Origin of the sequence: Brucella rhizosphaerae, assembly GCF_002252475.1 — a bacterium.
Lineage (GTDB): Bacteria > Pseudomonadota > Alphaproteobacteria > Rhizobiales > Rhizobiaceae > Brucella > Brucella rhizosphaerae.
This window is the reverse complement of record NZ_NNRK01000025.1, coordinates 57,672-115,342: the sequence shown is the minus strand read 5'-3', so window position 1 is coordinate 115,342 and position 57,671 is coordinate 57,672. Positions and strand designations below refer to the sequence as shown.

The following is a 57,671-nucleotide window of genomic DNA, read 5'->3' as shown; positions in this document are numbered from 1 at the left end:
GAAAGCCCGGTCCGGCAAAGCCTGCGGCACGGCAGGACGCATCACCACCACGACGACCATAAGGCGGGAATTTTGCGGCGCGCACGATAGCGCGGGCCTGCTCAGCCGTATTAACCTGTGGCACGATAACGCCGGTTGCGCCGATTTCAAGCGACTTGCGGATATCCCATTCATTGGTGCCGCGAACACGGACCAACGGCGCGATGCCCGACAGAAGTGCTGCCATCACCAGCTTTTCCATGTGCGTATCGACATTGACCGGCGTATGTTCGGCATCAATGAATGCGAAATCCAGACCCCAGTTGCCAGCAACTTCGATTGCTGTCGTCGAACCGGTGTAGAATGTCGTGCCGAATGTCGCTTCGCCGTTGCGCAGCTTTTCGGCCAGTTTCAGATTTTCAACTACAGGCACTGCTCTCTCCTTGAGTAATTTGTTATGTGGGGAACTAAGGGAATGTCTCCCAAAAATGAAAACCGGTTTTGGATCACTTCACGTCGGAGGCGATGAAAGCCTGCAACTCCGGCGTTTTAGGATTTGCGAATAGCTCTTCGGACAGGCCAGCCTCCCAGACTTTGCCCTCATGCATGAAGACGGTATGGGTCGCGACACGGCGTGCAAAGCCCATCTCATGCGTGACCAGAAGCATGGTCATGCCGGTTTTGGCGAGTTCGGCGATAGTCTTCAAAACCTCGCCGGTCAGCTCCGGATCGAGTGCTGACGTTACTTCATCAAACAGCATGACTTTGGGCTTCATCGCCAGCGAACGTGCAATCGCTGCGCGCTGCTGTTGCCCGCCGGATAGGGAATCCGGATAGGCATTTTTCTTTTCAAGCAAGCCGACTTTGGATAACACCTCGTTGACGAGTGAATCCTGCTCCGCCTTAGGCACGTTTTTGACGATGCGTGGCGCTAGCTTGATATTTTCAGCAACCGTCAGATGCGGAAACAGATTATAGCTCTGGAACACCATGCCCACTTCCTTGCGCAAATCACGCAAGCGTTTGTTGGTGCCATCCAGCTTGTGTCCAACCACCTCAATCGATCCGGCGTTAAATAACTCAAGCCCATTGATGCAGCGAAGCATCGTGCTCTTGCCCGAACCGGACCGACCGATCACCGCGACTGTTTCGCCGGGTTCAACCGAAAGATTCACCCCTTTGAGAACGGGAAGAGAGCCGAAAGATTTTTGCAGGTTATCAATGCGCAGCGCTGGCATTCTTCTGCTCCTTTAATTTCTCGCTCCACCACGACAACGGGTAGCAAAGGGCGAAATACATCACCGCAACCGTCAGGAAGACGTGGAAAGGCTGGAAGGTCATATTGTTGAGAAGCTGTCCGGCACGGGTGAGTTCGACAAAGCCGATCAGGGCGGTCACCGAGGTATTCTTGATCACCTGCACCATGAAGCCGACTGTTGGCCCGAGTGCGATCCGGAAAGCTTGCGGCAAGATCACATAACGCAGTGTTTGTGGCCCGCTGAGCGCGAGTGAATCCGAGGCCTCCCACTGGGCACGCGGAATGGATTCAATACAACCGCGCCAGATATCCGCCAGAAAGGCAGTCGTATAAATCGTGAGCGATATCGCGGCCGCAGCCAATGGTGGGAAGTAGAACCCAAGAAAGCTCAAACCGTAGAACGACAGAAACAACAGGATCAGAAGCGGCGTTGCCTGCACGAGCTGGATATAGCCCATGATGATCCAGCGCAGCCATTTAGGTCCCAGCGAGCGACCCAGTGCAAAGAGCAACCCGAGAAAACCACCACAGACAAAGGTTATAAGCGAAAGACCGACCGTCCACCAAAGGCCCTGGATAAGGAATTGTATGCTTGTCCATCCGAATGACTGGATCATGGCTTTTGCTCCTGTACGTCGAGCATCAATGCAGCCGTTTCATTGCTGACATCCACACGGCGGCGGAACAGCCAAAGGCCAAACAGCATGTAGATGAAGCGGAAAAAGAAGGTGATGCAGATATAGATGGCAGCCACGATCAGAAAGGTTTCAAGACTTCTGAAGGTCTGAGACTCGATGGTCCCAGCCGCCATAGTCAGTTCCTTCGCCGAAACAGCAGACACAATCGAAGTGCCCAGCAACGTCAGCGTCAGCTGCCCGGTCAGCGCCGGATAGACGATCTGCAAGGCCGGAACCAGAACCACGTAGCGCATGACCTGAAGCTGCGACAAACCAAGTGCCAGTCCGGCCTGGATCTGCGTCTTGGGAATGGCAACCAGACCAGCGCGAAAAATCTCAGCTGAATAGGCCCCAAGATTAAGCGACACGGCAAATATCGCAGCCTGATTGGCGTCGAGCTTAATCCCGGTATAGGGCAAGCCGAAATAAATCAGGAAGAGTTGCACCAAGAGCGGCGTATTGCGAAATGCTTCGACATAGACCGCGCCGATATTCCTGCCCCAACGCGGACCATTGAACCGTAGCAGAGCCACAGCAAGCCCGATTGTCAGGCCGATAGCGATAGCCTGCGAAGACAGAATTATCGTGTTGATTGCTCCGGTTACGAGCTCAGGAGCTCGGGCTAAGACCGGAGCGAAGTCCATCACATAGGCCATTGTGTTGATCTTTCAGAGTTAACAGCGGCGCTAAAAAAGATGACGAGACGCCGTAACACTTTACTGCGGATTCAGTCAGAACTGAATCGCTGGAACCGCCGTAACTGCTTGTTTTTGCGCATTATCCTATGCGAAAACCGCTTCGCACCTTTGCCGGAAATGCTTTAACTTTTATGCATATTCTTTGGTCGAACCAAACGTCGCTCAAAGAACCAGGCATGAAGAACGGGCGGCCGCATACATTTCGGCATGCGACGCCGATCAGACAGAAAAGACTTAGAAGGTCGGGAGTTTTCCACCCGGAATAGGACCGCCAATCCATTTTTGATGGAGTTCATTCAAACGGCCGGTCACTTCTTCGTAGTAGATGAAGTTATTCAGCCACTGATGCAGCTCAAATGCGTCTTTGCGCGTGGCCATAGACCAATAGAGCGTAAAGATCGGCACATCCTTCTTGATTTCAAGATTGGTAAGGCTCCGTTTTTTGATGATGTCTTCAGCAACCGTTGCAACGGCTGCAGTGGCATCCACCTGTCCCGAAATCAGAGCCTGCATTGCAAGCGCATCGTCATCGAAACGGACAACTTCAAGCCCTTCAATACCATAGCCGCTTACCGCAACATCCTGCGTGCTGCCCTTCGGCACCGAGATACGCTTGCCCGCAAGGTCCTGCAAAGATTCAACCTTGAGGTCTTTTGCAGCAATGAAGCGCATTTCATACGCGCCATAAGGGTTGGTCATCAGAAAGGTTTTGGCGCGTTCTGGGGTTGCTGTCATCTGCGCAATCAGAAAGTCTACACGGCCGGACTCAAGCGCTGCGGAGCGCGAAGCATTGTTTACCGGCACGACTTCCAGATTAACACCAAGCGCCTTTGCGGCATCACGTGCGACTTCGACGAGAAATCCGTCGGTTTTGCCGCTTGCATCAACCGTGTCGTAAGGGGGAATGCCTGTCAGCACGCCAACTGTGACAGTTCCTTTTCCTGTAATGTCAGACAAAGATTGCGCCATGACTGATGATGCACCAGCGCACAAGGCAGAAGCGAAAGTTGCAGCAAGCGCAAAACGCTTCAACAATTTCGAGATCATGATTTCCTCCAGCTTTTTCTGCCCAAGCACCGTCCCATGGTACTTCGACATTTCCTCCCGCAGTGCCTTTTATTCTGCCCTGATCCTCATCAGGCTGACACAGCATCTGTCATATGACTTATGTCATAAGTTGAGTCAAGCTTCTTTTCGACGCTTTTGCGCCGGACCAAACTGTCTCCAGCTTGTCTTTGTCGGTACTATTAATGAATGACGAATATCAAAAAACCAGCTTCCTCAATCGCGGACGCCGGGATAATTTATAATATTATCAATAATTTATTGCACCGCGCCGCACGTCGCTGAAACAAGCGATTATAAGGGTGCGACCAGCCCCCGCCATGGATTTTCAATGCAAAGAAATCTATCGGAGCGCTTCGAGTTCTGCGATACGCGCGGCACTATCCTGCTCCAAAGCCCGCGTCATTTCACGGATAATGGTTTCAGCCAGCACGAAAAGCGCAGCCGATGAGTCCCATGCAGAAGGCACGGTTATGCGCCCCGCCAACACATGACGTGCGACACGTGCGATGGGTGAAAGCCACTGATCGGTGATCAGGACAACTTCGACACCTCGACCTCTCGCTTTTTCAGCCAGCTTCAGCAGACTATCCTGATAACGACGGATATCGAAGACGACCAGAACATCCCTTTTGCCCATATCCAGCAAGCGATCTCGCCACACACTTTCCTGTCCGCCCAGATGAAACACGTGCGGGCGAATGATCGACATATGTGCCGCCATATATTGTGCAATCGGATCGGTAAAACGTCCGCCGATCAGATACACATTTCCCCTGGAATTGCTCAGTGCCGAAACCACCTGTCGCAATTGCTTCTCGCCCAGATGACGGAAGGTCTCGCGGATATTCTCCAGCGTATGTTCCACTGCCGGATATGCAGCATCCCTGCCCTTTTCAGGATGCTCGTTGCGGTGGTGCGGTGACTGAAGCTGCGCTGCAAGTTCATCCTGTAATCTGGCCTGAAAATCAGGGTAATTCTGAAAACCAATACGATTGACGAACCGCAGGATCGTGGGGGAGCTGACACCCGCATGGGCAGAAAACTCAGCGACGGTTTTAAGCCCCAGCATAGGATAATTGGCGATCAACGTCTGCGCTGCACTGCGTTCACCGGCAGGCATCGTATCAATACGCTCGTTGATCAGTTCCGCGATGCTCGTGCTTGTCATTGCGGCATTTTCCATTCTGGCAGCTCTTTTCAAATTTGGGCAAAATTGTGTTTGACAAATTATCATACGGCGTATCAAATAATCCGCAATAGCGCATAAATGTAAAAAACGTAACATAAGTTACAGCGCGGGGAACAAGCAGAATGACGGACGAGCGAGATAATCGCGCGGCTACTGGAGCTATGTCTTTTGAGCCGTATTTTGTCACGAATGAGGAGGGAGAAAGCCCCTATCTCTTCGTTTGCGAGCACGCATCTAATTTCATACCGGACAGCTTTGACGGGCTTGGGCTCGACACAGACGCACTCAACGCGCATATCGCATGGGATCCCGGCGCTGTTGAAGTCGCACGGCATTTGAGTACGGCACTGGATGCACCTCTCGTTGAGGCCGGACTTTCACGGCTGCTTATCGATTGCAACCGCCCGCTTGATGCGCGAGATCTTATTCCTGAAATCAGCGAGACCACCATCGTTCCCGGCAATCATGCGCTCGGCTCTATGGCAAGAACTGCGCGGATCGATCTCTCGCACAGGCCGTTTCACCGCCGCATCGAAGAAGTCATCAATGCCCGCGCAACACGCGGTCAGGCATCATGGGTCGTTACGATCCACTCGTTTACCCCGGTTTATCGCGGTGTTTCACGTCCATGGCAGATTGGCATTATTCACGATCAGGACGACCGGATTGCAGTACCGCTGATCGCTGCGTTGAAGCAGGACGCGACCCTCGATGTCGGAGTGAACGAGCCGTATTCACCTGCTGACCAGGTCTATTACACACTGGAGCGTCATGCGCGGCCACGCAACATGCCTTGCGCGATGATTGAGCTGCGCAACAACGAAATCGCAAGCAAAGACACACAACACGCCTGGGCAGCACGCCTTGCAACAATCTTTACGGATATTGCGAAAACGCTGGACCCTCAACTTCAACGAACCAGACCGAAGGCCTGAAGGAGCGGGAAATGCCGAAGCCGATCAGACTATTCGTCAAATATGTTGATGCGCTGAATTACTATGTCGGGCGCTTTGCCATGTATCTGTTTTTCGTACTTGGCGCCTGTCTTCTTTATTCAACCTTTTCACGCGTCGTTTTGGGTGTGCCGGTAAACTGGGTGCTGGAAATGTCCCAGTTCCTTCTTTCAGCCTATTATCTGCTCGGCGGCGCTTACGCGATGCAACAGGGCGCGCATGTACGTATGGATTTGTTCTTTGATCGCCTCAGCCCGCGCAGGAAGGCGATCACCGATATGATCACCATCCTGTTCATCATCTTCTATCTGTGCGTGATGGTGATGGGCGGCATTTCATCCACCAACTACGCCATCGTCTATAGCCAGAAGAATTATACGGCATGGGCACCGGTTCTGTGGCCGATCAAGCTCATCATGACCGTAGGCATCTTCCTTCTGCTTCTTCAATGCGTCTCGAATTTCTTCAAGGACTGGGCCTCTTGGCGAGGGAAGCCAATCGACACCATTGCGGGTCCTGCGATTGAGGAAGGCCACCACATATGAGCTCCGAATTCATCACACTCTTTATGTTCGCCACGATGATGGTGCTGCTGATGACGGGTCAGCGCGTCTTCGGTGTGATCGGGTTTGTGGGCACCATCGCCGCACTTCTGCTCTGGGGCAAAGGCTCGTTCGAGATGCCCTACAACGCCACCTTTGCGGTGTTGAACTGGTATCCACTGATAACTGTGCCGTTCTTTGTTTTCATGGGCTACATGTTGTCGGAATCCGGCATCGCCAGCAATCTCTATCGCATGTTTCACGTTTGGTTTGGCGGCATTCGGGGTGGACTGGCTTTGGGAACCATTGGCCTGATGGTCATTATTTCCTGCATGAACGGATTGAGCGTCGCAGGCATGGCCATCGGGGCAACGGTCGCGCTGCCTGAACTTCTCAAGCGCGGCTATAACAAGGTCATGGTGACAGGTGTCATTCAGGCGGGCAGTTCGCTCGGTATTCTGATTCCGCCAAGCGTAGTGCTGGTGCTTTACGCCATGATCGCACGGCAGCCGGTGTTGCAGCTCTGGCTGGCGGGTATAGGCCCCGGTCTGCTGATGGCTGCACTCTTTTCAATCTATATTTATGTACGCTGCCGCATCAGTCCGGAACTGGGTCCCACCTTGCCCAAGGAAGAGCTGGAACGCATCACATGGGGCGAGCGTATCTCCTCGCTGCAGGTTGGGCTGCTACCGCTCATCATCTTTGGCACCATGATGGGGTTGTTTCTGACAGGCGTCACAAGCCTCATCGAAAGCTCGGCTATCGGAGCACTGCTTGCAACTCTGGCTGCGTTGTTCACCAAACGCCTGACAAAAGTTGTTTTGGAAACCACCACCCGCAACACGTTGACGATTACGTGCATGTTCCTCTGGATCATTCTGGCGGCGCTTTGCTTTTCGTCAGTCTATGATGGCCTTGGGGCGGTAAAAGCAATCGAGCGGCTCCTGCTTGGCACTTTTGATTTGTCACCCTGGACAATCCTGATCCTGATGCTTTTTTCCTTCATCATATTGGGTATGTTCCTTGATGACACCGCCATGCTGGTGATTGTAGCGCCGCTCTATATTCCACTGGTGAAAAGCCTCGGCTTCAATGCCATTTGGTTTGGCATTCTCTACACCATCACCTGCCAGATCGCGTACATTACACCGCCCTTCGGGTACAATCTCTTCATGATGCGAGCGTTAGCGCCAAAAGAGGTCACGCTGATAGATATCTATAGATCAATCGTGCCGTTCTTCCTCCTCATGGTGCTGACCATCATCATTCTGATGATCTTTCCGCAAATCGCGATGTGGCTGCCTAACTGGTACATGGGGCGATAAGGGTCGATACGAGACTTCAGGAGGAAACGCATAAGCATGAACGGTCCAGAGAGCCATTAATGGCCAAGCCGTTAAAACAGCAGGGAACTTCAAACACTTAATGGGAGAATGGGCATGAGTGAGAATAACAAACTTAACAAACGCGACTTTCTCAGAAAGGCCGGACTGACAACTGTGGGGGCCATTGGCGCCACCACACTTGCAACGCCTTATGTGCGGGCTCAAAGCCCGATCAAATGGCGTCTCCAGACCTATGCCGGTCCGGCACTTGCAGAACATGTCATCAAGCCGTCTATCGATGCCTTCAACAAGGCAGCCAATGGCGAAATGGTGATTGAGCTCTATACCTCCGACCAGCTCGTCCCGCAGGGAGAGCTTTTCCGCGCGGTGCAAGCCGGCACGATCGACGCCGCACAAAGCGATGACGACTCCATGGCGTCGCCAGTCGATGTCGCCGTGTTCGGGGCGTATTTCCCGTTTGCATCACGTTATAGCCTCGACGTACCAGCACTCTTCAATTGGTACGGGCTCAACGAAATCTGGGAAGAAGCCTATAAGGAAATCCCAGGCGTCACATGGCTCAGTGCCGGCTCATGGGATCCCTGCAACTTTGTGACGACAAAGCCGATCCGCAGTGTTGCAGATCTTAAGGGCCTGCGCGTCTTCACATTCCCGACCGGCGGTCGCTTCCTGCAAAAATTCGGCGTCGTTCCGGTTACATTGCCATGGGAAGACATCGAAGTCGCCATCCAGACCGGCGAACTCGATGGCGTTGCATGGTGCGGCGCGACAGAGGCCTATACGGTCGGTTGGGCTGATATCAACAAGTACTATCTTACCAACAATATCAATGGCGCATGGGCTGGCTCCTATTTCGCGAATACCGAAAAATGGGAAGCTGTACCGGACCATCTGAAAACGCTTTTCCGACTGGCAATGGATTCATCGCATTACTATCGCCAGCATTGGTATTGGTGGGGCGAAGCCAATTATCGCACCACAGGCGGCAAGCTCGAACTCACCACCATTCCTGAATCCGAATGGAAGCAGATTGAAGACGCTGCGCAGGAGTTCTGGGACGACATTGCGACCAAGAGCGAACGCAATGCCAGGGTTGTGGCAATCCTGAAAAAATATCAGGAAACCATGCGCAATGCAGGTGCTCCATACCGCTACACATGACGAATTTGGCGCCGCGCTTCTGTGCGGCGCCCTTTCATTTTTCCCGTGAGGAGCGAAGCATAAATGGCCGACCAGTTGACTTTCGACAGATTGAAAAAAGCCGTCGCAAATGATGAAATTGATACCGTTCTTGCATGTTTCGTCGACATGCAGGGTCGCCTGATTGGCAAACGTTTTTATGCGAGCTTCTTCGTGGAAACCGCCCATGATGAAACGCATGGCTGCAATTATCTTCTGGCCAATGACATCGATATGGAGCCGGTTCCGGGCTATGAAGCGGCAAGCTGGGACAAGGGATATGGCGACTTCGTGATGAAGCCGGACCTATCCACCTTGCGCCTTGCGCCCTGGCTTGAAAAAACGGCTATCGTGCTTTGCGACATTCTTGATCACCACGATCATCAGGACCTCGCGCATTCACCGCGCGCCATCCTCAAGAAGCAACTCGCTCGGTTGCAAGAGCGCGGATATCGCGCCTATTTTGCGTCTGAACTTGAGTTTTATCTCTTTGACGAGACTTATAAAACCGCCCGTTCCAAGCATTGGCAGGACATGGATACTGCCTCCCCTTATGTTCAGGATTATGTAATCCACCTGACCACCAAGGAAGAACAGGTGCTGCGCGCCATGCGTAATCATCTGGGCGCTGCCGGTATTCCGGTTGAAAACTCCAAGGGCGAATGGGGCCCCGGTCAGCAGGAGCTGAACGTGCGCTATGCGGAGGCTCTGGAAATGGCCGACCGTCATGTCGTCATGAAAAACGCCATGAAGGAAATCGCCGAGGCGCATGGCAAATGCATCACCTTCATGGCTAAATATGATTACGCCAAGGCCGGCAGTTCGAGCCATGTGCACAATTCCATATGGAGTGCAGACGGCAAGGAGCCACTCTTCTTCGATCCGAAAGCGCCCTACACGATGACACCGCTCATGCGATCATGGGTGGCGGGTCAGTTGAAATATGCTGCCGATTACACCTATTTCCTCGCGCCTTATATCAACTCCTACAAGCGCTTTCAGGCAGGCACTTTTGCGCCGACCAAGATCATGTGGAGCCAGGACAACCGAACCGCGGGCTTCCGGCTTTGCGGCGAAGGCACCAAAGGTATTCGGATCGAGTGCCGTATCGGCGGCGCGGACCTTAATCCCTATCTGGCATTTGCAGCTCTTATTGCTGCCGGACTTCAGGGAGTGGACGAAAAACTGGAGCTCGATGAGCCATTCGTTGGTGATGCCTATGCCGCTGTAAAGCTTAAGGAAATCCCTTACACTTTACGCGAAGCTGCTGAAGCCCTCAAAAAGTCAGACTTCCTCAAGGAAGCGCTCGGTGCAGGCGTGGTCAATCATTATGTTCACACCGCACATTGGGAACAGATCGAATATGACCGCCGCGTCACCGATTGGGAGCTGCATCGTGGCTTTGAACGGTATTGACCTGCGGCTCCAAAACAGACTGAAATACAGAATGACTTCATACAAAGGAACTGCCCGATGAGCGGCACTGCCAAGATCATCTCACCAATTGATGGCTCAATTTATGCGGAGCGTCCTTATGCGAGCGACGCCGCGATCAACGCGGCAGTTACCGCAGCACGACAGGCGCAGGTCGGCTGGGCTCAGTTAAGCATCGCTGAACGGGCCAGCTATTGTCGTGCTGCACTGGATGCACTTGCCGCAATGCAGGAGGCAATCATTCCTGAAATTGCCTGGCAGATGGGGCGCCCAACGCGCTATGGCGGCGAAAATGGTGGCGTACAGGAACGCGGCCAATACATGATCGACATTGCCGAAGAGGCACTCAGCCCCTATGTGCCTGCACAGAAGGATGGCTTCCGTCGTTATGTGAAGCACGTTCCGCTTGGGGTCGTGATGGTTATCGCGCCTTGGAATTATCCTTATCTCACTGCGGTCAACACCATCATCCCGGCGCTTATGGCGGGTAACAGCGTGATCCTCAAACATGCCACCCAGACATTGCTGACCGGCGAACGTTTCACACAGGCTTTCGAGAAAGCGGGCATTCCCAAAGGCGTCTTCCAGAATATCGTTCTCGATCACGCATCGACTGAGACGCTGCTTGCATCCGGCAGCATCGACCACGTCAATTTTACCGGCTCTGTCGGTGGGGGGCGTGCAATTGAGAAAGCTGCGGCCGGCACTTTCATGTCGCTTGGGCTGGAACTTGGCGGAAAAGACCCCGCCTATGTATTGCCGGACGTCAATCTCGATCATGCAGTCGCCAATCTGGTCGATGGTGCATTCTTCAATTCCGGCCAGTGCTGTTGCGGCATTGAGCGTATATATGTGCACGAAGCCGTTTATGACCGGTTCGTAGACGGCTTCATCGATCTCACAAAGCAATATGTCGTCGGTAACCCGCTCGACGCATCAACGACGCTTGGACCAATGGCTCAGGCACGTTTTGCCGACCTCATTCGCGAGCAAAAGGCTGAAGCCGTGCGTAAGGGCGCTAAAGCCCATGTGAACATGACAGTCGACAACGACGTGGCCGGTTCGCCTTATATTGCGCCGGAAGTGCTCACCAATGTCGATCATCAGATGAGCGTCATGCGCGAAGAAAGCTTCGGCCCCATCGTCGGCATCATGAAGGTGCGCAATGATGAAGAAGCACTGGCGCTGATGAATGACAGCATCTACGGCCTGACCGCTTCGCTCTGGTCAACCGACACCGATCACGCAGCAGCATTGGGGGACCGAATTGAAACCGGCACTGTCTTCATGAACCGATGCGATTATCTCGACCCCGCACTTGTGTGGACCGGCGTGAAGGATACCGGCAAAGGCGCTGCCCTTTCACCCATCGGTTACGGCAATCTCACACGTCCGAAGTCCTTCCATCTGCGTGAAAAAATCTAGAGCGGTTCACGTAAACCAAACGCATCAGGACCGCTCCATCTGTTTGTTTGACGCATTATCCTACGCAAAACCATTTCTCACTTTTGCTGGAAATGCTTTAATATCTGGAAAGCAATCGACATGACCACTTTGACTGCCAAATGGAATTTCCCGACCACCGTGCTTTTCGGACCGGGCCGCATCAGGGAACTGCCCGCCGTGTTGAAAGCGGCAGGCATAGAACGCCCGCTCTTCGTCACCGATCCGGGACTTGCAAAGCTGCCAGTGGTCGCTTCCACACTCGACATCCTTGATACAGTAGGCGTCAAATACGCGGTTTTTTCTGATGTGAAGCCCAATCCGGTCGAGAGCAACCTTTATGCAGGCGTCAAGGTCTACAATGAAGGCAAGCATGATGGCGTGATTGCTTTTGGCGGCGGCTCGGCACTTGATCTTGGCAAACTCATCGCCTTTCAAGCCGGGCAGACCCGTGATGTCTGGGATTTCGAGGACGTTGGTGATTGGTGGACCCGCGCAGACAGCAACGCTATAGCGCCGATCATTGCCGTTCCGACGACAGCTGGAACAGGCTCGGAGGTCGGCCGTGCGGGCGTTCTGACCAATGAAGCAACCCACACCAAGAAGGTCATTTTCCATCCGAAAATGCTGCCTGTCACCGTCATTGCTGATCCGGAACTTTCAACAGGTATGCCGCCCTTCATCACGGTTGGCACCGGCATGGATGCACTTGCGCATTGCCTGGAAGCATATTGTGCACCGGGATTTCATCCAATGGCTGATGGTATCGCTGTGGAAGGCATTCGTCTCGTGTTTGAAAATCTGCCCAAGGCCTATGCCGATGGCTCAGATATCGAAGCACGTGCCAATCTGATGGCAGCTGCTTCTATGGGCGCCACCGCTTTTCAGAAGGGACTTGGCGCGATTCACTCGCTATCCCACCCTATTGGCGCGCTTTACGACACCCATCACGGCATGACCAACGCCGTCTTCATGCCCTATGTTTTGCACCATAACCGCGCCGCGATTGAAAAGCGCATCGAACGCCTCGCCAACTATCTTGGCATTGAAGGCGGTTTCGACGGCTTTGTCGATGCTATCATGAAGTTGCGCAAGGATCTCGGCGTGCCAAACACATTGCCGGAATTCGTCAAAGGACTGGAAATGGATGCATCGCGTAAGGACCTGATCGCCGAAATGGCCATCGTCGATCCGACGGCTGGCGGCAATCCGATTGAACTGACCAAACAGGGTGCGCTTGATCTGCTAAATGCAGCTTTTTCTGGAAAGCTCTGACCGGAAAACCGGTCAAAGCCATTTTTGATCTCAGGCGTAGTGGCGATAAGCAACTACGCTTCCTGCTCGATGAGAATCCGCCTCTCCCGGGCTTCAGCATCGAGTTTTTGCGCTTTCTCGACGCACAGAACCGACACTGTCGTGATCAGGCAATAGAGTGCCGTGATGATTGCGACGGGCCAGGCAGAACCATACCAGCTCACCAAAGCTGTCGCCACCAGTGGCAGCGGACCAACAAAAATCGCACCAGTGACTTCCCGCGCAAAAGCGATCGCGCTGTAACGCACTTCTGTGGGGAAAATATCGCAATAGAAGGCTGGCTGAACACCAAAGGATGATCGTGCGCCAATCGCATGTCCAATGATGATCAGCACAACCGCCGTCCATGGTGTCCCCGCACCAAGCAACTGGAAATAGACCAGCGAATAGATTGCCGCAGCAGCAGACCCCATGGCCATGATCGGCACACGCCCAACACGGTCAGACAACGCACCGAACACCACGCACATCACCGCGCCAAACGCACTTGAAAGCATGACACCTGTCAGAATGATTTCGCGAGAGAAACCCAGTTTCGATGTGGCATAGGCCAGCGTGAATGTCTGGAAGACGTAAGACAAGTTGGGTGCGAGGTTTGCGCCCATCGCTACAAGCATGGTCCGTGGGTGATTACGCAGCACTTCAAGCACTGGCAATTTTGCGTCGCGACGCTGTTCCTTGACCTGCACAAATTCCGGCGATTCCGGAACTTTCTGGCGAATATAAATGCCGAGAAACAAAACTAAGCCGCTCAGCAAAAACGGAATACGCCAGCCCCAGCTCATAAAGTCGTCTTCTGGCAACAGTGTGAAAAGCGCGAAAATGCCGGCTGCCAATATTGTGGCGACATCGACAGCCGCCGCAGGAAGACTTGCAAAGAAACCACGGCGGCCACCGGCGATCTCGCCTGCCATAACCACGGCACCCGCATATTCAGCGCCCGCGCCAAGCCCCTGAACGACACGGAGAAGGAGCAGAAGTACCGGTGCCCAAATGCCGATCGAGTTATAGGTCGGAAGACAGCCGATCAATGTGGTGCTGATGCCCATCATCAGAAGCGTGATCATCAGCACCGGCTTGCGCCCGATACGATCTCCCATCCAGCCAAACACGATGCCTCCCAACGGACGCACCAGAAAACCAACCGTATAAGTCGCGAAAGACGCAATGATCCCCGTGGTCGGGTCAAACTGCGGAAAGAACAGATGGTTGAAGATAAGTGCGGCAGCTGTCGCATACAGAATGAAGTCGTACCATTCGACGACTGTGCCGATGGTGCTGGCAAATATCGTACTGCCAAGCGCCTTCTGCTTGCTCATGGTTTCGGTTGTCAAAATCCCTCTCCCTCGATTTGACGAGTTAGAGCGTGTTTCGATCTGATCGACTGAGATCGCCGCTCTAACATTTTGTATGGGCGCATCCCGAAAACAGCTTTCAGAATGCGTTCTAAAGCCCCCCGGCCCGGTTGCAGCGTCTCCAATTACGATTGGATCGTTGGAACTGCTGTAACTATTTGTTTTAAAGTATTATTCTAAACAAAGCCGGTTCCCGCCTTTGCTGGAAATGCTCTAACGCCGATGAAAAAACGGCGCCCTTTTTTCCTTGAAGGCAGCACGGCCTTCCTGCGCATCGGCAGTTGCAAAACAGATTGTTTGCAGATCGCGCTCGTATTCGATTGCCTTTTCAAGCGGCATCGAAGCCGCGGCCTTGAGATTGAGCTTTGCCGTTTCTGCGGCAATCGGAGCGCGTGATGCAATCACATTGGCTATTTCACGGGCGCGTTTCAGAAGATCGGGCTGCGATACGACCTCACTCACAAGTCCCCAGCGTTCGGCTTTATCAGCCGGGATTGGGTCACCGGTCATAATCATAAGTGCTGCATTGGATGCACCGATGGAATGCGCAAGATGTGCGGCCATGCCGCCACCGCCAATCCAGCCAAGTTTGATTTCGGGCGCGGCAAACTGAGCATTCTCAGAAGCAATGCGGATATCGCACGACATCGCCGTCTCAAGACCACCGCCAAATGCATAGCCGTTCACCGCTGCAATAGATGGCTTGAGCAAAGCTCTGAAAGCATCGCAATAATCGGGACGATTGCGAAACTGCCACGGCGTCTCATAATTATCGAGTTCGCGAATATCCGAACCCGCACAGAAAGCACGTTCGCCAGCGCCTGTCAGGATCACACAACGGATCGTGTTGCTGTCATTGCACTCAGTTACAGCAGCAACGATTGCATCAGCCATTTCCGGCGTAACGGCATTCAGCTTCTGCGGGCGGTTCAGCGTGATGATAGCAACTGCTCCATCCACCTCAAATGTCACATCTTCAGTCATGGAAAACCTACCTTTCACCACCATTTGTGCGCGAAGCGGCATAAAGAGATTGAAGTTCGTTCAAGAGATCGGTTGCGGCGCGTTGCTCATCAAACGCAGCGCGCAAGAGGGCCGATGCCTTCCCCTGAAAAGCTATGTATCCGTCGTGGCGCGGACGCACATAGGCTTGCTCGAGCGTATCTGCTGTGTTGTGATAAAAGTCGCCCCAACACTGGTTCACATAATCATCATTCCAGGCATCACGCCGCGATGGTTGGCCTTCATGATCTGGAATAAAGCCGGATTGCGTCTCGCGGCTCAGAAGCCACAAAAGATGGGCTTTGAGTTCTGGTGTAACATTACAACGCTGCGAAATACCGATGCCGGTGCCCCCGAGCGTCGAACCCGGACGCCCCCCAGCCACAGCTCGCGGCGCATTGTGAAATGCAAGAGTGTGATCGCTTTGCGGCACAGCATAATTCACATAGCCGTAGACAAGCGGGCATAAGCTTACATCATCATTTTCGACCATATGGCCAAGAATACCGATTGGATTTTTTAGTCTCACCGAGGCTGGGCTGCGCGCGCCAAGTTCCGCCATAAGATCGTAGACCTTACGGCCAACATCATCTGAAACAAGAATATCCGGGTCTTTTTCGGCTGGCGGCTCGCCAAAAGCTGCAGCAATGGACAGGAATGACAGACAAGCATGGGGACCCGCGAGCGAAAGCGCAACCTTTCCGCTTTCTCGCGACAGGCACAAAACCTCAGCCCATGTGGTCGGCACATCGGCCAACAGGTCCGGCCGCAATGCCATAACCTGCGTGGCGGCATCAAGCGGCAGCGCCCAATGCTTTCCCGCAAAGCGATAGCTCGTCTGCGAAGGCCCGATACTGGCATTCGCTAATGCGGCGACAATTTCATCGCCAAACACTTCTTCGAGCGAAAAAAGGCAATCTCCACCGACAGCTTCGCCCACATGCGGATGGTCGAGAACCACCAGATCATAGCGAGCACAGAGATCTGCAATCGGATGGGATTCAAAGCCCTCAAGCGGCTGTTTATCCCAGCTGATAGCGAGCCCTGAACTGATGACCTCTGGCAGCTTTGCAGCCGCAGCAAGCGCGTTGTAACCACGCGGATGATCCCACGTGAGTGCTTTAATCACCTGCATTTAAAGTCTTCCCGAAACGATAACGCCTGACTGCTCAAGCGCCTCGATTTTCTCAACCGCGTATCCGGCTTCCGCCAGAATATCGCGCGTGTCTTGTCCAGTGATTGGAGCACCGCGATCAACCGTTGATGGCGTTTTGGAGAAGCGGATCGGAAAACCCGGTGTCTTTACCTTGCCTTCAGTCGGGTGCTCATACTCTACAAATGTACCGTTATGCTTGATCTGCTCGTCTTCAACCAGATCGGCATAACCATAAACCGGACCACACCAGATATCGGCAGCGCGCAAAAGCTCGAGCCATTCGGCCGAGGTTTTCGTCTTCAGCTTGTCACGCGTCCTGGCAAATATTTCATCGCGACGAGCCCAGGTATCAACCTCATCATTCATGGTGAGGAAACTGTCTTCACCAATCACCTCGCCCAGCGTTCTAAGCTTTGGAAAAGCGACAATGATGAAGCCATCAGATGTAGCAAAGGCACCATAAGGCGCGCGAATATAAACATGAGCATGCGGTTCTGCAGAGCGGGTCTGCGGCTTGCCACCAACCGTGAAAACGGAAAGCTCCTGCATCTGGATGGTCGTGATAGCATCCAGCATGTTAACCTGCACAAGCTGGCCTTCACCCGTGCGCTCACGATGCAGGAGGGCCGCCAATGCGCCCTCAAAAGCATTATAGGCCGTGATTGCATCGACAAGATACTGACCAGCGGCAGTCGGTGGCTCACCTTCACGGCCTGCGGACAGCATTGCGCCCGACATGCCCTGCAAAACGAGATCCTGACCGGGACGCTGGACATAGGGTCCATCTTCGCCATAGCCGGAAATCGAAACATAAATGAGCTTTGGGTTGATCTTGGAGAGCGACTCGTAATCCACACCCAGGCGCTTGGCGACACCGGGACGGTAGTTCTGCAAGAACACATCGGCTGTCTTCACCAGATCTGTGAGAACCTGTTTGCCATCCGGCGATTTCAGATCAACAGCAAGCGAACGCTTGTTACGGTTGAGCGACAGAAACGAGACATTGACCTTGTTACCTTCCGCACCACCCGCCGCGACATGACGCTGCCATTCACCGGTTGTGGGCTCCACTTTGACAACATCGGCCCCCAGATCGCCCAGCCGCTGAGCTGCAAACGGCCCCGCCATGGCAATAGAACAATCCAGCACCCGATATCCTGATAAAACACCCATAGTCGCCTCCTCCCTGCGTCCATCCATTTGCGCAGAACCTATCGACTATTTTTTGTTTGTCTAGAGTGAGCGCTAACATTTTTGAATAATATTTATGGCTTTAAAAGAGATAATCAGAATTTTCATCGATAATAAGATTAGCGCTAACGATACGAGGCGATGGACGACATTGTGAAGAGAAGATTCACTGAAGCGGTTGAGGCAGAAAATAAAATGGCCTGCGCTGGATAGCCAACCAAAAACAATTAGTTAGATTTATTCCCACGACCCAGCTGAATAGGAGCCGCTCTAACCACTGGCTCTCACCTTGAGTTCAAAACCCACATCGACAATATTGTTCTCTGACGTCTCCCCGCGCATGGCTTCCAGCAACAGCTCTCCTGCCTTGCGTCCGATTTGCGCTGAAGGAACAGCAACTGTCGTCAATGGCGGAAGCAGATGACGTGATAATTCAAAATCACCAAAACCGGTTATTGCCAATCGCTGCGGCACCTTGATGCCGATGCGCTGCGCTTCCAGCAATGCGCCTGATGCCAGAATATCGCTCGAAAACATGACGGCATCAGCTTCGGGAAATTGTGCAAGCGCACGGCGCAAAAGATCAACACCTGAGGCCATAGCGATTGGCATTTCCGTCGCCACTGTAATGCGCGGCTTTTCGTCTGGAAATAACCGCTCCATCGCTGCCTTGAACCCGGCACGACGCTCGGCTGCACGGCTGTCACCCTTTCTGACAACACCCACGAAAACAATATAACGTCTGCCCGCGCTAATCAGATGATCGACCATCTCAGTAATTGCGGCAGTATTGGAAAAGCCAACCAGACGATCAATGGGGTTCTCGGTAAAATCCCAGCCTTCTACAACCGGAATTGCAGCACGTTTGAGTAGTGCCACACTGCGTTTGCTGTGATGCGTTCCGATAAGGAAAATGCCATCCGGACGACGACCCAACAGGCTACGGATAATCTCTTCCTCACGCTCTGGACGATAATCCGTGTTGCCAAGGAAAATCTGATATCCCGCATGATGCAGCACATCGGAAAAATGCTGTATGGTTTCAGCAAAAACCGAAGCTGAAAGTGTCGGAATAATTGCCGCAACCGTATTGCTCTTGTGCGAAGCAAGGTGGCTTGCCGCGAGATTATGGACGTAATGCGTCTTCTCGACCGCGTCTTGAATGGCTTTGCGCTTTTCAGGCGTCACTGAATCTGGAAAGCGCAATGCTCGCGAAACGGTCTGCATCGACACGCCTGCGGCTGCGGCCACATCGGCCATGGTCACACCAGAACCCTTGCGTCGCTGCTTTCTTGGAAGCCCGGTTTCACTGCTCACAGATGGAAGGGCCTCACACATACAGGGGTGCCAATTTCGATGCGCTTACCCGTATCGGTCAAGTTACCCGTTTCCTTGTCTATTGTGAAAATTGCAATGCAATCTCCATTCTGGTTCGCAACCAGAAGCCAGCCACCATCTGGTGTCACAGCAAAATTACGCGGTGTTTTGCCACCCGTAAAGCTCTGACCTATCTCAACCAAGCTGCCATTTTCCTGATCCACACGAAAAGCGGTGATGCTATCAGGCCCACGGGCTGAACAGTATAGAAAGCGCCCATCGGGCGTGAGATGAATATCTGCACCATCGGATTGGATATTCGCAGACACGGTCGGCACAGTCTGGCCAGGGCTCAACTGAGTGCCTTCGCGATGAATGAGCGAAACGCTGGAATTCAGCTCGTTTGAAACATAGATAAAACGACCATTGGGATGTTGCGCAATATGCCGGGGACCAGAACCCGGAATAGCGGCAACCGTGTTGAGGCGCTCAAATGCACCTTGATCGTCAAGTCGGTAGGCTATGATTTCGTCGAGGCCAAGATCGGCCGCAAGAAAGAGACCGCCCTCAGGTGTTTCGACTACGCAATGCGGATGGCTGCGCTCCTGCCGGTCAGCAACCGGACCGAGCATACCGGCGTGACGGACGGCCCCCTCAACCGGCCCCAAACTTCCATCAGTCTTTATCGGCAAAGCGACCAGCGATTGATCAGGTCCGCCGGCTCCCATCGCATAATTGGCAACCAGTACAAATTTTCTGTCGCGCGTGACCATGTTATAGGCCGATATGCTGCCCTGACACGCCTGTTTGTTGAGATAAACAAGCTCACCACGCCCAGCATCAAAGCGATAGGCAGTAACAGTACCTTCATGCCAGCCGAAGACTTCCGAATTAGCGTAAATTGCGCCTGAAACCGGATCCACGCTTAGAAATGTCGGATTGTCGACCGATGCTGTACCACAAATGCGCCGAGCTTCACCTGTTAGCGTATCGAATGTGTAGATTGAGAGCCCTTCGCCCCGCGCGCCCTGAAAATAAGGTGCTTCGCGATTAAGCGACCCAATCGCCAGATAAAGCTTGTCCACACATTCCTCCGAATTTCGCTTCCCCGATTTTAATGCATCACCCATCCGCCATCGACATTCAAGGTCTGGCCGGTGATAAATCCTGCTTGTTCAGAAGCAAGAAACATCAAAGCAGAAGCAATATCATCAGCAGAACCGCGACGTTTCACTGCCTGATGCTCCAACACAAAGCGCGTATAACCTTCAGGATCGGGATGGATTTTTTCCGCATCCGTCGGAAATGCACCTGGAGAAATCGCGTTGACGGTGATGCCATAGGCCCCAAACTCGCGTGCCCATGCGCGCGCAAGACCGATCAAGGCGCCCTTTGACTGCACATAAGGCGACAGCAGTGCCCAACCGCCATAGGCGGTAACACTGGCTATATTGATAATACGACCCCAGCCTTTGTCTCGCATATGCGGCAGTGCCACCTGCACACACACAATGCCAGCATCGACATTTATGTGCTGCACCTTCTGCATTTCCTCAAGTGTGTATTCTTCAAAAGGCTTTGAAGGATAAATCGCCGCATTGTTTATCACGATATCAAAGCCGCCGACCTCGCTGGAAATTGCTTCCAATGCCAGTCGAAGCGTCGACAAATCCGACAAATCAAGCGCATGGATCGAAAGTCCGTTCAGCGCTTCCGCTTCTGCTTTTCTTTTCAGCTCCTCGATCTTTTTCGGATCGTGATCAATGGCCACAACCTGCGCGCCTGCACGCAGGAAATTCAAGGTTGTTTCAAGTCCCAGACCACCAGCAGCACCAGTGTAAAGAATGGTTTTTCCTGTTACCGAAAACATGGATGCACCGTTCATGAGCGATCTCCGATGGCAATATGATTGCCAGATGGTGCGGGTTAATCATCTTCTGGTTGTTTGGCAATTGCCGAAATCCGTGCGTCGCTGGCTGCAATGTCAGCCGCATCTCCCAGGATACGGAATGTGCTGTCGTACCGGCGCTCCTCACCATGTTCAAGCCAGATCAGCTCATTGCGTTCACGCGCAGCACCATGTCCGAGGACATGGTTGGTGGCTGGCTCAATACCGAGCGCATATTGCCCGGCCTGAAGGTTCTGCCACTCATACATGCAGGGAAACTGGTCTTTGCGCGTTGTAACTTCAAAGCCGATGCCAAGACGGTCATTGACCAGCGCGACCGGCACTTCACCGTTCTCATCCGCACCCATTTCATGCTGCCAGACCTGCTCATGAAATTGCATTTGCGGTGCAGGCATTGAGCGATAACCCACACCCTGCTTTTTATAATCATCACCCGCATGAGCGGCCCACACCACATCCTTGATTGGCGCAATATAACGAGAGCCTTCCGCCAGAACGGGATGTCCGACATTGATGTGATAGCAATACATATGCGGCGTGCGATAAAAGCCCCGATTGGTCACCCGATCGGTCAACCTGATATCATTCGTGCCAGCTTTGATTTCGATGCGACGTGTCAGTTCGAGATGTTCACCGAAAACTGTTCCTTGAGTAACCACGCCTTCGCACCAGAGATAGCAGTCATCCCCTTCCCAGCGTTCGCCATAGCCAGTGAGCTTTGCCGGAATGGTGCCAACGCGGCCATGAATTGAATGCTTGATCGTCTCGCGCGGCTTATAATTAAAATGATCAGCCGCTTCGTCATGCATGAAGAGGATATGATCAAGACCGCATGTGATCATCAGGCCAGAGAAAGAGCGCATCCAGCCAAGACCGCCTTCTCCCTCATATTCATGCAGGCCCGGATGACGGAAGCCGGATGGTGAATGCCAGCCGATAGCCATACCGCGATATTCGCAATCTGCAATATCCAATGCACGATCAACCAATACGGTGAAGCGCAGACCAGTGCCTGAACGGAACTCCAGCATTCTTATGCCGCGTTCCAGCCCATCTTCCAGCACCATCAGACGGACGCCAGCAAACTGAGCAAAAGAGCCAGTACTCGCGGCAAGATCGCGACGCGACCTCACCTCTCCGTAAAGCTTCACCATTTTCGCACCTTAGTCATTGAGGCGTACAGCCGATTTATTCAAAAGGCGGCCAGCGCAGGCACCGACCGCCCCACCCCCGCGGTGTTACAGTCCCTGCGCGCGCAGCTTCCCATCCAGGAACTTTTTCGCACGCGGCACATCAGCCTCGTCGAGATGTTCGATAATCATCGGAATGTTCGGATGCTTTTGCGCAAGGCGCTTGAGATAAAGATCGTAGTTCAGCGAACCCAAACCTGGTGCAGGCAGTTCAATTTCACCCACGCCACGGAAAGTATGGCTTTCAAGCGCTTCAGCATCGCCAATATCGGCGTGTTTCTCGCTCTTGTCGTCGCCTGAGCGCTTGACGTCCTTGGCATGGCCGATCTTGATCTTGTCACTCAATGTATCGAAGACCTGATTGAGAATTTCATCCATACGGTCAATGTTGTGCGTCTCGAAATAGTTGGTCGGGTCCATCAGCAGGCCAAGACCCGGATGGTCGACCTGCGCAAACATCTTCACCGTTTCCTCAACCGAGCCGACGACATTGTTCACATAGGTTTCGAGCAGGAAAACCGCACCATGATCATAGGCAAACTGCGAGAGGTCCGCGATGACCTTGCGGCATTCTTCAAAGCCCTCTTCGGTCTTGTTCTTGGGATGATGAACCCAGTCTGACTCAGTGTTGTAAGTACCGGTCTCAGAAATCACATAAGGCGTGCCGAGATATTGCGCGTGGCGGATAATCTCTTTGAGATAGCCTACGCGGCGCTCGCGCTCTGCCTTGTCCGGATGAATGATGTTCGTATAACCGGAAATGCACGAGATCGGCAGATTGTGATCGCGAAATGTCTCACGAATTTTAACGCACTTTTCTTTGGTGATCTGGCCCGCGCTAAGATCAACATCCTTGAAATGCATATCCAGCTGGACCGTGTTGAAATCGAGCGCACGGATTTTTTTGGCTGTTTCCTCAAGGGAATAAGGAAAATAACCGCTGAAAATGCCCACTTGCATCATGATAAAGCCCTCCCGTTTTGTATTATTATTTAATTGATATCTCGGACAATCTGACCGTCCGGCCTTCATCGATCGACTTGTAACCCGCCTCAACGAGCGCAACTGTCTTCACATTGTCTGCAACTGAAAGTGCTGGTGGCTCGCCAGAATGAACTGCATATTGCAGTTGCTCCATCACACCGATGAAGGCGTGCGGGAACCACATGGTCTCCCATTTCGGGCTAACCCATTTGCCATCTGTCGTCTTTTTGGAAGCATAAGTCAGGGTCGATGGAGAACCATCCGGCCAGCCGATCGTGCCCTGCGCCACACCATCCGTGCCTTCAACGCGCCATTTGATGTAGATGTCGCTGTCAAAGCCCTCCTCGCGCGGCCCTGACCAGACATCCTCCATCGAAACAGCCATTACGCCACCTGGAAACATCAGCGTCGAAACGGTGATGCCGTCCTTGTGCGCAAACTTTGTGCGCGGATCGGTACGTGTCAGCGTCGTGATGGTTTCAGGCTCGCCGAACAGAAACCGCAATACATCCAGATGATGCACGCTCATGTTCGATAGCGTCAGCCGGTCGTAATCTTCGAGAAACGCCTGCCAATGCGGGATGGCGCGCATCTCGATTGTCGCCATCACTGGCGTACCCAGCTCGCCATTGTCGAGAATTTGCTTCAACACACGCATCGACTGGTCGTAGCGCATGTTCTGATTGACGGAGAGAATTTTGCCAGCTTTTGCGGCTTCATCTCGCAGAGCAATTGCTTCCTCAAGCGTCAGAGCCAGCGGCTTTTGCGCCAGAATGCCCTTGATATGAGGCTGCGCCAACGCCTGACGAATAAGCGCTGTCTGCAGGTCCGGCGGATAGGCGATATCGAGGATTTGGATTGCTTCATCAGCGATCAGCGCTTCCGGCGTTTCGTGAACCGTGGCAATGCCCCAGCGCCTGGCGACCTCGTCGGCCTTTGCCTTTGTGCGTGAAGCGATTGCTGCGACTGTAAAGTCCGCTTCTTTGTAGGCGGCTAGATGGCACTCGGCCATGATCATGCCGGCACCAATACAGCCGATTTTAAAATCCCGAACACGAACCGGCGGATCAGGGGTGAAACCCTGCGCTGTACTCATTTGAACCTCCCGCTATCAGTTTCCTATCGTCACGCTTAGACCAGCGCGTTGTTTCAGGCAGCTAATCCTTGCCAGAAAGCGGCTTCCTTCGATGAGAAATATCAACCTCCATTGATATGGTGAGGATTGATGAAGGCAATTCGCCTGAGTGTCAACATCATATAAAATCATTTTACATCATTTTTCATCTTTTATCGACATGAATGCCGGATGAACCGGAACCAACAGCTGCTATCCGTGTAAAATGATGTCTTTTGATGCAAACTGGATACATCGACAGGAATTGATGAGGAAAACATCAATCCGGCAGTGCATAAGGCTTGCATCATTCTCAAATCGAAATACATCATTTTACATCATTTCTGTGAGGAACCGGATTTGCGATCAACATTGAGCGACATTGCCAAGGCTGCCGGTGTATCGAGTGCGACCGTTGACCGTGTTCTCAACAATCGCGAGGGCGTGAAAGAGCGCACGCGAGAAATCGTGCTCGAAGCCGCACGTAATCTTGGCTACCTTCCCGGCAGTGCGCCTCGTAACGCAGCTCCCACTGAGCGGGTGAAGCTGGACTTCATATTGCCCGCTGGAACGAACACCTTCATTGCCAATCTGCGTGATCAGATTGTCAGGCAGGCAGCGCTGAAGCCTGAAATTGATCTGACCATCCATTGTGTCGAAGGCTTCAACCCGGATACGCTTGCGCACGCGCTGGAAAGCCTCAAGGGACAGGCGCAGGGCGTTGGTGTGATTGCACTGGATCACCCGACAGTGCGTGAAGCCATGCGCTCGCTCGCTGAATCCGGTGCGCATATCGTAACGATTGCGTCTGACATTCTGCATGTACCGCGCGTTGGCTATATTGGCATCGACAATCGTGCAGCAGGCCGACTTGGCGGCTATATCCTCGGCAGATTTCTGGGGAGTTCCGCAGGAAACAAGATCGCACTTTTTGCCGGATCGCTTTCCTATCGCGGCCATGAAGAGCGCGAGATGGGCTTTCGGCGCGTGATCGCGGAAGAGTTTTCGCACCTTCACATCGTTGAGCTGAAAGAAATCGAAGACAGTCGCGAGAAGGCTTATACTGAGGCTATCGCGATGCTCGGGCGCCACCCTGACCTTGCCGGCATCTACAATCTCGGCGCTGGTAATCAGGGCATCGGTCAGGCTTTGATGGATTCCGGCAAATCGGATTCGGTCATATTTATCGGCCATGAGTTGACCGAAAGCACCAAGCGCCTTCTGCTGAACGGTACAATGGATGCCGTGATCGATCAGAATCCCCGCGTCGAGGCGCGTGAAGCCCTGGCCGCACTTACCAGCAGCATCAAAGGCCAATCATTCGACCCGCAGCCACCACGCGTTCAGGTGATCTTCAGAGAAAACATCCCTGAAAACTAAAACCGTTGAACCTGTTGGAGCGGCTCCAATTAACAATGAATTGTTTGAACCGCCCTATCTATTTGTTTTTACGCATTATCCGATGCAAAACCGCTTCACACTTTTGCTGGAAACGCTTTACTTCGTATAAAGCGCGCGCGAGCGCTCAAGATGGTGCAACATGGTTGCCTCCGCGCCGTCAGAATTTTTAGCGGCCAGCATTTCGATAATTTCTTCGTGCTCGACCAGCGTGTATTTTTCCTTACCCGTCCAGATCAGCATATGCGTGTGATATTCACGTAGCCATGCGAGCATCGCTTCGCTGACGCCAACAAAAATCGGGTTTCCCGAAATTTTCGCGATGCGAATATGAAACTCCATATCGGCGGAAATAAATGCATCGGCATCACCCAGCGATTCCCGCTGTCGTTCCACGATGGCGCGAAGATCTGCAACATCTTGGTCACTGGCCTTCTGTGCAGCCTCACGTGCAATTCCGCGCTCAAAGAAAATACGCGCACTTTTAAGATGCTCCAGCGTATCCAGTGATTGCGCCAGCATGATCTTCGCCGTCGGGTCGACTTGCTGCAAGATCGAACGGGCAGTCAGCTTCAAAACCTTGGCGCGCTCACCATGAGAGATGTTGACCAGCCCCATCTTGGCAAGGGACTGCATCGCTTCGCGGATCGCAGGACGGCCAACGCCAAAACGCTCCATCAGAACACGCTCGGACGGCATTTCATCGCCCGGCGTCAGTTCACCGGACGTGATCATGTTTTCGAGCCGGTCGAAAACTTCGTCGGATAGTTTGCGGCGAATGATGGGTTCGATTGGTTGGGTCATTGCGTCTCACTGCTCATGAGCTTTTCTCCCTTATGCATCTTCAAAGGCTCAGAGGAAAGCCGTTACCCACGCTCTTGTGACTGGGCTAACAATTTTCCGCTTGCAGATATTGGAATACTCATTATACCAGTTCGCACTCAAACACCATGCGCTTGTCCATCATGCATTTGTCTCAGGCGCAGCAAAAACAGTGAGTGACGCAAATTCCGATGAACATCTGTTTGACCTATCGTATTGAGACAACAGACAGCATTGAACAGATGGCGGCCAAGATCGCGAGCGATCAGTCGACCGGCACTTTTGTCGCTGTTCCCGGTGAAACGGAAGAGCTGAAGGCGCGCGTCGCAGCGCGCGTACTGGAAATTCGTCCGCTTGAAGATGCAAGCGTGCCTGCCTGGCCAGAGCTTGAACCCGGTCACGGCCCCATCAAGCGCGCTGATGTCGACATCGCCTTTCCGCTTGATGCTGTTGGTACTGATCTCGCAGCACTGATGACGATTGCCGTTGGCGGCGTTTATTCGATCAAGGGCATGACCGGCATCCGCGTTGTTGACATGAAATTGCCGGATGCTTTCCGCACCGCACATCCCGGACCTCAGTTCGGCATCGCCGGAAGCCGTCGCCTCACAGGCGTTGAAAAGCGCCCGATCATCGGCACAATCGTCAAGCCAGCCCTTGGTTTGCGCCCACATGAGACGGCGGAACTCGTCGGCGAACTGATCGAATCCGGTGTGGATTTCATCAAGGACGATGAAAAGCTGATGAGCCCGGCCTATTCGCCGCTCAAAGAGCGCATTGAAGCGATCATGCCGCGCATCCTCGATCACGAACAGAAGACCGGCAAAAAGGTCATGTATGCCTTTGGCATCTCCCATGCCGACCCCGACGTCATGATGCGCAATCATGACATGGTGTTGAAAGCTGGCGGCAATTGCGCCGTGGTCAATATCAACTCGGTTGGCTTTGGCGGCATGAGCTTCCTGCGCAAACGCTCGGGCCTCGTGCTACATGCCCACCGCAATGGCTGGGACATTCTGACCCGCAATCCGGGCGCGGGCATGGATTTCGGCGTCTATCAGCAGTTCTGGCGTCTGCTTGGCGTCGATCAGTTCCAGATCAATGGCATTCGCGTGAAATATTGGGAGCCGGACGAAAGCTTCGTCAATTCATTCAAGGCTGTCAGTACGCCACTGTTCACGCCTGCCGATTGCCCGCTTCCCGTTGCCGGTTCCGGCCAGTGGGGCGGTCAGGCACCGGAAACCTATGAACGCACGGGTCGCACCACGGATCTGCTTTACCTGTGCGGCGGCGGCATTGTCAGTCATCCGGGCGGCCCGGCTGCCGGTGTCCGCGCCGTGCAGCAAGCGTGGGAAGCAGCAGTCACTGGCATCCCGCTTGAAACATATGCAGCAGATCACCCCGAACTTGCAGCCTCGCTCGCAAAATTCGGGAAAGGTGGCGAGTAATGTCACAGGCTTCTAACGAATTGCTGCTGTCTTATTACGGTGATGATCTCACCGGCTCGACCGATGTTATGGAAGCTCTCGCTTCCAATGGCGTCGACACAGTTCTGTTCATGAATGTGCCAGACGAGAAGCTGCTTGCTCGTTTTTCGCATTGCAAAGCCATCGGGCTTGCAGGCACCAGCCGCAGCGAAACGCCGGAATGGATGCAGGAACATCTGACACCCGCATTCAACTGGCTGAAAGGCCTCAATGCGGCGATCACCCATTATAAGGTCTGCTCGACATTCGATTCAGCGCCGCAAGTCGGCAATATCGGCAAGGCCGTGGAAATCGGCAAAGCAATCTTCAATCAGGTCTATGTGCCACTGGTTGTCGGTGCGCCGCAGCTCAAGCGTTACACCTCTTTCGGCAATCTGTTTGCTGCCTATCAGGGCGAAATCTATCGCATCGACCGCCATCCGGTGATGAGCCGCCATCCGGTCACGCCGATGCATGAGGCCGATCTGCGCATGCATCTGGCTCAACAGACAACGCTTAGAACTGTCCTCGCCGATCTTGCAACACTTGCATCAGGTGATGCCGATGATCGCGTCAGCGCCATTGCCCAAAATGCTGACGGCATGTTGCTGCTCGACGTTGATAGCCATGAAAGCCAGTTGCAGGCAGGCGAACAGCTCTGGCGTTTGCGTGCTCGTGAAGGCTGGTTCGTTGCGGGCTCATCGGGCGTTGAATATGCGCTGCTGACCGCTTGGGCCAAAGCCGGACTGATCGTTGAGAAAAAAGAGTTTACGCTTCCGGGCAGGGTCGACCGTATTGCGGTCGTTTCAGGCAGCGTTTCGCCAACGACCGAACGCCAGATTCGCCATGCAACGGCATCAGGCTTTACCGGCATAGACCTCAACCCGCTCGATCTTCTAGGCGAAAACAGTAGTCAGGCAATCGAAGCCGCCATTGCCGAAGGCCAGAAGGCGCTTAAGCAGGGCAACAGCGTGATCCTCAATACAGCGCTTGGCCCATCGGCTGATCGCGGTGCAGAAATCGATAAGATCGCAGGTAGCCGTCACAAACTGGCGCGCAGCCTCGGTTTCATCCTCCGCAGCCTGGTCGAGCGCGAACAGCTTACCCGCGCAGTCATTGCAGGCGGCGACACTTCCAGCCACGCATTGCGTGAATTGCATGTGGATGCACTGACCACGCATTTGCCGCTTCCACAAACACCCGGGTCGCCGCTTTGCACGGCACACGGCGATCACGCCGCCACCAACGGCCTGCAAGTTGCCCTCAAGGGCGGTCAGGTCGGTTCTGACGGTTACTTCAGCCAGATTCGTGACGGACTCGCGATTTGAATCTGGAATACTCATTGACTGGTTATACCAGTTAAGTTACCAAAAGTCTGGGAAGGAACTATAAATGACAGCTATCGCTTTGTTCGGAGCGGGCGGCAAGATGGGCTACCGTCTGGCCAAGAACCTCAAAGGTTCGCGCTTTGACGTACGTCACATTGAAGTCAGCGACGCAGGCAAGGCACGCCTGAAGAACGACCTCGGCATCGACACCATCGATGCGGGTGCAGGTCTCGAAGGCGCTGAAGTCGTTATTCTGGCTGTGCCGGATACTATTATCGGCAAGGTTGCTGCAGGCATCGTCGACAAGCTGAAGCCAGGCACGATGGTTATAGCGCTCGATGCAGCTGCACCATTTGCCGGCCATCTGCCAGAACGCGCAGATCTCACTTACTTCGTGACACATCCTTGCCATCCACCAATCTTCAACGACGAAACAGACATGCAGGCAAAGAAGGATCACTTCGGCGGTCTGTTTGCAAAGCAGCACATCGTTTCGGCTCTGATGCAGGGTCCGGAAGAAACCTATGCGCTTGGCGAAGAAATTGCCAAGGTCATCTGGGCACCTGTCATGCGCTCGCACCGCGTAACCGTCGAGCAGCTCGCAATCCTGGAGCCGGGCCTGTCGGAAACTGTTTGCGCATCCCTTTTGGTCGTCATGAAGCAGGCTATGGACGAAAGCGTTCGTCGCGGCGTTCCTGAAGAAGCTGCTCGCGACTTCCTGCTCGGCCACATGAATGTTCTCGGCGCCGTCATCTTTGGCGAAGTCCAGGGCGTATTCTCCGATGCCTGCAACAAGGCAATCGAATTCGGCATTCCTGCGCTGATGCGCGACGACTGGAAGAACGTTTTCGAACCGGAAGAAATCGCAGAAAGCATCCGTCGCATTACGTGACGTCACTTGGGAGGGCGTAGTGCGCCCTCCCGTTTTACCGCCCTTTTGGGAAACGGGGCTTATTGGGAGGTCTACATGAAGTTTACACGCAGGAAAATTGCGCGCGGTTTTGCGATTGCAGCCGTTTCAGCAACATTGGCAGGTGGCGTGGTTATGCCAGCCTGGGCTGCCGATCTTATTGCGATCATCACACCATCGCATGACAATCCATTCTATAAGGCGGAAGCTGTTGGCGCTGAAGCCAAGGCCAAGGAACTCGGTTACGATACGCTGATCCTTCAGCATGACGACGACGCAACCAAGCAGTCGCAGCTCGTCGATACGGCTATCGGCCGTGGCGCCAAGGCTATCATCCTCGACAATGCCGGTTCGGAAGCATCGATTGCAGCCGTTCAGAAGGCCAAGGACGCGAAAATCCCTTCGTTCCTGATCGACCGTGAAATCAATGCCTCTGGTGTTGCGGTTTCGCAGATCGTTTCAAACAATTATCAGGGCGCACAGCTCGGTGCGGAAGAGTTCGTCAAGCTGATGGGCGAAGCGGGCAATTATGTCGAACTGCTCGGTCGTGAATCCGATCTCAATGCGGGCACTCGCTCGAAGGGCTATCACGACGTCATCGACGAATATCCAGACATGAAGATGGTTGCGCAGCAGTCGGCCAACTGGAGCCAGACTGAAGCCTTCACGAAGATGCAGAGCATTCTGCAGGCAAACCCTGAGATTAAGGGCGTGATTTCTGGCAACGACACCATGGCTATGGGTGCTTGGGCTGCGCTTGAAGCGGCTGGCCGCAAGGACATTATCGTTGTTGGCTTCGACGGCTCCAACGATGTCCGCGACTCCATCAAGGCAGGCGGCATCAAGGCAACTGTTCTGCAGCCAGCCTACGCTCAGGCACAGATGGCTGTCGTCCAGGCTGACGAATATATCAAGACCGGTAAGGAACCTGCTGAAGAAAAGCAGCTGATGGACTGCGTGCTCATCAACCCTGACAATGCAGAAAAGCTCGAAACCTTCGCTTTGAAGGATTGATCAGGCACTGCTTAGCCGGGAGCGCCCGCGTTCCCGGCACTACTTCCTATATCGAGGATAAATTCATGTCAGTGCTGAAGTCAGCTTCCATTATCCTGCTGGCCTGCGGTGTCGCGCTTTCGGGCTGCAAAATCATCAAGACGCCGACAGCAGAAGAAGCCGCAGAAGCACGCGGCGATAATTTCAATCCCGATCGCTCGGTCGCCGATATCTGGGATTCAAAAGTGAAGCCATTTTTTGCCGAGAAGACTGCAACGCTCGACGAAGTGATGCAGGCCACCAATGCTGATGTAGATGCAGCCGGAGCAAAATACGGCCATCGCGAAAAGCAGGGCAATGCCCCCTGGACCTTCGCAGCCAAGCTTGAAGGCACAGTGGTCGCAGCTGAAACAAAGTCACGCGCCGCCTATGTCGATGTCGACAGCAATGGCGATGGCAAGGCCGATGCACGCGTGCAGATCGGGCCTACGGTTCGCGGCAGCGCGATCCGTGACAGCCTATCCTTCGTGAATTTCAACGAGTTCCGTAACCAGATCGACTGGGCACAGTTCGGCAAGGCTTTCAACACCCGCGTCAACGACGACGTACTGTCCAAGCTGCCACGCGAAGATCTTGTCGGCATGAAGGTGAAAGCCGAAGGCGCTTTCCCATTGCCGTCGAAGGGCCAGCTTCCACTCCTCACTCCCGTTTCCATCTCTGTGGAGAAATAAGCCATGGAGACGGAACTGAACCAGAGGGACGATATTGTCCTCAAGCTTGAGGATGTTTCCAAGGTCTATTCAGGCATTGTCGCTGTCAAGCGTGCCAATCTTGAACTGCGCCGTGGCTCGGTCAATGTGCTTGTCGGCGAAAATGGTGCGGGTAAATCCACGCTGATGAAAATCATCGCTGGCGTTGAACGCCCGACCATGGGGAAGATTATTCTCGATGCTGAAGAAGTATCATTCGACAGTCCCGCCGATGCGCAAAAGCGCGGCATTGCGATGATTTTTCAGGAATTGAACCTGTTTTCAAATATGTCGGTGGCAGAAAATATCTTTGCCACACGCGAAATCACACGCGGTCTGCGCGGCATCAATCACAAGGCGCAGGTTGTAAAGGCCAACGAATATCTCGACCGGCTCGATGCAGGCATCAGTGCAAATACGCTTGTCGCCGATTTGCCGATTGGTCAGCAGCAGCTTGTCGAAATCGCAAAGGCAATCTCGATTGATGCACGCATCGTCATTATGGACGAGCCGACATCCGCACTTTCAGCCGCCGAAGTCGATATTCTGTTCAAGGTGATTGCCGAGCTGAAGAGTCAGGGCGTGGCAATCGTCTACATTTCGCATCGTCTCGAAGAACTGATGCGGATTGGTGATTACATCACGGTTCTGCGTGATGGGAAAATCACCGGGCAGGAAGAGATCAGGAATATCGATACGCAATGGATCGTGCGTTCGATGATCGGTTCCGATGCCAAGGATTTTGCCAAGCCTGTTACCCACAAAATCGGAGCTGAGCGGTTTCGTGCCGAGAACATCACCCTGCCCCGCCCAACCGGTGGGCTCGCAGTTGATGATGTGTCGCTCTCAGTGCGCGCCGGTGAAGTTCTGGGTATTTATGGCCTCATGGGTGCAGGACGCTCCGAGTTCTTTGAATGCGTGATGGGGCAACACGGGCATTCGACCGGTAATATCTATATCGATGGCCAGGAAGTGAAGGAGCGCGACACAACCCGTCGCATCCGACGCGGCCTTGCGCTCATACCGGAAGACCGCCAGCGCGAAGGTCTGGTCCAGATATTATCCATTGCCAGTAATCTGACGCTTGCAAGTCTCGACCGTCTGGCGCGCTTCTTCCACATCACGCCAAAGCGCGAAAAACAAGCCATTCAACAGGCGATCCAGGACCTTGCTATCAAGGCACCAAACCCGGAATTCGAAGTCACGTCGATGTCGGGCGGCAACCAGCAGAAAGTCGTCATCGGCAAGGCGCTGATGACCAATCCAAAAGTTCTTCTGATGGACGAACCATCGCGCGGCATCGATGTGGGTGCGAAGGCTGACGTTTTCCGCACCATGCGCAGGCTTGCCGCCGAAGGTCTTTCCATTCTCTTTTCAACCTCTGATCTGGAAGAAGTCATGGCGCTCTCCGATCGCATCGCGGTGCTCAGCAATGGGAAGCTGATTGCCATATTCGACCGCGATAAAGCGACGGAAGCCGACATTGTTGCCGCTTCGGCCAAGGGCCACGGGCATACGCATGACAACGACCACAACAAACAAACAAGGGAACTCGCGTCATGACAGCCAACACAACGACGGCGGCCACTGACTCAACCTTTAACAGCGGCTCGGCCCTGCTGACGCTGATGAAACTGAGAACCTTCATCGCGCTTTTCGCGGTGTTCATCTTCTTCTCGTTCGCAGCGCCAAATTTCCTTTCTGCCGCCAACCTCATCCTGATGTCGAAGCACGTCGCCCTCAACGCGTTTCTCGCGATGGGCATGACCTTCGTCATTATCACGGGCGGCATCGATCTCTCGGTCGGCTCCATCGTCGGGCTTTGCGGGATGGTGGCGGGTGGCCTGCTGATCTATGGCGTTGACCTTGGCGTCGGCTATACGATCTATTTCAACATCTTTGAGATATCGCTCATCACACTGGCAGTAGGTGTCGCGGTCGGCTTCATAAACGGGCTATTGATCACCAAATTAAATGTCGCGCCCTTCATCGCGACGCTCGGCACCTTGTATGTGGCGCGTGGTCTGGCGCTGTTGTCCTCAGACGGCCAGACTTTCCCGAACCTCGTTGGCCGCGAAGACCTGGGTACAACCGGCTTTGCCTTCCTCGGCTCCGGCAGCATTCTGGGCCTGCCCGTCTCAATTTGGATTCTGATCGCGGTGGCGCTCATTGCAGCTTATGTCGCGCGTTACACGCCGCTTGGCCGTCAGATTTTCGCAGTCGGCGGCAATGAACGTGCAGCCCGCATGTCAGGCATCCGTGTCGATCGCGTAAAGATGTTCGTTTACATGTTTTCGGGCTTCTGTGCGGCAATTGTCGGCATTATCATCTCATCCGAGCTGATGTCGTCACATCCGGCAACGGGAAATTCCTTTGAGCTTAACGCCATTGCGGCAGCGGTTCTCGGCGGCACCTCGATGTCTGGCGGACGCGGCACTATTGGCGGTACGATCATTGGTGCATTCGTTATCGGTATTCTCTCCGACGGTCTGGTCATGATGGGCGTTTCGTCCTTTTGGCAGATGGTCATCAAAGGCCTTGTCATCATCATTGCCGTGGTGGTCGATCAGGCGCAGCGCCGCCTCCAGCAGCGCGTTACACTCATGCAAATGGCAAAAGCGGGTTAAAAATGGCAGAATTGAATGGCGCTCTGATCGGCTGCGGCTTCTTCGCAATCAACCAGATGCATGCATGGAATGACGTTTCGGATGCCAAAATCGTGGCAATCTGCGACCGCGATCCTGAGCGGCTGAAGATTGTCGGTGACCAGTTTGGCATCGAACGCCGCTACACGGATGCGCAGGCGCTGTTTGCGGATGGCGGCATCGATTTTGTCGATATTGCCACCACGGTTTCAAGCCACCGTGCTTTGGTGGAACTTGCCGCCGCCCACAAGGTGCCAGCAATCTGCCAGAAGCCATTTGCCAAAACGCTTGATGATGCAAAGGCAATGGTGAAAGTCTGTCACGAGGCAGGCATTCCGCTCATGGTGCATGAAAATTTCCGCTGGCAGACGCCTGTTCAGGCCGTACGTAAGGCGCTCGACAGTGGCGTCATCGGCACACCATTCTGGGGGCGTTTTTCTTTCCGCTCGGGCTTTGATGTCTTCTCCGGTCAGCCTTATCTTGCGGAAGGTGAGCGCTTTATTATCGAAGATCTCGGCATTCACACGCTTGATATTGCGCGCTTCATTCTGGGCGACGTCACGAGCCTTGTCGCGCGCACAAAGCGCGTTAACCCGAAGATCAAGGGCGAGGATGTGGCAACCATTCTCATGGACCATGAAAATGGTGCAACCTCGATTGTCGACGTGAGCTATGCCACCAAACTCAGGACCGATCCTTTCCCGGAAACGCTCATTGAACTTGATGGCACGGAAGGCTCGATCCGGCTTTATCAGGGCTATCGTCTTGAGGTGATCACACCTTCTGGCACCACTGTTTCCGACGTTGCACCAAAACTGCTCTCGTGGGCCTCGCGTCCATGGCACAATATTCAGGAAAGCGTTTTTGCCATTCAGCAGCACTGGGTGGATAAGCTCGCATCGGGTGAAGAAACCTCCACATCGGGCGCTGATAATCTCAAGACTTTCGCGCTTGTCGAAGCGGCCTATGACAGTGCTGCGAGCGGTAATCGCATCGACATCGCGGCTTTGCTAAAATGAGCAGCGTCGATCCTTTTCTGCTCTTTGGAACGCGCGAAACGGAAGCCAAACCACTGTATCTGAAAGCGGGCCTGCTCGTCGTTGATCTCAGCGATGGCAATCTTCGCACGATCACCTATGACGGCGTCGAGGTTCTGCGTGCCATTTCCTATCTGGTGCGGGATCGCGACTGGGGCACCTATAGTCCGAAAATTCACGATCTCAACGTCGAAGAAAACAGTACCGGATTTACCGTTACCTATCAGGCTCAGTGTGAAGGCCCCGATGCAACACAGCTAAACATTGATGTCCGCATTCAGGCAGATACCAGCGGAACGCTCACGTTCGACGCCATGGCCAATACCGGGACCGGCTTTGAGACCAACCGTTGCGGCTTCTGTATTCTGCATCCAATCGTCGGCGTGGCAGGCTCACCTGTGTCTGTCGAGCACGTCGATGGCACGCTCAATCAAACCCATCTGCCCGACCTGATCGAGCCTTGGCAGCCCTTCAGGGACATGCGCGCTATCACCCACGAGGCGATCCCCGGCGTTTCAGCCGAGTGCCGCATGGAGGGCGACACGTTTGAGATGGAAGATCAGCGCAACTGGTCTGATGCATCTTACAAGACCTATGTGCGTCCACTGGCTTTGCCATGGCCTTATCAGATTGAAGCATCCAAGCTCCAGCATCAGCGCATTGTGCTCAGTATTCGCGACACGCGCAAAACAGCGTTAACAACAGCTCGGAATGCAGAGCCGGTGAACATCACGCTCGGTGACGTGGGTGGCAGGATGCCAAGTATCGGCATCATCATCACGCCGGAGGAAGCCAAGGCCAGTTTAACTGCGATAGAGCTACTAAAGGAACTTGCCCCGCAGGATTTGTTATTTCATTACGATCCTCTGGCGGGCCATAACGGGCAGGCATTTGCCGATTTTGCAGCGTTGGTCGCCCACTACAAAGGGCGCGTTTCTCTCGAAATAGCATTGCCTTGCATGAAAGCGCTCATCGATGAAACGAGCGCCATTGCAGCAGACATGAAAGCCGCTGGTTTCATGCCAGATGCAATCATGGTTTCACCGGCCATAGACCGGCAATCGACTCCTCCCGGAAGTGAATGGCCACCCTGCCCGCCGCTCGAAGATGTTTATGCGGCAGCGAGAGCAGCCTTCCCGAATGTGCGTCTCGGCGGTGGAATGCTGAGCTATTTCACTGAGCTGAATCGCAAGCGTGTACCGCGCGACCTCATCGATTTTGTCACCCATTGCACCAATCCGATTGTCCATGCGGCTGATGATCTGAGTGTCATGCAGACACTGGAAGCACTGCCTTTCATCACGCGTTCGGTGAGGGCTATTTATGGCGACAAACCCTATCGCATCGGGCCGTCTACCATCCCCATGCGTCAGAACCCATATGGCACCCGGACGATGGAAAACCCGAATGGCAAACGTATCGCCATGGCCGATCGCGATCCGCGCCATAATGGAAAATTTGCGGAAAGCTTTGCATTTGCATATGCAATATCTGTGCTTGATGCAGGACTGGACAGTCTCACACTTTCAGCGCTCACCGGCCCGTTTGGCCTGATCGCAGGTGAAAACGAACCGGCTGCTGCGGGTGAAAAACGCCCTCTGTTCAATGCAGTCAAAGTGCTCGCGCAGCTTGCCGGTAAAAGTTTCAGACTGTGTCAGTCATCGCGTCCATCAGACGTTCTGGCATTTGCGGTAGAAGATAAGACCGTCTGGCTGGTCAATATCACATCGTATGAGCAGGACGTGGTCGTTGAAAGTGGCAGAACAATCAAAATTCCGCCCTATGACGTGCTCTCAATGACGGTTTAAAAAAGCCGGGCGAGCTGCCCGGCTTCGTTATTCATGCGCTCGGATATTGAGCATCCGTCACATGCTCCATCCAGTCGACAACCTTTCCATCGAGCTGCTCCTGCGTTGCGATATGGGTCATCGCATTTTTAGGCGAAGCGCCATGCCAGTGTTTTTCACCTGGTTCAAACCACACAACATCGCCGGGTCGGATTTCCTCAATCGGACCGCCTTCGCGCTGCACCAAGCCTGATCCAGAAGTAACAATCAGCGTTTGTCCGAGCGGATGCGTGTGCCAGGCGGTGCGGGCTCCGGGTTCAAATGTGACCACAGCTGCAGCCGCACGCCGCGCCTCATTGGGCGAAAACAGCGGATCAATGCGAACCTTGCCCGTAAACCAGTCTGCCGGTCCAACACCAGATGGCGCCGATCCATTTCTTTTGATTTCCATAGCGTTCTCCTGTCAGCGCATAAGATAGCGCCATGACATTGCAAAGAAATAGCAAAAAACGCCGATCTAATGACCGGCGTTTATCAATTTGATTTGAAAAGTCACTATAACCGTTAGCGGCGTTTCGCTGGCTGCTCTCCGAGCTTCATGCCGTGGCGCTTGCCAAGCTCGGCAGTCACAACCTCTAGCTCCTGCGTCTTGCGTGCGGCATCCCAGCCAAATTCCACGCCAAGAATATCGGCAATGGCCGCCAGGTTAGCATTCGACAGCGCGCCATCAATCGCCAGTGTTGTGCGTCGCAGAACCACGTCGGAGAGATGCACGACCAGTTCATTGCGCGCAATCCACGCAATTTCCGCACGGCTTATAGTATCTGTATCAGGCAGAAGTGTAACACCAACCTTTGCTTCATCCGCAATGATAGGCAAGGCCGTGGTGCCATAACGCTTCAAAAGTATCTCGACACGTTCGGCTGGAAGTCCGGTTTCCTTAGCCTGCTTTGCCACCCACGCTGCGCGTGCATTGGCGTCTGCCGGATAATCCTTACCACCACCGATGGTGAGACTACGGGTGGATTTGAGGCGTTCACGGCTAAAACGCTTGAGAACTGTATCTGCAACTTCTTCTGCAAAGCCGCGGAATGTCGTCCACTTGCCACCAACCAGCGAAATGATTGCGAACGGACGGCTCGCGTCTGGCTCGATAACCGGTGCGGAATGATCGCGGCTGATAAGGCCGGGCTCCGAAGCATTGGAGGCAGGCAGCGGACGAATGCCGCTATAGGTATAAACGATCTGGCTGCGGTCAAACTTCAGCTTCGGCAGCAGCGAGCGCAGGCTCTCGATGAAATAATCGATTTCCTTGTCTTCCGCGAAAACCTCATCCGGATTGTTCGCCGGGATGTCCGTAGAACCAACCAGCGCCAAACCGTGATAGTCATAGACGAGGCAGATACGACCATCATCCGCCTCGAAATAGATCATGCGGCCCTTGAGACTTTTGACCAGTTCCGGGTGATCGATCAGGATGTGTGAGCCCTTGGTGCCGCCGATCATCCTGGTTTCTTTACCAAGCGCCGCGTTGACATGATCGATCCACGGACCAGCTGCATTGATGACGATCTTTGGCTTGACCGTGAAAGCAGCACCATCCGACCCTTCAAAGCTTACCGCGCCGTCATTGGCCGCAACAATAGAGGTAAAATTGACTGCTGCACTTTGCGGATTGGCCTTCAAACCATCACTGACAAGCTCATAAACGAGACGTTCCGGCTTGCTGACCCATGCATCATAATAAATGCCACCCCCAACGATAGACGTGGTCATATAGGGCATTTCCTTCAAGGCACTCTTCCTGAAGAGAAAATTATGCTTTGGCATAACGCGTTCACGCGCACCAAAATAATCGTAAAGTCCGAGACCGATTTTGATCAGCACGGCCCCACGGCTACGTGGTGCTGTCGTTGAGCCGAACAGAGTTCTGAGCGCTGCGGTAATACCCTTGGTCCACGAAAAGACCGGAATGAAGGTCGGCAGCGGCTGGACATTATGCGGCGCATTTTTAAGCAGGATATTGCGCTCGACCGTCGATTGCGCCACGAGACCAAACTCACCGGTTTCCAGATATTTGAGGCCGCCGTGAATGAGGCGCGAAGGAGCAGCACTTGTGCCCGAACCAAAATCGCCTTTGTCAACGATGAAACAGCTCACGCCCTGTTCGCTCAGATCGCGATAAAGACCCGCGCCATTGATACCTGCACCCAGAATGAGCACATCAACACCGTCGGCTTCGAGTTGGCTGATACGGCTCTTCATTTGGCTACTGCTTACGAAATCGTTCATTTCACTGTCTTTACATCGTCATCGCGCAAACGAGCGCGGCATATTTCAATCTGTTAAGGCGTCAATCTTGGGCCAGATCGGTCCAAGCGCAGATGCGATTTCCTTGAATAACGCGTAGCGCTTTTCATATTGCGCGCTGCGCGTTGCATCCGGCGTATAGGTTCGCCCAATCGCATCAAGGTCACGCGGATCGCTGTACACATCAGCGAAAACACCCGCACCCTTGCCTGCGCAAAGGGCAGCACCCCATGCAGCCGCTTCATCCGTTTCCGTGACTGTGACCGGCATACCCAACACATTGGCAAACATCTGCGCGAATGATGGACTGCGCGAAACACCACCGGTCAGGCGAGCGCTAGAAATTGCAAATCCATCTTTCAGATGGTCGACATGAATGCGGTGGTTAAAAGCAATACCCTCCCAGACCGCACGCAGCATATCGCCACGTTCCTGCCAGCCGCGAAGACCGAAGAACGCGCCGCTTGCCATCGCACCATACGGCGAGCCGAACAAATAAGGATGGAATAATGCTGTCGAAGGCTTGGCAAGAGCAGCATCGATTTCCGGGCGCAGCATGTCGTGTATAGAGCGACCCGTTTCTTCCGCTTCAAGCCGTTCTGCCGGGCAGAGCTTATCGAGGAACCAGTCGTAATTTGCGGTAGACGCGGGAGAAATGGACATGTTGTTCCATTCGCCGGGCGCAATACCATTGCGGCAGAACCAGCTCTTATCGACATTTGGCTTGGAGGAAAGCGTTTCATTGATCGAATAGGTGCCAGCTACAATTGCAACCGTGCCGATCTTAAGACCACCGACACCAAGTGCGGACGCGGTTACATCATGCAGACCGCCCACAACGGGCGTTCCGGCAGCAAGGCCGGTTCGGCTTGCACATTCCTGAGAAACACCACCGACAATTTCGTCAGAGCGCGACATTGGCGGCAGAGCATCCCACAGTGCTTCCAGCCCGAAAAGAGCAAGTGCTTCCCTGGAATAGTCCTGGGTGTTTACGTCGGTAAAGGAAGTCGATGCCTCGGTGCGGTCAGTGCCCACTTCTCCGGTCAGACAGAAACGCAACCAATCCTTGCAAGCAATGACATGACCGATACGACCATAGCGTTCCGGCTCGTTTTCCTTGACCCAGGCCAGAATGGCCGATGGTGCCGAAGCGTGTGGCAGCTGACCGGTGATGGCAATCGACTGTTCTGCAACAGGACCGCTCACCCAGCGCTCGGCTACGTCAACGGCACGGCTGTCGAGCGACAGGATACCCTTGCCGAGTGGGCGCGCATCCTTGTCGAGCATATAGATGCCATCACCATGCGCGGTGGTGGCAATGGCGAGAATGTCGGATGCAGGACGTCCACTCTTTGCAATCGCTTCGGCAATTGCATCGGCAGTTGCATTCCAGAATTCATCCATGTCGCGTTCAACATGGCGCGGCTGCGGGAAGGATTGCGCAACACGGCGACGGGCGACAGAAAGCGGTGTGCCGTCAATATCGAACAATACGGCTTTGGTGACGGTCAGTCCGCTATCAATTCCCAACAGAGACGGCATGGATCGTATTTCCTGATATGTATGCGATGAGCGCAGCCCGAAAAGTGTGAAACGGTTTCAGGACTAAGATGCGCGTTAAACTCTCAAGCCTTCAGGCTTATTCTTTCGAGCCGCCTGAGCGGGCGACGACGACGTTGATGCCTTGCGCCTGCATACGTTCGATATGTGCGAAAGGCGTCTCCTCATCGACAATCACGACGTCAAAATCGGACAGCGCGCCGAAATTGTGCAATGCGCGGCGTTCGAACTTTGTATGATCGGCAAGCAGCACGCGCTTTGCAGCACAATCAAGCATGGCGCGCTTGGTTTCGACCATTTCCGGCGACTGGTGAAACAGCAGATCATCGGTGATGGCGGCGATCGAAATGAATGCCACGTCCGCCCGCAGGCGGCGAATTTCATGAATGGTCATGCCGCCAACAAAGGCGTTACACCAGTTGTAAAGCTGCCCGCCAAGACCAAGCAGCGTGACATCTTTGATGTCGCGTACTTCATTCATCAGGATCAGCGAATTGGTAATGACCGTCAGCGGCCCCTTGCCCGGCAGGTAAGGCACCATCTGAAGAACAGTTGTGGAATCGTCGAAGAAGATGGCCTGTCCCGGCTCTACGAACTGCATCGCAGCTTCCGCGATCAGCTTCTTCTCTTCGGACTGGCGTGCGACGCGATAAAGGTCGCTCGCTTCTATGAGGCTTGTCGGTGCTGCAGAAACAACGCCGCGCGCCTTACGAAACAGACCGCGACTGACGAGTTCGTCAACATCTCTGTGCGCAGTCATCAGGCTGATACCGAAACGTTCGGTCAGATCTTCGATCCTCACCGATCCTTCGGACATAATCATTTCAGCAATTTGCTGGCGGCGAACCAATTGACGTGCATGCCGACTATCGTTCGGCACCTGCTCTGTCATCAGGTTGTCTATGCTTGCTTTGTTGCTTGTGACCATGCTTCCACTCGTCCCCAGCCCGCTCAATTATTGACCGGTCCCGATTCATAGCATCGGTACGAAAAATGCGGAGAGGAGCGCGGGATCAAGCCCGCGCTCCGTCCAATCAGGTCTTACTGTTCGAGAACGAATGGCGACGTGTACTTGTCAACATTGTCCTTGGTGATCAGGAAGCAATCGAAGAGCTGCTTTTCCTGGTCAACGCCGGTCTTGCCGGTCTTGATGAAGTTGTCGGCCTGCTTAACAGCAGCTTCCGAGAAGATCGCAACTGGCTGCAGAACGGTGTACTGAAGTTCGCCAGCCTTGATGGCTGCAACAGCGTCTGGCGAGCCGTCGAAACCGCCAACCTTAACCTTGTCCAGCTTGCCAGCCTTCTTCAGAGCAGCGATTGCACCGAGAGCCATTTCGTCGTTACCCGAGATAACGCCGATGATGTCTGGATTTGCCTGAAGCAAAGCCTGCATCTTGTCGTGACCCTGCGTACGGTTCCAGTTGGCAACATCCTGACCAGCCTTTACGAGGTCTGGGTACTGCGAAAGAACGGTTTCATAGCCGTTCGAACGAGTGGCAGCATTGTTGTCCGACGGCGAACCGAAAAGCTCAACATACTTGCCTTCTTCACCAACGCTCTCAACCCACTGCGTTGCACCAAGTGCTGCGCCCTGTGCGTTGTTGGAAACGAGCTGTGCCTTGGCAAGGCCTTCCTGGTTGATTTCAGCGTTTACGAGGAACACTGGAATGCCAGCTGCAACAGCGCGCTTAACTGCGCCAACCGAACCGTCAGCATTTGCTGGATCGAGAATGATCGCGACCGACTTGTTGGTGATTGCGGTATCGATCAGGTTGCTTTCGGTGTTGGTGTCACCCTTGTGGCCGCCGACAACAGCCGAATAGCCAAGGCCTTCAGCGGTTTTCTTGGCGATTTCACCTTCGGTGTACCAGTATGGGTTGGAAGGATCGTTGACCACGATTGAGATTAGACCTTCAGCCCACGCCGAGCTGGCAATAAGCGGTAGTGCTGCAGCAGCAGCAAACAGAACGCGCATACCCTTCTTAAACATGTCTCACTCCCGTAAAAATTATCGTTGAGTTATACCGGTTTCCCGGCGTTACCATTTCCAGTGGGCGAAATTTCAAACTGATATCGCCGTCTTGGAACCTTTCGATACCCCCGAAGAACCGGCTCCGCCCGGAACGGTGGGCGGAGCCGTAATTTATCAACGCCGGGAGTATTGAATGCTGTTGAGCAGAACTGCGAGCACGATAACCGCGCCGGTAAAGACAGTCTGCCAGTAGGATGATACGCCGATGATCACGAGGCCATCGGAGAGGAAGCCGATAACGAAAGCACCCAGAAGCGTACCCTGAATGGTACCACGACCACCCGTGAGTGCTGCACCGCCGATTACGACTGCGGCGATTGCCGTCAGTTCATAAGTGGTGCCGGCGGTTGGGCCTGCCGAAGTCAGCTGTGAAGACAGAACCAGACCAGCGATTGCGGCACAAATGCCTGAGATCACATAAACCGAAATCTGGACGCGCTTGACCGGAACGCCGGAAAGCTCAGCAGCGCGCTCATTGCCACCGGAAGCATAAAGCCAGCGGCCAAATGCGGTGCGGTTAAGCACGACTGCAACGATGATGGCGAGAACAGCCAGTACCAGCACGCCAATCGGCACACCAAAAAGCGTATTGAAGCCGAGCCACTCAAAGCCGGTATTGCCGAGTTCCGGGCGACCGCCGAGATTATTATAGGTCAGGCCATTGGTCATAAGAAGTGCGACACCGCGCGCGCAATAAAGCACGCCAAGCGTTGCCACGAAGGCCGGAACGCGCAGATAAGCAATCAGAACGCCGTTAATGCCACCAACAAATGCGCCCAAAGCACAGGTGATGAGGACAACCGCCCAAACGGGGAAATAAAGAATGATACCCAGTTCCGGAAGATTGACACCCTGCATCAGGAAGCCAGCCACAACCCCCGCAAGACCAAGCGTAGAGCCGACCGAAAGATCAATACCGCCATTGAGGATGACCAGCAGCATGCCAATTGCCAGCAGGCCGAAAATGGCCACATGCGATGACATGATGAGGAAGTTATTGACGGTGAAATAATAAGGCGAAAGGAACGAGAAGACTGCGATAATTGCGATCAACGCAAAGAACGCACGGCCTTCGAGCAGCAAATGCACGATGCTGGTTTTGCGCTTTGTCCCGTTGGACGCCGCCTTTTTGTCATTGGTGCTCGTGACTGACATTCTATCAGTGCTCCATAATCAAGAGCATCTTGCGGTCGGCAAGACCGACGTGATGCTCTAACTCTTTGTTTTAACGCATAATCTTATCCGAAAAGTCGAACAACTTTTCGGGATCATGCTTTAGTGACCGACCGTGGACTCGCCCGAGGCGGCCATGATCTTTTCCTTGGATACATCGGAGCCGAATTCGGCCGAGATGCGTCCACGGTGCATAACGATGATACGATGAGCGATGCTGAGGCATTCCCCGACTTCAGAAGTCGTGTAGACGACCGCAAGGCCGTCCTTGGCCTTTTCAGCCAGCAGCTTAAACACTTCAGCCTTCGCACCAATGTCGATACCGCGGCTTGGCTCGTCCAGCAGAATGACCTTTGGCTCAGTCGCCAGCATTTTGCCGATAACGACCTTCTGCTGGTTGCCGCCTGAGAGCGAGCCGATTGCGGCGTCACCACCATCCGTCTTGATGTGGACGTTCTTGATCGACTGCTCGACGATGTTCTTTTCACGCTTCGTTGAGGTGAAAAGGCCTTTCGTCATTTCGCCAATGCTTGCGAGTGAGAGGTTCCGGCCAACCGTCATGGTCTGCACCAGGCCGTCGCGCTGACGATCTTCCGGGACCAGAACCAGGCCCCTGTCGATGCGCTGTGCAATCGTGAGGCCAGCCACATCCTGTCCCTTGAGAAGAATGTTACCGGAACTCGCCTTGAGACGTCCTGCAACAGTTTCGAGCAGCTCGGTACGACCGGCGCCCATCAGGCCATAGATGCAAACGATCTCACCGGCACGAACTTCTAGCGACATATTATCAACAAGTGCGAAATCGCCGCCTGTTGGGTCCTGAACCGTGAGGTTTTCAACCGAAAGCGCAACATCGCCCCATTCGTAACCGGTCGGAGGCGAACCGAGATCGAAGTTCTCACCAACCATGTTGCGAACGATCCATTCCAGATCAATCTCAGCACGTGGAGCATAAGCCGTCATTGCCCCATCACGCAGGACCACTGCATGATCAGTGATTTGCAGGGCTTCTTCGAGATGGTGCGAGATGTAAACAATTGCCACGCCACGCGCCGTCAGATCACGAATGACCTTGAACAGCACTTCCACTTCCGATGCACTGAGCGCCGAAGTCGGCTCATCCATAATCAGAATGCGGGAATTGACCGAAAGCGCACGCGCGATTTCGACAACCTGCTGCTGCCCCAGACGAAGCTCTTCGACCGGCGTAAGCGGATCGATATCTTCTTCAAGTTCTGCCAGAAGTTCACGGGTCAGGCGTTCTTCTTCCGCAAAATTGACGCCCGTTGCACCGCGAATTTCGCGACCCATGAAGATGTTGTCGCGCACATTCATATTGGGCGCGAGGCTCAGTTCCTGGTGGATAATCGAAATGCCGCGATCGCGTGCTTCGGACGAAGAATTGAACGAAACCGGTTCGCCATCCAGAATAATCGTGCCCGATGTCGGCTGAATAACGCCCGACAGAACCTTCATCAACGTCGACTTGCCAGCACCATTTTCGCCAAAAAGCGTGGTGACCTGACCGCGACGGATTTCGAAATTCACGCCCTTCAGGGCATGAATGCGGCCATAGGCCTTGGCAACATCATGCGCGCTTAAAACGACGTCGCCATGCTTGCCTTCAATTTTGGTCTGAAGGGTCATTTTACTTCAAACCCCACCGGCGTAACCAGCCAGTTCTTCGGATTGACCAGCTTGAAAACACCTGTCACCGAAACGGTTTTGCCAACGAGATTGTTGACGTCAACACCTTCGAGAACCTGCTTTTTCATCTCATTGTTGAGTGCAGAACCGGCGTTCTGGAATTCGATCTGATTCTTGAACTGACCGAACTCGATGGTGCCCGTCGCATCGCGCAGATCGGTGCCATTTACAGCAGGACCAGTCTGGACGCGAATTGCCATGCCTTCAGGGAAACCATCAACCTTGATGACATTATAATTGGACTTGCGCTCTTCAACGGTGCCCGTGAACTTGATCGAAATGACCGGGTTCACACTGCCAACACCATATTTCTTGCCGGCTGCATCCTTGTCAGCAGCAAGTGCTGTGCCAACTTCAACAGCATCGGCCGCACGCTCTTCAACGCTTGCCTTGACTTTCGGAAATTCCGCAGCGCCATAGGCTTCAGGGGAAAAGACCTGCTGGCGCACATCGGCATCAGAACCGATCGTCACGACCTTGGTATCAAATCCAATTGCACCGACAACCACAACCGCCGCGACCACACTCCAAAGGACTGTGCGGTTCAGCTTGGCTGGCTTCTGTGAAACTTGATTAGCTTGTGTACTCATAATCAAACGCCTTCAGCAAATTCTGCCGGATTGTCGTTGTAAATAACGGATTACGCGGCTGAACTTACACCGCTTGTAGACTGCACCCGCGATCAGGAACCCGGCCAGCAAAAGCTAAACGGATTTTCGCACAGGCGGCCATGGGAGTGAGAAATTTAATCATAACGATCCTCCACATAGTTCCCTGGCTCCGACCCTCCGCGCAGCATGGAAACAGATGCGCCGCAACCATATGCTATGATAGCGGCATGTTATCAACTTCAATAATCATGTTATAAACACCAATATCTGTCAATCAGCTGTTTTTGAAACTCGCCCCGTTTCACACATTTGCGGGCCAAAAACTCACAATAACACCCGGGAATCTATCGTCAAAAGACGGGCTTCAATGATGAGCATCTCCAAACAGTCCTGTTTCCATAGAATTTTTGCCGCACGACGTGTTTCTATATTTAGTGTTTAAAAACAATTATATAACTTTCATATATCCCATAGCCATCGTCGTTATGTCGACTAAACCCTATAAGAATGAGTGAGGTCAGGGGCCGAAACTTTCACAGCAATCACCTTTTGGTGAAAAAAAATGCTTACCCACGAAAATTTTACAGACAGTTCGATATCGTTATGTTATCTCGATCATACGCAATAGCTCTTTTTCATTAAACAAGAGCCGCGAGCGACAGATTATAGTCGCGGGAGGAATCCAAATGTCCCTGAATGAGCACTTTGGGAAAGCGTATTTCAGTCATGCGTGGTAAGGGTGATATAATCATCGGTATCGACGCGGGCACATCCGTCGTCAAGGCAGTGGCGTTCGATCTTAGCGGTCGTCAACTGGAATCGGCGGCTGTCCGCAATACTTATGCAACCGGCGAACATGGTGCCGCGACACAGTCCTTGTCCCAGACATGGGAAGATTGCGCCAAAGCTCTGCGCGGTCTTGCAGACAAAATTCCAAACTTAAGCGCGCGTACCGCCGCCATTTCCGTCACTGGTCAGGGTGATGGCACATGGCTTGTGGGACGCGATAATAAGCCGGTCGGTGACGCCTGGATCTGGCTCGACGCTCGTGCTGCCAATACCGTTACAAAACTTGCAGCAGGCCCGATGAACCGCGCGCGCTTTGAAGCGACCGGAACCGGCCTTAATACCTGCCAGCAAGGCACTCAAATGGCACATATGGACAGTTTCGTACCGGAACTGCTCGATAATGCCGAAGTCGCTCTTCACTGTAAGGACTGGCTTTACCTCAACCTCACCGGCGTCCGTGCCACAGATCCTTCGGAGGCCAGTTTCACATTCGGCAATTACCGCAATCGTCAGTATGACGATGTGGTTATTGAAGCGCTCGGCCTGAAAAAGCGCCGTGGTCTGCTGCCCGAAATCGTGGACGGCACTCTGACGCAGCATCCGTTATCCCCCGAAGCGGCAGCTGCGACTGGTCTTCTGGCCGGTACGCCGGTGAGTCTCGGCTATGTCGATATGGTCATGACGGCACTTGGCGCAGGCGTTTATTGCGGCACCGCAGATGCCGGCTGCTCGACTATCGGATCGACGGGCGTGCATATGCGCGCAAAGCCTGTTGCCGACATTCAATTGAACGCCGAAGGCACGGGTTATGTGATTGCGCTGCCAATCCCGGGTATTGTCACCCAGGTTCAGACCAATATGGGCGCAACGATCAATATCGACTGGATTTTGCAAATTGCAGCCGATCTCATGTCGACAGCAGACAAAAAAGTCAGCTTAAACGATCTGATTCCTCGCCTCGATGAGTGGTTCAATATGAGCCGCCCCGGCGCGTTGCTTTATCATCCTTATATTTCCGAAGCCGGAGAACGCGGACCTTTCGTCAACGCTTTTGCACGTGCAGGCTTTATCGGCCTTTCGAGCCGCGACCGTTTCCCCGAACTGGTGCGTTCGGTCGTTGAAGGTCTCGGCATGGCAACACGCGATTGTTACGCGGCCATGGGCGGCATGCCAGCGGAACTGCGTCTGACAGGTGGTGCCGCTCGTTCACGTGCGCTTCGCAGCACGCTTTCCGCAGCCGTCAATGCGCCCGTTCGTGTTTCATCGCGTGAAGAAGCAGGCGCTGCAGGTGCTGCAATGATGGCCGCTGTCGCTATCGGCGCTTATCCAACCATGGATGATTGCATCGCCGAATGGGTCGCACCTCTGCTGGGAGCGGGCGAAGCCCCCGATGCTGCGCAGGCACAGCGCTATGAAGAGCTTTTCACCGCCTATAAGGACGCCCGACTAGCCTTGGCGCCCATCTGGGACAAGCTTGCAGCCGACAGATAATTAGACAATCGGCTGCAATTACATATTATTTTGCCGGAGTGCCGGCATCCGAAGGAGCATGAGATGGCTGAACCGGAAACCTACGATCTGTTTGTGATTGGCGGCGGTATCAATGGCGCGGGCGTGGCTCGCGATGCGGCAGGGCGCGGCCTCAAGGTTGTGCTGGCGGAAAAAGACGATCTCGCGGAAGGCACCTCGTCACGCTCCGGCAAGCTTGTACATGGCGGCCTGCGCTATCTCGAATATTACGAATTCCGTCTGGTTCGCGAAGCTTTGATCGAGCGCGAAGTTCTGTTGAACGCCGCACCACATATCATCTGGCCGATGCGCTTTGTGCTGCCGCACAGCCCGCAGGATCGTCCGGCATGGTTGGTGCGTCTTGGCTTGTTCCTTTACGATCATCTCGGCGGCCGCAAGAAGTTGCCCGGAACCCGCACGCTTGATCTGAAGCGCGACCCGGAAGGCACGCCGATCCTTGATCAATATACCAAGGGCTTTGAATATTCCGACTGCTGGGTGGATGATGCCCGTCTCGTCGTGCTCAATGCTGTGGGCGCGGCTGAAAAAGGCGCGACCATTCTGACCCGTACGCCGGTTACCTCCGCACGTCGCGAAAAGGGCGGTTGGATTGTTGAAACCAAGAACCGCGACACCGGCGAAGTTCGCAGTTTCCGCGCCCGCTGCATCGTCAATTGCGCAGGCCCTTGGGTCACAGACGTTATCACCAATGTGGCTGGCTCCAATTCCTCGCGCAATGTGCGTCTGGTCAAAGGCAGCCATATCATCGTGCCAAAATTCTGGTCGGGTGCGAATGCCTATCTGGTTCAGAACCACGACAAGCGCGTGATCTTCATTAATCCATATGAAGGCGACAAAGCACTCATCGGTACCACTGATATTGCTTACGAAGGCCGTGCCGAAGACGTGAGCGCGGATGAGAAAGAAATCGATTACCTGCTCACCGCTGTGAACCGCTATTTCAAGGAAAAGCTGCGTCGCGAAGACGTTCTGCATAGCTTCTCTGGCGTGCGTCCGCTGTTTGACGATGGCAAGGGCAACCCTTCCGCCGTTACACGCGACTATGTTTTCGATCTTGATGAGACCAACGATGCTCCTTTGCTGAACGTCTTTGGTGGCAAGATCACCACATTCCGCGAGCTCGCAGAGCGCGGTATGCATCGCCTCAAGCACATTTTCCCGAAAATGGGTGGCGACTGGACGCATGATGCACCATTGCCAGGTGGCGAAATTCCAAATGCGGATTATGAAACCTTCGCCAACAGCCTGCGAGACAGCTATCCATGGATGCCGCGCAAGCTCGTCCAGCATTATGGACGCCTCTATGGTGCGCGTACGAAGGATATCGTGGCTGGAGTTACTGATCTCAGCGGACTTGGACAACACTTCGGCGGCAATCTCTATGAGGCCGAAGTCCGTTATCTCGTTTCAAAAGAATGGGCGAAAACTGCGAACGACATTCTCTATCGCCGCACCAAGCATTATCTGCACCTGACTGAAGCGGAACGCGCTGCTTTCATCGCATGGTTCGACAACGCTAAAGTTTCTGCTTGAGGTTATCATGGCTCTGACATTATCGCTGAATACCAATCCGCTTGTGAACCGCTTTGCAGAGCCGGATGACCTGATCGAAACCGTTGCGCGCGATCTGCGCCTGCGCGATCTGCAGCTCACCCATGAGTTCATCAATCCGAGCTGGCAAGCTTCGACCATCCGCCGCCTCACCCGCGATATGGACAAGGCGTTACAGCGCACTGGCGTTCGCGTGACTTCTGGCATGACCGGCCCATATGGACGTCTGAACCATTTCGGCCACCCGGATGCGGAAGTGCGTCGCTATTATATCGACTGGTTCAAGACATTTGCCGATATCATTGGTGATCTCGGTGGCAAGTCGGTCGGCACGCAGTTCGCCATTTTTACTTACAAGGATTTTGACAATCCTGAACGCCGTGAAGAGCTTATCAAGATCGCTATCGACTGCTGGGCTGACGTTGCTGAACATGCGAGCGGCGCTGGTCTTGAATATGTTTTCTGGGAGCCGATGAGCATCGGCCGCGAATTTGGTGACACGATTGCTGAGAGCATCAAGCTTCAGGATCGACTGACTGCAGCCAATATGACCATCCCGATGTGGATGATGGCCGATATCGACCATGGCGATGTGACCTCGTCCAACCCGGATGATTTCGATCCCTATGCATGGGCGCGTGCAGTGCCTACAATATCGCCGATCATTCACATCAAGCAGAGCCTCATGGATAAGGGTGGGCATCGTCCTTTCACCGCCGCGTTCAACGCAAAGGGTCGCATTCAGCCGGAGCCGCTACTCAAGGCTTTTGCGGACGGCGGAGCGCAAGACAATGAAATCTGTCTTGAGCTCTCCTTTAAGGAACGCGAGCCCAATGATCGTGAAGTTATTCCACAGATCGCGGAAAGTGTGGCCTTCTGGGCACCACACATTGACACGGGCGCCGCGGACCTGAAGATATAAGCATAGGAAAAATATAAAGAATCGGGAGCAGGCGACGCGAGATGGCAGATTCAGACGATTCCCTGGCCCTTCGTGCAGCCTGGCTCCACTTTGTCGCGGGCATGACACAGTCGGCGGTTGCCAAGCGGCTTGGACTCCCGTCCGTGAAGGCACACCGCCTCATCGCCAAGGCGGTTGCCGATGGTGCGGTCAAAGTGACGATCGACGGCGACATCACTGAATGTATTGATCTCGAAAATCGGCTCGCTGAAAAATATAATCTCGAATACTGCGAAGTGACACCCGATCTCGGTGAAGAAGCCTTACCGCTGCTATCACTCGGCAATGCCGGTGCGGAATTTCTGCGTCGTGAAATCGAGCACGGTGATCACGAAGTGATCGGGCTTGGACACGGTCGCACGCTTTCGGCAGCGGTCAACCATATGCCGCGCGTTGGTGCTAAAGATTTGCAGTTCGTATCGCTGCTTGGTGGTCTTACCCGAAACTTTGCTGCCAACCCGCATGACGTGATGCATCGAATTGCCGAGAAGACAGGCAGGCCGGCCTATGTGATGCCGGTGCCATTCTTTGCCAACACAGCAGAAGACCGCGAAGTGCTGCTGGCGCAAAAGGGTGTGACCAGCGTTTTCGAAATGGGGTGCCGTGCAGAGCTGAAAATCGTCGGTATCGGCACAGTCGATGCCCATGCCCAGCTTGTCACCTCCGGGGTAATAGAACTCTCCGAAGTGGAAGAGATCGCCCATTTGGGTGGCGTAGGCGAAATGCTCGGTCACTTCTTCGATGCAAATGGAACCAGGCTTGAAACAGGACTGACTGCCCGCACCATCGCCGCTTCCGTAGAAAATGCTGATATGAGCCGCATCATCGGTCTTGCCGGTGGTCTTTCGAAGGCAGAAGCTATTCGCGCCGTCCTGAAAAGCGGCCGTTTATATGGCCTGATCACGGATGAGCGCACTGCTAAGGTTCTTTTGTCATAAGAAACAGTGCGCGACGCTCCAATCAACAAAATATCACAAAATAACATTTTATATGGATTGTTTTGTGATTTTGTGATTTAAGTTTGTGCGATAAACAAACATGCTCTGAGATCGGAAACGCCGTGAAGCGCGATGACAGAAGACAAGCGATCATAAATCTGCTGATTGAAAATCATGCAGTCGATCTCGATGATCTTGCAGAACGCTTTGCGGTCTCCAAAATGACCATTCACCGTGATCTGGATTCGCTTGAAGAGTCTGGCGTGCTGCGCAAAGTGCGCGGCGGTGCAACCATGGATGCAGGTTCTCAGTTTGAGAGCGATTTTCGTTTTCGTGTGCAGCAGGACAATGAAGCCAAGATTGAGATGGGCCGCGCAGCACTGGAACTGATTGAGCCCGGCATGACCGTCATGATCAATGACGGATCAACGGCTGCGGTGCTTGGCAGCATGCTGATCGAGAAGCGCCCGTTGACGGTTATCACCAACAATGCCGTCATCATCGATACACTCAAGGGCGAAGGCGGAATTAATCTGATCGCACTTGGCGGTGTTTTTTCTGCCAAATTTAACGCTTTCTTCGGTCTGTTGACCGAAGAAGCTCTATCCAAGCTCAGCGCAGATATTGCGTTCATTTCGGCACCGGCGGTCAATGGACGGCTCGTTTATCACATGGATGAAAGCGTCGTTCGCACCAAGCGCGCAATGACCGCATCAGCAACCCGCACCTGCCTGCTGGTTAATCATCAGCGCTTCCGCCGCACCGCCCTGCATGTGATGGCGGACCTTGCAGATTTCGATGCCATCATCACGGACAAATCGCCGGGAGACAAAATTCTGGCCGATCTGGAGCTCGCGGGCATCAAGCTGACAATAGCAGACTAAAGCAAAGACTTTAAGCGCACTCCCAGCGCATAAACACGAAAAGAAAGAGCATTCGAGCATGTCCAAATTCGGGGCCAAATTCTGGGTAGGTACGAGCTGGAAAATGAACAAAACGCTGGCTGAAGCCCGTGTTTTTGCGACTGCACTAAAAGACGCCGACGCCGGTCGTTCTGCTGACATTCAGCGCTTCGTTATTCCACCTTTTACCTATGTTCGCGAAGTGAAGGAAATTTTGTCCGACACATCCGTCAAGGTTGGCGCGCAGAACATGCACTGGGCTGATCAGGGCGCATGGACCGGCGAAATCTCGCCGCTGATGCTGAAAGATTGCAATCTCGACATCGTTGAACTCGGTCATTCCGAGCGTCGCGCACATTTTGGCGAGACCAATGAAACGGTTGGCCTCAAGGTCGAAGCAGCCGTTCGTCACGGCCTGATCCCGCTTATCTGCATTGGCGAGACGCTGGAAGATCGTGAAAGCGGTCGTGCCGCGGAAGTGCTTGCAGAAGAAGTGCGCGGCGCACTTTCCAAGCTGTCCGACGAGCAGAAAAAAGCTGAAATCCTCTTCGCCTATGAACCAGTATGGGCAATTGGCGAAAACGGCATCCCTGCCTCCGCCGATTATGCCGATGCCCGCCAGGCTGAAATCATTGCTGTCGCGGAAGGCATCCTTGGCCGCCGCGTACCGTGCCTCTATGGCGGCTCGGTCAATCCCGACAATTGCGAAGAACTTATCGCCTGTCCGCATATCGATGGCCTGTTCATTGGCCGTTCGGCATGGAACGTGGAAGGCTATCTCGACATTCTGGACAAGTGCGCCAGAAAGATTCAGGCCGATTAAAGCACCTTCGATCTGATCATATCAGATCAGCGCTCTAATCATTTATTTTTACTGCGCATCTTATCCGAAAGCCGTTTCACACTTTTCGGGATGCGCTCTTCAGGAGCAATATCATGAAAGTAGCAGTAGCAGGCGATAGCGCCGGTGAAGGTCTGGCCAAGGTTCTTGCCGACCATCTCAAGGACCGCTTTGAAGTGTCCGAAATCTCCCGCACGGACGCTGGCGCAGATGCATTCTACGCCACCCTCTCGGATCGCGTAGCATCCGCAGTTCTCGATGGCACCTATGACCGTGCAATTCTCGTTTGCGGTACCGGCATCGGTGTTTGCATTGCAGCCAACAAGGTTCCGGGCATTCGCGCAGCGCTGACGCATGACACCTATTCGGCGGAGCGCGCAGCACTGTCGAACAACGCGCAGATCATCACCATGGGCGCACGCGTTATCGGTTCGGAAGTTGCAAAGACCATTGCTGACGCATTCCTTGCTCAGACGTTTGACGAAAACGGTCGTTCGGCTGGCAATGTTGATGCGATCAACGAAGTCGACGCCAAGTACAACAAGGCCTGATTGTCTGAGCTCAGGCAGCCCCCGAAAAGTTTACAAACTTTCGGACAAGCCGATGCTTCAAAACAGAAAAAGCGGAGGGGTATCCTCCGCTTTTTTATTGCAACTATTGTTAAAACTTAGCTGAACTTCGGGTCCAGCGAACCGTCGCTATAACGCTTTGCCATATCCGAAAGTGGGATCGGACGAATTGACGAAGCATGTCCAGCGGTGCCGAACTGCTCAAAACGATCCTTGCAGAGCTTGGTCATCGCAGCCATTGCTGGCTTGAGATATTTGCGTGGATCAAATTCGCTTGGATCTTCCTGCAACACGCGGCGGATCTGACCTGTCAGCGCCATGCGGTTGTCAGTGTCGATGTTGATCTTGCGCACGCCATGCTTGATACCGCGCTGGATTTCTTCAACAGGCACACCCCAGGTCGGCTTCATCTTGCCGCCGTACTTGTTGATGATTTCCTGCAGCTCTTCCGGCACCGACGACGAACCATGCATGACAAGATGCGTGTTCGGCAGCTTCCGATGGATTTCTTCGATCACGTTCATGGCCAGCACAGAACCGTCTGGCTTGCGGCTGAACTTATAGGCACCATGCGATGTGCCCATGGCGATTGCCAGCGCATCAACCTTGGTTTCGCGCACGAATTTCACAGCTTCATCCGGATCGGTGAGAAGCTGGTCATGCGAAAGCTGGCCTTCAGCGCCGTGGCCATCTTCCGCTTCACCCATGCCGGTTTCGAGCGAGCCGAGAACGCCCAGTTCCCCTTCGACCGAAATGCCACCAAGATGCGACATCTCGCTGACCTGACGCGTGACCGAAACATTATAGTCCCAATCGGCTGGGGTTTTACCATCAGCCTTGAGCGAGCCGTCCATCATGACGGACGTAAAGCCGGCCTGAATTGCAGTCATGCAAGTGGCAGCTTCATTGCCGTGATCAAGATGAACGCAAACTGGAATATGCGGATAGATTTCCGTCACAGCATCCATCATGTGACGCAGCATGATATCATTTGCGTAGGAACGCGCACCGCGCGAGGCCTGCAGGATCACCGGCGCATCAGCAGCATCCGCCGCTTCCATGATGGCGAGCGCCTGTTCCATGTTGTTGATGTTAAATGCCGGAACGCCATAGCTGTGTTCAGCAGCATGGTCGAGCAATTGCCGCAGCGTAATACGCGCCATTGTAGTTGTCTCCTAATTAGTTGCGCGAACGCGCGTAATACTCACCGAGAACGTCAACTTCTTCCGCGACGCCAAACACCAGCGCGCTGCGCTCGTGATAGGTTTCCGGAACGATATCGAGGATCGGTGTGGTGCCATTGGTCGCCTTGCCGCCAGCCTGCTGGCTGAGGAAAGCAATCGGATTGGCTTCATAAACGAGGCGCAAACGGCCCTTTTCGTAACCGGGGCGTGCATCGTCTACGTAGAAGAAGATACCGCCACGCTGCATGATGCGATGCATGTCGCCGACAGCTGCACCCAACCAGCGCATGTTGAAACCGCGTCCGCGTGGACCATCCTTGCCCTTGAAGGCGTCATCGACATAGGCTTTCATGCCAGCCGACAAGTGGTGATAAACGGAAGCGTTGAATGCGAGATCAGATGTACGCTCTGGCAGAGTAATGTTCTTGCGCGTGATCTGGAAAATGCCGCTGACCGGATCAAGCGTCGCGAAGATAACGCCGTCACCAACCGACAATGCGAGATCGACCGAATTGCCAAAAGATACATAGCCCGCAGCAATCTGACGATTGCCTGGCTGAAGGAAGGGCTCAGGCATATCTGCAGGCAGGATCGAAAAAATGGTGCCAAGCGGTGCGCCAAGACCGACATTGCCGGAGCCATCGAGCGGATCGATTGCAACAGCAACCAGACCATCGGCCTTGCCTGGAACCGGCAAATCAGCTTCTTCGGACAGCACCGATGCAGCACCTGCAGCAATCAGCAATTCAACGAAGAGATTGTGCGAACCGACATCAATGCTCTTCTGCTGATCCTGATCGCTGTTAACACCAACCAGCTTGCCCGGATCGCCGGGAAGCGAACCACGGGCGATGCGGCCAGCAAGGCGGCCCGATCCTGCTAGAATGGCCTTGATTGAGTTGCTTGTCGCAAGACGTAAGCTGTCCTGACCGGCCCAGTTATCGAGATATTCCCCGACGGCCTGAGCGTCGACGCGGTCACTATCACCAGCCAGAACCAGCGGCGCAAAATTTCCTGCCATCGTCATTCGCCCTGCTCCTGAAGAAGAAACAGTTGCAGCACAATGGAAGCGGGGGAAACGGAATTCATTTACTGGCAATCTCCATGCGGATGTCTTCAAGACACGCCCGATAGTGGGCCGAGACACGGAGGACGTAACACCGTTCTGATATCATCACAATGATGTGGATAACATTATAACGATTTAAATGTGATATTATGTTTTAAAATGATGTTACTTACGGATAAGCTACGTCATCTCCGCACTCGATAAGCATGCAAAATGCTGTGGCGAGTCGGAGGCTGGCCTCTTCCAAGGCCGCCTTCCTCTTTAAAATTGGTGCTTTATAAGATTGTGAGCGCGGTAACGCTCAGACGATAAATGCAGCAGGCCTATTTCAGCCCTGCTTTTTCTTATCAGGATCAAAAGTCACAAAGAAGCGAAAGGCCGACCAAAGGCCCAGCGCGCCAAACAACATGGCCCAACCGACGCTGCCCATCCAAATCTCGAATGCGGCCCAGGCAAAACAGCTTCCTGAGATCAATACCCGGGTCCATAAAGGTCGAAATCGCGGGTCATCA

General features: G+C 53.8%; 52 protein-coding genes (2 of these 52 cut by a window edge). 24 read left to right on the top strand and 28 right to left on the bottom strand.

The window, feature by feature from the left end; genetic code table 11:
• The 6 genes from CEV32_RS08080 to CEV32_RS08055 all read right to left on the bottom strand — a co-directional run.
• Positions 1–412 carry the 5' portion of an HpcH/HpaI aldolase family protein gene (locus tag CEV32_RS08080; RefSeq protein ID WP_094576063.1) on the bottom strand. It extends 395 nt beyond the left edge of the window, so the window shows 412 of its 807 coding nt (coding positions 1–412); the start codon lies at positions 410–412; its stop codon lies beyond the left edge, outside the window.
• Positions 413–485: 73 nt separating this feature from the next.
• Positions 486–1,217, bottom strand: a complete 732-nt coding sequence (locus CEV32_RS08075) for an amino acid ABC transporter ATP-binding protein (protein ID WP_094576061.1) — start codon at positions 1,215–1,217, stop codon at positions 486–488.
• Entirely contained in the window at positions 1,198–1,854 is a 657-nt protein-coding gene (locus CEV32_RS08070) for an amino acid ABC transporter permease (RefSeq protein WP_024900186.1), read from the bottom strand. Before CEV32_RS08070 ends, CEV32_RS08075 begins: the two co-directional genes overlap by 20 nt.
• Entirely contained in the window at positions 1,851–2,570 is a 720-nt protein-coding gene (locus CEV32_RS08065) for an amino acid ABC transporter permease (RefSeq protein ID WP_094576059.1), read from the bottom strand. The genes CEV32_RS08070 and CEV32_RS08065 overlap by 4 nt, the downstream gene beginning before the upstream one ends.
• A 276-nt stretch (positions 2,571–2,846) precedes the next feature.
• Positions 2,847–3,710 (bottom strand): transporter substrate-binding domain-containing protein, encoded by an 864-nt coding sequence (locus tag CEV32_RS08060; RefSeq protein ID WP_094576057.1) that lies wholly within the window; start codon positions 3,708–3,710, stop codon positions 2,847–2,849.
• Between the two features lie 310 nt (positions 3,711–4,020).
• The gene (locus CEV32_RS08055) at positions 4,021–4,863 is read right to left on the bottom strand and encodes a MurR/RpiR family transcriptional regulator (RefSeq protein WP_094576055.1); all 843 of its coding nucleotides are present in this window, start codon (positions 4,861–4,863) and stop codon (positions 4,021–4,023) included.
• A gap of 128 nt (positions 4,864–4,991) precedes the next feature.
• On the opposite strand from CEV32_RS08055, the gene CEV32_RS08050 reads away from it, so the two are divergent.
• The 7 genes from CEV32_RS08050 to CEV32_RS08020 all read left to right on the top strand — a co-directional run bounded on the left by CEV32_RS08050 (position 4,992) and on the right by CEV32_RS08020 (position 13,041).
• Positions 4,992–5,804: an N-formylglutamate amidohydrolase gene (locus CEV32_RS08050; protein ID WP_094576053.1), complete on the top strand. Its 813-nt coding sequence runs from the start codon at positions 4,992–4,994 to the stop codon at positions 5,802–5,804.
• An 11-nt stretch (positions 5,805–5,815) separates the two neighbouring features.
• Complete coding sequence (locus CEV32_RS08045; RefSeq protein ID WP_094576051.1) at positions 5,816–6,367, top strand: TRAP transporter small permease subunit; 552 nt, start codon at positions 5,816–5,818, stop codon at positions 6,365–6,367.
• Positions 6,364–7,689, top strand: a complete 1,326-nt coding sequence (locus tag CEV32_RS08040) for a TRAP transporter large permease (protein WP_094576049.1) — start codon at positions 6,364–6,366, stop codon at positions 7,687–7,689. Before CEV32_RS08045 ends, CEV32_RS08040 begins: the two co-directional genes overlap by 4 nt.
• A gap of 114 nt (positions 7,690–7,803) precedes the next feature.
• Complete coding sequence (locus CEV32_RS08035) at positions 7,804–8,871, top strand: TRAP transporter substrate-binding protein (RefSeq protein ID WP_094576047.1); 1,068 nt, start codon at positions 7,804–7,806, stop codon at positions 8,869–8,871.
• A 63-nt stretch (positions 8,872–8,934) separates the two neighbouring features.
• Entirely contained in the window at positions 8,935–10,305 is a 1,371-nt protein-coding gene (locus tag CEV32_RS08030; RefSeq protein WP_094576045.1) for a glutamine synthetase family protein, read from the top strand.
• A 57-nt stretch (positions 10,306–10,362) separates the two neighbouring features.
• Positions 10,363–11,748, top strand: a complete 1,386-nt coding sequence (locus CEV32_RS08025; RefSeq protein ID WP_094576043.1) for an aldehyde dehydrogenase family protein — start codon at positions 10,363–10,365, stop codon at positions 11,746–11,748.
• Positions 11,749–11,868: 120 nt separating this feature from the next.
• Positions 11,869–13,041, top strand: coding sequence for an iron-containing alcohol dehydrogenase (locus CEV32_RS08020; RefSeq protein WP_094576041.1), 1,173 nt, complete (start codon positions 11,869–11,871; stop codon positions 13,039–13,041).
• A 53-nt stretch (positions 13,042–13,094) separates the two neighbouring features.
• Here the strand turns inward: CEV32_RS08020 and CEV32_RS08015 are convergent, their stop codons facing one another.
• The 10 genes from CEV32_RS08015 to CEV32_RS07970 all read right to left on the bottom strand — a co-directional run bounded on the left by CEV32_RS08015 (position 13,095) and on the right by CEV32_RS07970 (position 24,280).
• Positions 13,095–14,414, bottom strand: coding sequence for an MFS transporter (locus CEV32_RS08015; protein WP_094576039.1), 1,320 nt, complete (start codon positions 14,412–14,414; stop codon positions 13,095–13,097).
• Positions 14,415–14,648: 234 nt separating this feature from the next.
• On the bottom strand, positions 14,649–15,419 hold the full coding sequence (locus CEV32_RS08010; RefSeq protein ID WP_094576037.1) for an enoyl-CoA hydratase/isomerase family protein: 771 nt from the start codon (positions 15,417–15,419) through the stop codon (positions 14,649–14,651).
• Between the two features lie 7 nt (positions 15,420–15,426).
• Entirely contained in the window at positions 15,427–16,572 is a 1,146-nt protein-coding gene (locus tag CEV32_RS08005; RefSeq protein WP_094576035.1) for an ABC transporter substrate-binding protein, read from the bottom strand.
• Positions 16,573–17,766, bottom strand: coding sequence for a CaiB/BaiF CoA transferase family protein (locus CEV32_RS08000; protein ID WP_094576033.1), 1,194 nt, complete (start codon positions 17,764–17,766; stop codon positions 16,573–16,575).
• Between the two features lie 288 nt (positions 17,767–18,054).
• Positions 18,055–19,101, bottom strand: coding sequence for a LacI family DNA-binding transcriptional regulator (locus CEV32_RS07995; RefSeq protein WP_235818768.1), 1,047 nt, complete (start codon positions 19,099–19,101; stop codon positions 18,055–18,057).
• Positions 19,098–20,186 (bottom strand): lactonase family protein, encoded by a 1,089-nt coding sequence (locus tag CEV32_RS07990; protein ID WP_094576028.1) that lies wholly within the window; start codon positions 20,184–20,186, stop codon positions 19,098–19,100. Before CEV32_RS07990 ends, CEV32_RS07995 begins: the two co-directional genes overlap by 4 nt.
• A 29-nt stretch (positions 20,187–20,215) precedes the next feature.
• The gene (locus CEV32_RS07985) at positions 20,216–20,986 is read right to left on the bottom strand and encodes an SDR family NAD(P)-dependent oxidoreductase (RefSeq protein ID WP_094576024.1); all 771 of its coding nucleotides are present in this window, start codon (positions 20,984–20,986) and stop codon (positions 20,216–20,218) included.
• Positions 20,987–21,027: 41 nt separating this feature from the next.
• Complete coding sequence (locus tag CEV32_RS07980; RefSeq protein ID WP_094576022.1) at positions 21,028–22,164, bottom strand: aldose 1-epimerase family protein; 1,137 nt, start codon at positions 22,162–22,164, stop codon at positions 21,028–21,030.
• Positions 22,165–22,248: 84 nt separating this feature from the next.
• Positions 22,249–23,163 (bottom strand): sugar phosphate isomerase/epimerase family protein, encoded by a 915-nt coding sequence (locus CEV32_RS07975; protein ID WP_094576018.1) that lies wholly within the window; start codon positions 23,161–23,163, stop codon positions 22,249–22,251.
• Positions 23,164–23,188: 25 nt separating this feature from the next.
• Positions 23,189–24,280, bottom strand: coding sequence for a Gfo/Idh/MocA family protein (locus CEV32_RS07970; RefSeq protein WP_094576015.1), 1,092 nt, complete (start codon positions 24,278–24,280; stop codon positions 23,189–23,191).
• Positions 24,281–24,658: 378 nt separating this feature from the next.
• On the opposite strand from CEV32_RS07970, the gene CEV32_RS07965 reads away from it, so the two are divergent.
• Positions 24,659–25,678: a LacI family DNA-binding transcriptional regulator gene (locus CEV32_RS07965; RefSeq protein WP_094576471.1), complete on the top strand. Its 1,020-nt coding sequence runs from the start codon at positions 24,659–24,661 to the stop codon at positions 25,676–25,678.
• 117 nt (positions 25,679–25,795) lie between these two features.
• On the opposite strand, the gene CEV32_RS07960 is transcribed toward CEV32_RS07965, so the two are convergent.
• On the bottom strand, positions 25,796–26,500 hold the full coding sequence (locus tag CEV32_RS07960) for a transcriptional regulator NanR (protein ID WP_094576011.1): 705 nt from the start codon (positions 26,498–26,500) through the stop codon (positions 25,796–25,798).
• A 209-nt stretch (positions 26,501–26,709) separates the two neighbouring features.
• On the opposite strand from CEV32_RS07960, the gene oiaX reads away from it, so the two are divergent.
• From oiaX to apnL, 9 genes are all read left to right on the top strand, one after another.
• Positions 26,710–27,966: a 3-oxo-isoapionate-4-phosphate decarboxylase OiaX gene (oiaX, locus tag CEV32_RS07955; protein WP_094576007.1), complete on the top strand. Its 1,257-nt coding sequence runs from the start codon at positions 26,710–26,712 to the stop codon at positions 27,964–27,966.
• On the top strand, positions 27,966–29,312 hold the full coding sequence (locus tag CEV32_RS07950) for a four-carbon acid sugar kinase family protein (protein WP_094576005.1): 1,347 nt from the start codon (positions 27,966–27,968) through the stop codon (positions 29,310–29,312). Before oiaX ends, CEV32_RS07950 begins: the two co-directional genes overlap by 1 nt.
• Before the next feature lie 64 nt (positions 29,313–29,376).
• The gene (locus tag CEV32_RS07945) at positions 29,377–30,204 is read left to right on the top strand and encodes a phosphogluconate dehydrogenase C-terminal domain-containing protein (RefSeq protein ID WP_094576002.1); all 828 of its coding nucleotides are present in this window, start codon (positions 29,377–29,379) and stop codon (positions 30,202–30,204) included.
• Between the two features lie 75 nt (positions 30,205–30,279).
• Positions 30,280–31,236 carry a D-ribose ABC transporter substrate-binding protein gene (locus CEV32_RS07940; protein WP_094575999.1) on the top strand — a complete coding sequence of 319 codons (957 nt, stop codon included), beginning with the start codon at positions 30,280–30,282 and terminating at the stop codon, positions 31,234–31,236.
• 65 nt (positions 31,237–31,301) lie between these two features.
• Positions 31,302–31,946, top strand: coding sequence for a DUF2291 family protein (locus tag CEV32_RS07935; RefSeq protein ID WP_094575996.1), 645 nt, complete (start codon positions 31,302–31,304; stop codon positions 31,944–31,946).
• A 3-nt stretch (positions 31,947–31,949) separates the two neighbouring features.
• Positions 31,950–33,527, top strand: a complete 1,578-nt coding sequence (locus CEV32_RS07930) for a sugar ABC transporter ATP-binding protein (RefSeq protein ID WP_094575994.1) — start codon at positions 31,950–31,952, stop codon at positions 33,525–33,527.
• Positions 33,524–34,591: an ABC transporter permease gene (locus CEV32_RS07925; RefSeq protein ID WP_094575991.1), complete on the top strand. Its 1,068-nt coding sequence runs from the start codon at positions 33,524–33,526 to the stop codon at positions 34,589–34,591. The genes CEV32_RS07930 and CEV32_RS07925 overlap by 4 nt, the downstream gene beginning before the upstream one ends.
• Positions 34,592–34,593: 2 nt before the next feature.
• Complete coding sequence (locus tag CEV32_RS07920; protein WP_094575987.1) at positions 34,594–35,628, top strand: Gfo/Idh/MocA family protein; 1,035 nt, start codon at positions 34,594–34,596, stop codon at positions 35,626–35,628.
• Positions 35,625–37,454 carry a D-apionate lactonase gene (apnL, locus tag CEV32_RS07915; protein ID WP_094575983.1) on the top strand — a complete coding sequence of 610 codons (1,830 nt, stop codon included), beginning with the start codon at positions 35,625–35,627 and terminating at the stop codon, positions 37,452–37,454. Before CEV32_RS07920 ends, apnL begins: the two co-directional genes overlap by 4 nt.
• 31 nt (positions 37,455–37,485) lie before the next feature.
• Here the strand turns inward: apnL and CEV32_RS07910 are convergent, their stop codons facing one another.
• The 8 genes from CEV32_RS07910 to CEV32_RS07875 form a co-directional block, all read right to left on the bottom strand.
• On the bottom strand, positions 37,486–37,884 hold the full coding sequence (locus tag CEV32_RS07910) for a (R)-mandelonitrile lyase (protein WP_094575980.1): 399 nt from the start codon (positions 37,882–37,884) through the stop codon (positions 37,486–37,488).
• A 113-nt stretch (positions 37,885–37,997) separates the two neighbouring features.
• Positions 37,998–39,725, bottom strand: a complete 1,728-nt coding sequence (locus CEV32_RS07905; RefSeq protein WP_094575975.1) for a glycerol-3-phosphate dehydrogenase/oxidase — start codon at positions 39,723–39,725, stop codon at positions 37,998–38,000.
• A gap of 45 nt (positions 39,726–39,770) precedes the next feature.
• Positions 39,771–41,285, bottom strand: coding sequence for an FGGY-family carbohydrate kinase (locus tag CEV32_RS07900; protein WP_094575971.1), 1,515 nt, complete (start codon positions 41,283–41,285; stop codon positions 39,771–39,773).
• 97 nt (positions 41,286–41,382) lie between these two features.
• On the bottom strand, positions 41,383–42,231 hold the full coding sequence (locus CEV32_RS07895) for a DeoR/GlpR family DNA-binding transcription regulator (protein ID WP_094575967.1): 849 nt from the start codon (positions 42,229–42,231) through the stop codon (positions 41,383–41,385).
• A gap of 113 nt (positions 42,232–42,344) precedes the next feature.
• Positions 42,345–43,292 (bottom strand): D-ribose ABC transporter substrate-binding protein, encoded by a 948-nt coding sequence (locus CEV32_RS07890; RefSeq protein ID WP_094575964.1) that lies wholly within the window; start codon positions 43,290–43,292, stop codon positions 42,345–42,347.
• 156 nt (positions 43,293–43,448) lie between these two features.
• Positions 43,449–44,489 carry an ABC transporter permease gene (locus tag CEV32_RS07885; RefSeq protein WP_094575960.1) on the bottom strand — a complete coding sequence of 347 codons (1,041 nt, stop codon included), beginning with the start codon at positions 44,487–44,489 and terminating at the stop codon, positions 43,449–43,451.
• 120 nt (positions 44,490–44,609) lie between these two features.
• Entirely contained in the window at positions 44,610–46,154 is a 1,545-nt protein-coding gene (locus CEV32_RS07880) for a sugar ABC transporter ATP-binding protein (RefSeq protein ID WP_094575958.1), read from the bottom strand.
• Entirely contained in the window at positions 46,151–46,804 is a 654-nt protein-coding gene (locus CEV32_RS07875; protein ID WP_094575955.1) for a DUF2291 family protein, read from the bottom strand. Before CEV32_RS07875 ends, CEV32_RS07880 begins: the two co-directional genes overlap by 4 nt.
• Before the next feature lie 747 nt (positions 46,805–47,551).
• Here CEV32_RS07875 and CEV32_RS07870 point away from each other — a divergent pair.
• The 7 genes from CEV32_RS07870 (at position 47,552) to derI (ending at position 54,888) form a co-directional block, all read left to right on the top strand.
• Positions 47,552–49,105, top strand: coding sequence for an FGGY-family carbohydrate kinase (locus tag CEV32_RS07870; RefSeq protein ID WP_094576469.1), 1,554 nt, complete (start codon positions 47,552–47,554; stop codon positions 49,103–49,105).
• A 63-nt stretch (positions 49,106–49,168) separates the two neighbouring features.
• Positions 49,169–50,677 carry a glycerol-3-phosphate dehydrogenase gene (locus CEV32_RS07865; RefSeq protein ID WP_094575951.1) on the top strand — a complete coding sequence of 503 codons (1,509 nt, stop codon included), beginning with the start codon at positions 49,169–49,171 and terminating at the stop codon, positions 50,675–50,677.
• Positions 50,678–50,684: 7 nt separating this feature from the next.
• On the top strand, positions 50,685–51,617 hold the full coding sequence (locus tag CEV32_RS07860; RefSeq protein ID WP_094575948.1) for a TIM barrel protein: 933 nt from the start codon (positions 50,685–50,687) through the stop codon (positions 51,615–51,617).
• Positions 51,618–51,658: 41 nt separating this feature from the next.
• Positions 51,659–52,594 carry a sugar-binding transcriptional regulator gene (locus CEV32_RS07855; RefSeq protein ID WP_094575944.1) on the top strand — a complete coding sequence of 312 codons (936 nt, stop codon included), beginning with the start codon at positions 51,659–51,661 and terminating at the stop codon, positions 52,592–52,594.
• 122 nt (positions 52,595–52,716) lie between these two features.
• Entirely contained in the window at positions 52,717–53,478 is a 762-nt protein-coding gene (locus CEV32_RS07850; protein ID WP_094575941.1) for a DeoR/GlpR family DNA-binding transcription regulator, read from the top strand.
• 58 nt (positions 53,479–53,536) lie between these two features.
• Positions 53,537–54,319, top strand: coding sequence for a triose-phosphate isomerase (locus tag CEV32_RS07845; protein WP_094575937.1), 783 nt, complete (start codon positions 53,537–53,539; stop codon positions 54,317–54,319).
• A 113-nt stretch (positions 54,320–54,432) separates the two neighbouring features.
• The gene (gene derI, locus CEV32_RS07840) at positions 54,433–54,888 is read left to right on the top strand and encodes a D-erythrulose-4-phosphate isomerase (protein WP_094575935.1); all 456 of its coding nucleotides are present in this window, start codon (positions 54,433–54,435) and stop codon (positions 54,886–54,888) included.
• Between the two features lie 116 nt (positions 54,889–55,004).
• On the opposite strand, the gene fba is transcribed toward derI, so the two are convergent.
• The 3 genes from fba to CEV32_RS07825 all read right to left on the bottom strand — a co-directional run.
• Positions 55,005–56,069 (bottom strand): class II fructose-bisphosphate aldolase, encoded by a 1,065-nt coding sequence (gene fba / locus CEV32_RS07835; protein ID WP_094575932.1) that lies wholly within the window; start codon positions 56,067–56,069, stop codon positions 55,005–55,007.
• A 16-nt stretch (positions 56,070–56,085) separates the two neighbouring features.
• Positions 56,086–57,117 carry a class 1 fructose-bisphosphatase gene (locus CEV32_RS07830; protein ID WP_094575929.1) on the bottom strand — a complete coding sequence of 344 codons (1,032 nt, stop codon included), beginning with the start codon at positions 57,115–57,117 and terminating at the stop codon, positions 56,086–56,088.
• A 370-nt stretch (positions 57,118–57,487) separates the two neighbouring features.
• Positions 57,488–57,671, bottom strand: partial view of a hypothetical protein gene (locus CEV32_RS07825; protein WP_094575927.1) — the 3' portion only. It continues 11 nt past the right edge of the window; only the last 184 of its 195 coding nucleotides appear in the window; its start codon lies off the right edge, out of view — the gene reads right to left on this strand; the stop codon is at positions 57,488–57,490.

Bases quoted from the DNA above. Each gene is read 5' to 3' on its own strand.
- CEV32_RS08075 (WP_094576061.1), bottom strand. From the start codon at position 1,217: ATGCCAGCGCTGCGCATTGATAACCTGCAAAAATCTTTCGGCTCTCTT.
- CEV32_RS08070 (WP_024900186.1), bottom strand. From the start codon at position 1,854: ATGATCCAGTCATTCGGATGGACAAGCATACAATTCCTTATCCAGGGC.
- CEV32_RS08065 (WP_094576059.1), bottom strand. From the start codon at position 2,570: ATGGCCTATGTGATGGACTTCGCTCCGGTCTTAGCCCGAGCTCCTGAG.
- CEV32_RS08060 (WP_094576057.1), bottom strand. From the start codon at position 3,710: ATGTCGAAGTACCATGGGACGGTGCTTGGGCAGAAAAAGCTGGAGGAA.
- CEV32_RS08055 (WP_094576055.1), bottom strand. From the start codon at position 4,863: ATGGAAAATGCCGCAATGACAAGCACGAGCATCGCGGAACTGATCAAC.
- CEV32_RS08050 (WP_094576053.1), top strand. From the start codon at position 4,992: ATGACGGACGAGCGAGATAATCGCGCGGCTACTGGAGCTATGTCTTTT.
- CEV32_RS08045 (WP_094576051.1), top strand. From the start codon at position 5,816: ATGCCGAAGCCGATCAGACTATTCGTCAAATATGTTGATGCGCTGAAT.
- CEV32_RS08040 (WP_094576049.1), top strand. From the start codon at position 6,364: ATGAGCTCCGAATTCATCACACTCTTTATGTTCGCCACGATGATGGTG.
- CEV32_RS08035 (WP_094576047.1), top strand. From the start codon at position 7,804: ATGAGTGAGAATAACAAACTTAACAAACGCGACTTTCTCAGAAAGGCC.
- CEV32_RS08030 (WP_094576045.1), top strand. From the start codon at position 8,935: ATGGCCGACCAGTTGACTTTCGACAGATTGAAAAAAGCCGTCGCAAAT.
- CEV32_RS08025 (WP_094576043.1), top strand. From the start codon at position 10,363: ATGAGCGGCACTGCCAAGATCATCTCACCAATTGATGGCTCAATTTAT.
- CEV32_RS08020 (WP_094576041.1), top strand. From the start codon at position 11,869: ATGACCACTTTGACTGCCAAATGGAATTTCCCGACCACCGTGCTTTTC.
- CEV32_RS08010 (WP_094576037.1), bottom strand. From the start codon at position 15,419: ATGACTGAAGATGTGACATTTGAGGTGGATGGAGCAGTTGCTATCATC.
- CEV32_RS08005 (WP_094576035.1), bottom strand. From the start codon at position 16,572: ATGCAGGTGATTAAAGCACTCACGTGGGATCATCCGCGTGGTTACAAC.
- CEV32_RS08000 (WP_094576033.1), bottom strand. From the start codon at position 17,766: ATGGGTGTTTTATCAGGATATCGGGTGCTGGATTGTTCTATTGCCATG.
- CEV32_RS07985 (WP_094576024.1), bottom strand. From the start codon at position 20,986: ATGAACGGTGCATCCATGTTTTCGGTAACAGGAAAAACCATTCTTTAC.
- CEV32_RS07980 (WP_094576022.1), bottom strand. From the start codon at position 22,164: ATGGTGAAGCTTTACGGAGAGGTGAGGTCGCGTCGCGATCTTGCCGCG.
- CEV32_RS07975 (WP_094576018.1), bottom strand. From the start codon at position 23,163: ATGATGCAAGTGGGCATTTTCAGCGGTTATTTTCCTTATTCCCTTGAG.
- CEV32_RS07970 (WP_094576015.1), bottom strand. From the start codon at position 24,280: ATGAGTACAGCGCAGGGTTTCACCCCTGATCCGCCGGTTCGTGTTCGG.
- CEV32_RS07960 (WP_094576011.1), bottom strand. From the start codon at position 26,500: ATGACCCAACCAATCGAACCCATCATTCGCCGCAAACTATCCGACGAA.
- oiaX (WP_094576007.1), top strand. From the start codon at position 26,710: ATGAACATCTGTTTGACCTATCGTATTGAGACAACAGACAGCATTGAA.
- CEV32_RS07950 (WP_094576005.1), top strand. From the start codon at position 27,966: ATGTCACAGGCTTCTAACGAATTGCTGCTGTCTTATTACGGTGATGAT.
- CEV32_RS07945 (WP_094576002.1), top strand. From the start codon at position 29,377: ATGACAGCTATCGCTTTGTTCGGAGCGGGCGGCAAGATGGGCTACCGT.
- CEV32_RS07940 (WP_094575999.1), top strand. From the start codon at position 30,280: ATGAAGTTTACACGCAGGAAAATTGCGCGCGGTTTTGCGATTGCAGCC.
- CEV32_RS07935 (WP_094575996.1), top strand. From the start codon at position 31,302: ATGTCAGTGCTGAAGTCAGCTTCCATTATCCTGCTGGCCTGCGGTGTC.
- CEV32_RS07930 (WP_094575994.1), top strand. From the start codon at position 31,950: ATGGAGACGGAACTGAACCAGAGGGACGATATTGTCCTCAAGCTTGAG.
- CEV32_RS07925 (WP_094575991.1), top strand. From the start codon at position 33,524: ATGACAGCCAACACAACGACGGCGGCCACTGACTCAACCTTTAACAGC.
- CEV32_RS07920 (WP_094575987.1), top strand. From the start codon at position 34,594: ATGGCAGAATTGAATGGCGCTCTGATCGGCTGCGGCTTCTTCGCAATC.
- apnL (WP_094575983.1), top strand. From the start codon at position 35,625: ATGAGCAGCGTCGATCCTTTTCTGCTCTTTGGAACGCGCGAAACGGAA.
- CEV32_RS07910 (WP_094575980.1), bottom strand. From the start codon at position 37,884: ATGGAAATCAAAAGAAATGGATCGGCGCCATCTGGTGTTGGACCGGCA.
- CEV32_RS07905 (WP_094575975.1), bottom strand. From the start codon at position 39,725: ATGAACGATTTCGTAAGCAGTAGCCAAATGAAGAGCCGTATCAGCCAA.
- CEV32_RS07900 (WP_094575971.1), bottom strand. From the start codon at position 41,285: ATGCCGTCTCTGTTGGGAATTGATAGCGGACTGACCGTCACCAAAGCC.
- CEV32_RS07895 (WP_094575967.1), bottom strand. From the start codon at position 42,231: ATGGTCACAAGCAACAAAGCAAGCATAGACAACCTGATGACAGAGCAG.
- CEV32_RS07890 (WP_094575964.1), bottom strand. From the start codon at position 43,292: ATGTTTAAGAAGGGTATGCGCGTTCTGTTTGCTGCTGCTGCAGCACTA.
- CEV32_RS07885 (WP_094575960.1), bottom strand. From the start codon at position 44,489: ATGTCAGTCACGAGCACCAATGACAAAAAGGCGGCGTCCAACGGGACA.
- CEV32_RS07880 (WP_094575958.1), bottom strand. From the start codon at position 46,154: ATGACCCTTCAGACCAAAATTGAAGGCAAGCATGGCGACGTCGTTTTA.
- CEV32_RS07875 (WP_094575955.1), bottom strand. From the start codon at position 46,804: ATGAGTACACAAGCTAATCAAGTTTCACAGAAGCCAGCCAAGCTGAAC.
- CEV32_RS07870 (WP_094576469.1), top strand. From the start codon at position 47,552: ATGCGTGGTAAGGGTGATATAATCATCGGTATCGACGCGGGCACATCC.
- CEV32_RS07865 (WP_094575951.1), top strand. From the start codon at position 49,169: ATGGCTGAACCGGAAACCTACGATCTGTTTGTGATTGGCGGCGGTATC.
- CEV32_RS07860 (WP_094575948.1), top strand. From the start codon at position 50,685: ATGGCTCTGACATTATCGCTGAATACCAATCCGCTTGTGAACCGCTTT.
- CEV32_RS07855 (WP_094575944.1), top strand. From the start codon at position 51,659: ATGGCAGATTCAGACGATTCCCTGGCCCTTCGTGCAGCCTGGCTCCAC.
- CEV32_RS07845 (WP_094575937.1), top strand. From the start codon at position 53,537: ATGTCCAAATTCGGGGCCAAATTCTGGGTAGGTACGAGCTGGAAAATG.
- derI (WP_094575935.1), top strand. From the start codon at position 54,433: ATGAAAGTAGCAGTAGCAGGCGATAGCGCCGGTGAAGGTCTGGCCAAG.
- fba (WP_094575932.1), bottom strand. From the start codon at position 56,069: ATGGCGCGTATTACGCTGCGGCAATTGCTCGACCATGCTGCTGAACAC.
- CEV32_RS07830 (WP_094575929.1), bottom strand. From the start codon at position 57,117: ATGACGATGGCAGGAAATTTTGCGCCGCTGGTTCTGGCTGGTGATAGT.